Below are 55,509 nucleotides of genomic sequence, written 5' to 3' on the forward strand. Positions count from 1 at the left end.
CCGCTGATCCAGCAGGCCTATGTGGACCTGGGCCGGCCTGAGGGCTACTTCAACGACCGCCTGGTCGCGGTGATCGACCACCTGCTGGACACCCCGGAACTGGCCCAGCCCCCAGTGGTGCAGCGCGATGAACGCGGCCGCTACCGCTTTGTCGATCCCACCCTGCAGTCGCGCTCGATCGGGCAGAAGGCGCTGCTGCGGATGGATGCAGCCCAGGCGCGGGCGGTCAAGCAGCAGCTGCGCGCGATCCGCACCGCGATCACCCGCTGAACTCGTCCACCGCGCATGACTGATCCGGATCAACGCGCCGACCACACCCGCTCCGGCATGCTGGCCGCAGGCTGACTGGCCTCGGGGTGCAGTCGCAGCCACCCTTGAAACCGGGTGGGGCAACCGCATCTTTCCAGCATCGCCGGCGCGGGCCGGCCCTGATGACCGATGAGGATTCGCAATGCGGATGGACAAGCTCACCTCGCGTTTCCAGCAGGCGCTGGCAGACGCACAGTCGCTGGCCGTGGGCCGCGACAACAGCATCATCGAACCGGTTCACCTGTTCAGCGCGCTGCTGGACCAGCAGGGCGGCAGCACGCGCCCGTTGCTGGCCCAGGCCGGGGTGAACGTGCCGGTGCTGCGCGAGCGCCTGACCGAGGCGCTGGACGCGCTGCCGAAGGTGTCCGGCCAGGCCGGCAATGTCTCGATGGGCAATGACCTGGGGCGCCTGCTGAACCAGACCGACAAGCTGGCCCAGCAGCATGGGGATGCCTTCATCGCCAGCGAGTGGTTCGTGCTGGCCGCGCTGGACGATGGCGGCACGCTGGGCATGGCGCTGCGCGCCGCCGGTGCCGACAAGACCCGCCTGCAGGCGGCCATCGACAAGTTGCGTGGCGGCGAGAACGTGCAGTCGGAGAATGCCGAGGAACAGCGGCAGGCGCTGGAGAAGTACACCATCGACCTGACCGCGCGCGCCGAGAGCGGCAAGCTCGACCCGGTGATCGGCCGCGACGAAGAGATCCGTCGCACCATCCAGGTGCTGCAGCGCCGGACCAAGAACAACCCGGTGCTGATCGGCGAACCCGGCGTGGGCAAGACTGCCATCGTCGAGGGCTTGGCCCAGCGCATCATCAACGACGAAGTGCCTGAGGGCCTGCGCGGCAAGCGCGTGCTGTCGCTGGACATGGGCGCGCTGATCGCCGGTGCCAAATTCCGCGGTGAGTTCGAGGAACGCCTGAAGGGCGTGCTCAACGACCTGGCCAAGAACGAAGGCCAGATCATCCTGTTCATCGACGAACTGCACACCATGGTCGGCGCTGGCAAGGCCGATGGCGCGATGGATGCCGGCAACATGCTGAAGCCGGCGCTGGCACGCGGTGAGCTGCATTGCATCGGCGCGACCACGCTGGACGAGTACCGCAAGTACATCGAGAAGGATGCCGCGCTGGAGCGCCGCTTCCAGAAGGTGTTCGTGGGCGAGCCGTCGGTGGAGGACACCATCGCGATCCTGCGCGGCCTGAAGGAGAAGTACGCGCTGCACCATGGCGTGGAGATCACCGACCCGGCCATCGTCGCCGCCGCGACGCTGTCCAACCGCTACATCACCGACCGCCAGCTGCCGGACAAGGCCATCGACCTGATGGACGAAGCCGCTTCGCGCCTGCGCATGGAGATCGACTCCAAGCCGGAAGAGCTGGACCGCCTGGAGCGCCGGGTGATCCAGCTGAAGATCCAGCGCGAGATGCTGAAGAAGGAAAAGGACGAAGCCTCGCGGCAACGCCTGGCCGACCTGGAGAACGACATCGAGGCGCTGGAGCGCGAGTTCTCCGATCTCAATGAAATCTGGAAGTCGGAGAAGGCCGCGCTGCAGGGTGCGACGAAGATCAAGGAGCAGGTCGAGCAGGCCAGGCTGGAACTGGAGGCCGCGCAGCGCCGCCAGGATTTCGCCAGGATGAGCGAGATCCAGTACGGCCTGTTGCCGCAGCTGGAAAAGCAGCTGGCCGCCGCCCAGGAAGCCGAGCACAAGGACTTCAAGCTGGTGCAGGACCGCGTGACCGACGAGGAGATTGCCGAAGTCGTTTCGCGCTGGACCGGTATTCCGGTCAACAAGATGCTCGAAGGCGAGCGCGACAAGCTTCTGCGCATGGAAGAGGTGCTGCACAACCGCGTGGTCGGCCAGGAGGAAGCGATCAAGGTCGTCTCCGATGCGGTGCGCCGCTCGCGTGCCGGACTGTCCGATCCGAACCGTCCGGCCGGCTCGTTCCTGTTCCTCGGCCCGACCGGCGTGGGCAAGACCGAGCTGTGCAAGTCGCTGGCCGAGTTCCTGTTCGACAGTGCCGACGCGATGATCCGCATCGACATGAGCGAGTTCATGGAGAAGCACAGCGTCGCCCGCCTGATCGGTGCGCCCCCGGGCTACGTCGGCTACGAGGAAGGTGGCTACCTGACCGAGGCGGTACGCCGCCGCCCGTATTCGCTGATCCTGCTCGACGAAGTGGAGAAGGCGCATCCGGATGTGTTCAACATCCTGCTGCAGGTGCTGGACGATGGTCGCCTGACCGATGGCCAGGGCCGCACCGTGGACTTCCGCAACACCGTCATCGTGATGACCTCGAACCTGGGCTCGCACCAGATCCAGGACATGAGCGCCGACGACAGCCCGGAGGCCTACACGCAGATGAAGGCGGCGGTGATGGGCGTGGTGCAGGCGCACTTCCGTCCGGAATTCATCAACCGCCTGGACGATATCGTGGTGTTCCATCCGCTGGACAAGCAGCAGATCAAGCAGATCGCGCGCATCCAGATGCGTGGGCTGGAAAAGCGCCTGGCCGAGCGCGGATTGAAGCTGGTGGTGTCCGATGCAGCGTTCGACCTGCTCGGCAACGTCGGTTTCGATCCGGTGTATGGTGCGCGCCCGTTGAAGCGTGCGATCCAGGCGCAGCTGGAGAACCCGTTGGCGCAGAAGATCCTGTCCGGGGCCTTCGTCAACGGCGACACCATCGAAGTCGGCAACGACGGCGGTCACCTGGTGTTCGCCAAGGCGTGAATCACGCGGGGCGCTGCCTGATCGCAGCGCCTCGTTTTCTCCGGTAGCGCCGGGCCATGCCCGGCGCCTTCTCAGAAGCGGTGCGTGTACCCGCTCATCAACCCGAACTGGTTCGGCTTCTGCACGATCGGGCTGTCGGCGGCATCGCCAAGCAGGCGCGTGCCTTCGGCCGAGATGTACCAGTTGCCGTTGCGGCCCACGCGGTGGCTCCACTTCAGGCCGACACCGGCGCTGACCAGGCCGGCCTTCGGCTTGTGTTCGGCAAAGCCGGTACGCGCCGCCTGTTCCGGGCTGACGCCGTACCATGTCTGCATGTAGCCGCGGTTGCCGTAGTCGGTGGAGACGCTGCCGCTGACCACGCCGCCGGCCAGGTCGAACAGCGGCATGGTCAGGTTCAAGTGCACCTGCTGGGTGGCCAGGCCGTTCTCGGCCTTGTCCTCATCCTTGCGGGTGAACTGCCAGGAACCGCTCAGCACGGCTTCGCCCAACGTATAACCAGCCGAGACGCCGACCAGGGGACGGGTATCGATATCGCCCATGCCGCGCAGGTAGTCCGAGCCGCCAAGCAGCGAGTCCTTGTCCTTGCGGATGCCACTGGCGCCGACATAGGCACGCACGCGCGTGTGTTCGCCGATGGACGTGCCCCAGCCGATGCCGCTGGTGCCCAGAAACCAGCCCCCCGGCGAGGTGACATCGAAGGACAGCGATGGCGCTGCACGGTACTCCTCGCTGCCGCTGTAGCGCGGCGTCACGCCACCGCCAGCGGCGACTTCGAAGGTCCAGTGATCATCCTTGGCATGGGCGATCGGCGCCGCGAACAGCGGCAGCAGGGCCAGGCAGAGCAGGGTGGGGGAACGGCGAAGCTGGGACATGGAAACTCTCGGCAATGGGAGGAAGGCAGCACGCGCATCCGGCGTGCGCTGCAGGGTCGCCAGCGTGGCGAAATGCCGGCGACCGATCCCTCCGCAGTTGTGCGGGAGTTGTAATCAACTGTAATCGCGCCCTCGGGCGTTCAGCTGGCAGCCAGCGGCCAGTGCATTTCCAGGCGTGCACCACCCAGCGTGGCGCGGCTGACGTGCAGCTCACCACCGTGGCGGGTGGCGATGCGGCTGACGATGGCCAGGCCCAGGCCGAAGCCGCCGGTATCGCGGCTGCGGCTGTCGTCAAGGCGGGTGAACGGACGGATCACCTTCTCGCGGTCGGACTCAGCGATGCCGGGACCGTCGTCATCCACGCGCAGGCAGGCGCGGCCGTCGACGCCGACCAGCGAGACCTCGACCTGTGAACGTGCATGGCGCAGCGCGTTGCCGACCAGATTGCTCAACGCCAGCTGCAGCAGGCGCGGCTCGGCGTCCACGCGCGGCAGCGCGCTGGGCAGCACGCGCAGCACCAGGCTGGCGCGTTCGGCGTCACGACGCACATCGGCCAGGCAGGCCTGCAGCCAGTCGTTGGCTTCGATGCGCTGGAGCGGCTCGCCTTCGCTGGGGTGTTCCAGCCGCTCATAGGCCAGCAGTTCGCTGACCAGCCGGTTGAGTTCGGCCAGGTCGCCGTGGAGTCCCTGCGCAAGTCGCTCGCGACGTTCGCGATCATCGCTGTCCTGCATCAGGTCCAGGCCGAAGGCCACGCGCGCGATCGGGGTGCGCAGTTCGTGCGAGATCGCATGGGTCAGGTCGCGTTGGCGCTGCACCAGTTCGGCCACGCGCGCGGCCATGCGGTTGGAGTGTTCGACGATGACCCGGATCTGCGAGCGCGGCGAGACCTGCGCGCGTGCCTGCAGGTCGCCGGCGCCGATGCGGTCGGCATGCAGGCGCAGCGCGTCCAGGTCGCGCCAGAGCACGCGCGACCACGCATACAGGCACAGCCCGAACAGCGCCAGCATCACCGAGTACGCGACCAGCGTCAGGTACAGCGAAGTGGGCGGTTCACCAGGCAGATGCAGCTGCAGCCAGCGACCGTCGGGGCGTGCAGGATCCAACGGCGCCCAGACGATCTCGAACTTCTGCCGGGCGATCATCCCGTTGCGTTGCAGCTGTTGCCGTTCTTCCGCCGTGATCGGTGGCGGTGCGGGCATCAACGCCAACGCGATACCGTAATGCGGTTGCCACTGCGCCAACTGCTGCTGTTGTGCGGCGTCATCCTTGCCCTGCAGCCCCTGGCGCAGCGCGTACAGCTGGCCACGCACCTGTTCGGCGAAGATCCGTTGCTGGGTGGGCAGGTAGATGCGGTCGAAGATCAGGTTGATCAGCAGCAGGGTGATCAGGAAGCTGGCGCCGACCAGCAGCCACAGGCGCAGGAACAGCCGCTTCACGCCGACCAGGCCGATGGATTGAACTGGTAGCCACGGCCCCACACGGTCTTGATGCGCCGCGGTTCGCGCGCATCGTCGCCGAGTTTGCGGCGCAGCTTGCCGATGCTGACATCGACGCTGCGGTCCAGGCCATCGAAACCGATGCCGCGCACCGCCTGCAGGATCTGGTCGCGGGAGAGGATCTGCCCGGGCTGGCTGGCCAGCAACCACAGGATCTCGAATTCGGTGGTGCCCAACTCGACCGGCTGGCCGTGCAGGTGTACGTCGCGCTGCATGCGGTCGATCAGCAGTTCACCATGCATCAGCCGGCAGGGCGTGCCGGTGTTGCTGCTGCCGTGGCGGCGGCGCAGCAGCGCGCGCAGGCGGGCCAGCAGCAAGCGCGGCTCGATCGGTTTGTGCACATAGTCATCGGCGCCCGATTCCAGGCCCAGCACCTGTTCGATGTCGTCCTCGCAGGCGGTCAGCATCAGGATCGGTACGTCGGAGAAGCTGCGGATCTGCCGGCACACGTCGATGCCACCGAGGCCGGGCAGCATCAGGTCCAGTACCACCAGTTCCGGCGCATGCTGGCGGCAGGCCGCGCCGGCCTGGTCGCCACGGGCGACGTGCTGCACGGCAAAGCCATGTTCGTGCAGGTAGTCGCTGACCAGTTCGGCCAGGCGGCGATCGTCCTCCACCAGCAGGACCGGTGTCGGCGTACCGTTGGCGGTGGGTGTCCAAGGGGATGGCTGCATGCGCGTGGGGCCTCCGTGCCCGGGCAGGAGCGCCCGGCGGCGAAGCCTAGCAACGGCCCATGACGGCTGCCTGAATCCCGGCCAACCTGATAACCGCCGGTACGCACGTCATCGCCAGTGGCTCTCAGTGCTAGGCTGCGCCTGGCCTATGGTGGCGGTTTCCCCGGATGGAGCCTGGTGCAATGAGCGACCCGCAGTGGCAACTGGAAACCCTGGCCGTGCACGGCGGCTACCGTCCCGACCCGACCACCCGCGCGGTGGCAGTGCCGATCTACCAGACGGTGGCGTACGCCTTCGATGACACCCAGCATGGCGCCGACCTGTTCGACCTGAAGGTGCCGGGCAACATCTACACCCGCATCATGAACCCCACCACCGACGTGCTGGAGCAGCGCCTGGCCGCCCTGGAAGGTGGCATCGGCGCACTGGCGCTGGCCTCGGGGCAGGCCGCGATCACCTATGCCATCCAGACCATTGCCGAGGCCGGCGACAACATCGTCGCCTCCAGCGCGCTGTATGGCGGCAGCCTCAACCTGCTGGCGCATACGCTGCCGCAGTACGGCATCCAGGCGCGTTTCGCCGACCCGGCCGATCCGGCCGCGTTCGCCGCGTTGATCGACGAGCGCACCAAGGCGGTGTTCGTCGAATCGATCGGCAACCCGCGTGGCAATGTCACCGACATCGCCGCCATCGCCGAAGTCGCTCACGCGGCCGGCGTGCCGCTGATCGTCGACAACACCGTGGCCACGCCGTTCCTGCTGCGCCCGTTCGAGCACGGTGCCGACATCGTGGTGCATTCGCTGACCAAGTACCTGGGCGGCCACGGCAACAGCCTGGGCGGTGCGATCATCGACTCGGGCCGTTTCGACTGGGCTGCGCAGCCAAAGCGCTTCGCCCGCCTCAACCAGCCCGACCCCAGCTACCACGGCGTGGTCTACACCGAGGCCCTGGGCCCTGCCGCCTACATCGGCCGCGCGCGGGTGGTGCCACTGCGCAATACCGGTGCGGCGCTGTCGCCGTTCAATGCGTTCCTGATCCTGCAGGGCATCGAGACGCTGGCACTGCGCATGGAGCGCATCAACGCCAACGCACTGGCCATCGCGCAGTTCCTGAAGGCGCACGCCAAGGTGGCCTGGGTGCGTTACGCCGGGCTGGCGGATGATCCCGAGCATGCCGCCGCGCAGCGCTACCTCGGTGGCCACGGCTCGGGCGTGCTGACCTTCGGCCTGCCCGGTGGGCGCGAGGCCGGCGCGCGTTTCCTGGATGCGCTGAAGCTGTTCACCCGGTTGGTCAACCTGGGTGACGCCAAATCGCTGGCCACCCATCCGGCGTCCACCACCCATCGCCAGTTGGACGCAGCTGAACTGGCCAAGGCCGGCGTCAGCGAAGACACGGTGCGGCTGTCGATCGGCATCGAGCACATCGGCGACCTGCGCGCGGACCTGGAGCAGGCCCTGGCCAGCGCCTGATAGCCGCGCGCTTGGTGCATATCGCCACAGGCGATCACCACCGGCCGCGCGATGCGCTACGGTGGAACTGCCTCTCCAAGGCGTGGCAACGTGGCGATCCAGATCCCCGGTCGATGCGGGTCGACCGGGGATTTTTCATGTTTTCGGAGGCCGGCCCCATGTGCCGACGGTCGGCATCAGACCTGGTAGATCCACGCCATGCGTGGATGGATCACCCTCGGAATCGAACATTCCGGCAGTTCATCAAACAGCATCCACGCATGGCGTGGATCTACCGGGCCGATCAAGGTCGATACCTACCAACAGCAGTCACACCACCGGAATGCTGTGCTGCCCCAGATTCCGGTACGGCGGCGTCGACATGATCATCTCCGCCAGCGAATAGGCCAGCTCGCGCTCGGCCATCACCGTGCCGTCGGCGCCGTGCTCCAGCAGATGCTTCACCTCGGCATCGCTGTGCGCACGTGCCAGCAGGGTCAGGTCCGGGTTGATGGCGCGCAGCTTTGCCAGCGCCTCACCGGCTTCCAGCGGCTGCGGAATCGCCAGCACCGCGATCTTGGCGCGTTCCGGATGGGCCTCGGCCAGCACCCGGTCGGCGGCGGCGCTGCCGCGGATCGCCGCCAGGCCCTTGGCATGCGCCTGTTCGACGTGTTCCTTGTTGTCATCGATCACCAGCACCGGCACGCCGCGATCACGCAGCACCTGCGCCAGCTCACTGCCGACCCGGCCATAGCCGATCACGATGGCGTGGTCACGCAGGTCGCGCGAGGGACCGATGGCCTCTTCCGGCTCCGCCGGCTGCGGCTGCTGTTCCTGCTTGGCCTGCCAACGGTCGAGCAGGCCGAACACCAGCGGGTTGAGCATGATCGACACCAGCGCACCGGCCAGTACCAGCGACTGGCCTTCCTTCGGCAGGATCTGCAGCGCCACGCCCAGGCCGGCGATGATGAAAGCGAACTCACCGATCTGCGCCAGGCTGGCCGAGATCGTCAGCGCGGTGCTGGTGGGATGGCCGAATGCGCGCACGATGAAGAACGCGGCGGCCGACTTGCCGAACATGATGATCAGCACCGTGGCCAGCACCTGCCACGGATGCTGGACGAGGATGTTGGGGTCGAACAACATGCCCACCGAGACGAAGAACAGCACCGCGAATGCGTCGCGCAGCGGCAGCGAATCGTGCGCGGCCTTGTGGCTCAGCTCCGATTCGTTGAGCAGCATGCCGGCGAAGAACGCGCCCAGCGCGAACGAGACACCGAACAACATGGCCGAGCCGAACGCCACGCCCAGCGCGATCGCCAGCACCGACAGAGTGAACAGTTCGCGCGAACCGGTACCGGCGATGCGTTCCAGGATCCACGGAATGACCCGGCGCCCGACCACCAGCATCACCGCCACGAACAGGCCCAGCTGCACGAAGGTCCAGCCGATGTCGGCCAGCACGCTGCCCAGCGAATGCGATTCCTTGGCCGCATCGGGGCCGAACACGCCGGCCATCACCGGCATCATCACCAGTGCCAGCACACAGGCCAGGTCTTCGACGATCAGCCAGCCGACCGCGATCTTGCCGCGCATGGTCTCCAGCAGGCGCCGCTCCTCCATCGCCCGCAGCAGCACCACGGTACTGGCGGTGGCCAGCGAGAAACCGAAGATGACGCCATGGATGGCCGGCCAGCCCATCAGCGAGGCCACGCCCCAGCCGAGCAGGGTGGCGACCGCGATCTGGCCGATGGCACCGGGAATGGCGATGGCCTTGACCGCCATCAGGTCCTTCAGCGAGAAGTGCAGGCCGACGCCGAACATCAGCAGCATCACGCCCAGCTCGGCCAGCTGGTTGGCCAGCGCCTGGTCGGCGACGAAGCCGGGGGTGAACGGTCCTACGCAGATGCCAGCAACCAGGTAACCGACCAGCGGAGACAAACGCAGCTTGTTGGCCAGCGCGCCGAAGATGAAGGCGAGCCCCAGGCCAACGGCCACGATGTTGATCAGGTCGGTGTCATGGTGCATCGGCACTCGCAGAAATCGGGGGGATGCCCCGATTTTCACCGATGAGGCCAGATACGGCAAACCCGCCGGGCACGTGCCGTGGCCGGCGGGTTTGCCCGCGCATTTCTCCTCTACCCCCGCCTTCGGCGCGCCCCTTCAACAGGAAGGGGCTCTCCTCCAGACGCGGCGAGGGGATGCCGGCCAGCGACCGGCACTACCAGAGCTGCGCCGGGCATGGCCCGGCGCTACCGATACCGCTTACCAGGTGTATTTGATCCGCCCGTACACATACGCGCCGTTGAAGCCGAACGGCGAGTAGTTGCTGTACGGCAGCATGCCGAAGGTGGAGTTCTGCAGGTCTTCGGTGCGGTCCGGGTACTTGTCCAGCAGGTTGTCGGCGCCCACGGTCAGGGTCCAGTTGCTGCTCGGCTTGTAGCTGGCCGAAGCATCCACCACCCAGGCATCGCCGTAGGTCTGGTCACGCAGCGCGGTGGCCGAGTTGCGCACGGTGAACTTGCCGTAGCGGGTGGCGGCCAGGCCCAGTTCCCAGTGGTCCGAACGCCAGGTGCCGCTCAGGATCGCCTTGTCGCGCGGGTAGCTGTCCTCGATGCGGCCGATCTCGTCGCGGCCGATCAGCGACTGATTCAGACCCAGCGTGCCGAACACCGCCGGGGTGCCACCGACGCGGCGCACTTCGGTGTCATTGAGGCTGTAGGCCGCGGTAAGCTCCAGGCTGCTGGCGCTGAACGGCACCGTGTAGCTGGACACAAAGTCCACGCCACGGGTACGCGTATCCAGGCCGTTGGTGAAGTACGAGAACGCGGTCACCTGCGGCAGGCCGAGGCTGGAGAGCAGCGCGCTGCTGGCGGCGTTGGTGGTGATGCTGGACGACAGTGCGATGCGGTTGTCGATGTCGATCTGGTACGCATCGACCGTGATGTACAGGCGGTCGACCGGCTGCAGCACCAGGCCCAGGCTGTAGGAGGTGGATGTCTCGGCCTTCAGCGGCGAAGCGCCCAGCGCCTGTGCGGCCGCGCTGGTGGTCGGGAAGGTGCCGCGTTCGACGAACACGCCGTTGGTGAACTGGCTGGTGACGGCCTGGTAGCCCTGCTGCGCCAGCGACGGCGCGCGGAAGCCGCTGGACGCGGTTGCCCGCAGTGCGACCTTGTCGGTGAACGCATAGCGCGCCGACAGCTTGCCGGAGAAGCGGTCGCCGAAGTCCGAGTAGTCCTCGTAGCGGCCGGTGATGCCGGCCGAGAATTTCTCGGTCAGGTCCGCTTCCAGGCCGGCGTAGACGGCGTAGTTGTGGCGGTCGGCGTGCACTTCATTGGTCGGGGTGAAGCCACCGAAGCCCTGCGCGCCGCTGCCGGTGTACGAGTTCAGCTCGCCGGGCTTCTGGTCCCACTTCTCCTTGCGGTACTCACCACCAAAGGAGAGCGTGACCGGGTAGGCCAGGCCCCAGTCCAGCGACTTGGTCAGGTCGGCGTTGAAGATGTCCTGCTGGTACTTCAGCGTGCCGTCGTAGAACGAGCGCGGGCTGGTCGCACCCAGGCTGTAGTTGATGCTGTTGCGGGTGTGGAAGTCGAGGGTGTTCTCGCCGTGGTTCAGGCTCAGGTCCCAGGTCCAGCCGTTGTCGGTGTTGCCCTTGACCCCGGCCACCAGCGAGCGGTCCTTCGAGTACTGGTTGATCTCCGGCACGAAGCCGTCCGGGTAGGTCTGCGCCAGCAGCGCGGTCTGCCCGTTGTGGTTGCGCGAGCGGTAGAACGCGAACGAGGTGATGTCGCGGTTGCTGAGCAGGGCGCTGGCGTAGCCGGTCACGTGGTCGCTGAAGTCGAAGCTGGCGTTGGCCGAGGCCGCAGTGGCATCCACGCGCGGGTCGCCGACGATGAAGGTGGTCTGGCCGATGCTCGGGAAGTTGCCGGTGTTCGGCGTGGTGCCACGGTACGGGCCGGCGCGGTTGCTCTCGTCCTGCTGGCTGATCTGGCCGGCCACGTGCACGCGGCCACGGCCGTTGCCGAACTCGACGCCGGTATCGCCGGAGAGCTGGTACTTGTTGCCGTCGCCGGCCGAGTACTGGCCGTAGTCCACCGCCAGGCTGCCGCCACTGCCGCTGCCCTTGAGCACGATGTTGATGACGCCGGCAATGGCATCCGAGCCGTACTGCGCCGACGCGCCGTCGCGCAGCACTTCCACGCGCTCGATGGCGGCGATCGGGATGGCGTTGATGTCCACTGCCGACGAGCCACGGCCGATGCTGCCGTTGACGTTGATCATCGCGGAGGTATGACGGCGCTTGCCGTTGACCAGCACCAGTACCTGGTCCGGCGACAGGCCGCGCAGCTGAGCCGGGCGCACGCCGCTGGTGCCGTCGGTCAGGGCCGGGCGCGGGAAGTTCAGCGAGGGCAGGGCGCGCGACAGCGCCGTGGCCAGTTCGCTGGTGCCGGTGGACTGCAGGGCTTCGGGGGTGATGATGTCGATCGGCGACTGCGACTCGGCGACCGTGCGGTCGGCCACGCGGGTGCCGGTGACGATCACCGTGTCCAGGGTGTTGGCGGCGGTGCCGGCCTGCTGGGCAGCGGCAACGAACGGAGAGCCACCGAGTGCGACAGCGACGGCGGCGGCGATCAGGCTGGTCTTGTGGGTCATCGGGATGGGGCTCCGGTTGGCGGGGGCGGCACCGGAATCGACATCACGGACGTGAGGCGGACGGCGGTTGTTGCGGTGCGCAAGGCAGGAATTAACGGGATATTCAGTGCCTGTCAAATGGTTGCAACAGGAAAAAACGTTGCAGCAGCAACCATTTAGCGGCAGAGGGCAGCGGCGGGAGGTGGGGCCCGGGGGCTGCGCGGGGCCGACGAGGGAGAGAGTTGGCCTGCCGCCGCGCATCCCGGGGCGCGTCAAGTATTCGTTAACGCTAGAATTGCGTCGCAGGAACAGTGCTCACCAGCACATTCCATTCGGTTATATGGACCCCTCCCCCGATGATCTCCCTTCGTAATTTCGCCTTGCGCCGCGGCGAGCGGCTGCTGTTGTCCAATGTCGACCTGACCCTGCACGCCGGTTACCGGGTGGGTGTGGTCGGCCGCAACGGTGCTGGCAAGTCCAGCCTGTTCGCGGCGGTGAAGGGCGAGCTGGAGGCCGACAAGGGGGACGTCGACCTGCCCGGCAAGGTCCGTATCGCCAGCGTGGCGCAGGAAACCCCGTCGCTGCCGGACCCGGCGCTGAGCTTCGTGCTGGGCGGTGACATCGAAGTGGCCGCGGTGCTGGCCGCCGAGGCCGAGGCGACCGCCCGCGAAGACTGGGAAGCGGTGGCCGAGGCGCACACGAAGATGGCCGAGCTCAATGCCTACGATGCCGAAGCGCGCGCCGGCAAGCTGCTGCACGGCCTCGGTTTCCCGGCCGAGACCCATCATCGCGCGGTGTCCTCGTTCTCCGGCGGCTGGCGCGTGCGCCTGAACCTGGCGCGCGCGCTGATGATGCCCAGCGACCTGCTGCTGCTGGACGAACCGACCAACCACCTCGACCTGGACGCGGTGTACTGGCTGGAACAGTGGCTGCTGAAGTACCCGGGCACCCTGCTGCTGATCTCGCATGATCGCGAGTTCCTCGACAACGTGGCCACCCACACCCTGCACCTGCACGGTGGCGGCGCCAAGCTCTACCCGGGCGGCTACACCGATTTCGAGCGCCAGCGCGCCGAACAGCTGCGCCAGCAGCAGATCGCGCACGAGAAGGAACAGGCCGAGCGCGCCCACCTGCAGAGCTTCATCGACCGCTTCAAGGCGCAGGCCAGCAAGGCCGCGCAGGCGCAGAGCCGCATGAAGCGCCTGGCCAAGCTGGCCGGCACCGAAGCCGTGCGCGCCGAGCGTGAGTTCCGCATCGAGTTCGCGCCGCCGGCCAAGCTGCCGTTCTCGCTGATCCGCCTGAACCACGTCGAGGCCGGCTACGGCAAGGACGCGGTGATCCTGCACAACGTCGGCTTCGGCCTGGAAGCGGGCCAGCGTATAGGCCTGCTCGGCCCGAACGGCGCCGGCAAGACCACCCTGGTGAAGACCCTGGTGGGCGAACTGGCACCGATCGTCGGCGAGCGCATGGCGCACCCGGACCTGAAGATCGGCTACTTCGCCCAGCACACGGTGGAGTCGCTGCACGAAGGCCAGTCGCCGATGGAGCACTTCCGCGAGATCGCCCCGGATGCGCCGAACCAGTCGTTCCGCGACTTCCTCGGCAAGTGGAATTTCCCGGGCGACCGCGCGTTCGAGCCGGTCGATGGCTTCTCCGGTGGCGAGCGCGCACGCCTGGCGCTGGCACTGATCGCCTGGCAGCAGCCGAACGTGCTGCTGCTGGACGAACCGACCAACCACCTTGACCTGGAAATGCGCGAAGCGCTGGCCGAAGCACTGGCCACCTTCGAGGGCGCGATCGTGATGGTCTCGCATGACCGCCACCTGATCGGCCTGGTCTGCGATACCTATTGGCGCGTGGCCGATGGCGTGGTCGAGCCGTTCGACGGCGACCTCGATGCCTACGCCGCCTGGCTGCGTACCCGCCCGCAGGCACAGGGCACCAAGGCGCGCATGGAGCAGGTGGAAGAGCCGGTGGTGGTCAAGACCGCGCCGGTGGCGCAGGTGGTGCAGAAGAAGCCGGTGAACCCGCACAAGCTGGCTGCCGCCGAAGCCAAGGTGGCCGAGCTGGAAGGCGCACTGGCCGAACTGGACCGGCAGCTGGCCGACCCGGCCAACTATGCCGATGCCACGCGCATGGCCGTGATTGGCCGTGACCGCGAAACCGCTGCCGCCCAGCTTGAAAAGGCCGAAGCGGCCTGGATGGAACTGCTGGAGTCCTGATTCCACCGGTAGCGCCGGGCCATGCCCGGCGGCTTTTCCGATCCGTTGCGCTCGCCGGGCATGGCCCGGCGCTACCCACGTCGCCTATGTTTCATCCCTGCGCCTGCAGCCACTCGCGGAAGCGCTTGGCCGGCTCACGTTCGGCACGCGAGCGCAGCCGTGTCAGCCAGTAACGCCCCAGGTCCAGCGTGGTGCCGAACGGCTGCAGCAGGCGTCCCTCGGCCAGTTCCTGCTCGAACATGCACAACGGCAGCAGCGCCACACCGGCGCCACCGGCGGCCGCCATCGCGACCGTCAACGAGGAATCGAACACCGGCCCGCGCGCTTCCACGCCACTGACGCCCGCCGCCTGCAACCAGCGCGGCCACTCGTCGCTGCGGTAGGAGCGCAGCAGCGGCAGCGTGCCCAGATCACGCGGTTGCTTCAGGCGCCGTGCCAGCGCCGGCGCGCACAGCGGCGCAAACGGCGCATCGAGGATCGCCGTGCATGCCTGGCCCTGCCAGTCGCCATCACCAAAGCGGATCGCCAGGTCCAGCCCTTCGCCGGCCAGGTCGATGCGGTTGTTGTGGGTCTGCAGGCGCAGCTCGATGTCCGGATGCGCGCTCTCGAACAAAGCCAGTCGTGGCAGCAGCCAGCCAGTGGCGAAGGTGCCGACCACGCCCAGGGTCAGCACCTCACGCGCAGGTCCGCCCGTGTAACGCGCGATGCTGGCCGAGATGCGCTCGAACGATTCGTTGAGCACCGGATACAGCGCCGCACCCTCATCGGTGAGGGCGACACCGCGCGGCAGGCGATGGAACAGGCGGATGCCGAGACGATCTTCCAGGCCACGGATCTGATGGCTCAGCGCCGCCTGGCTGACGCACAGCTCCAGTGCGGCCCGTGTGAAGTTCTGGTGGCGGGCGGCGGCTTCGAAGGCACGCAGCGCGTTCAGCGGCAGGGTGGGGTGCAGCATTGCGCAGTCGTGAGCTGGAGTGATGGCTGATCGTAACCCGTTATCTGTAAGTGCCGTCAATTACGGTGTTGAATGCGACAAGCATGAATTAATCTAATGCCTTGCGATGATTTTTTGCGCTGGTCGTGCCCGGAGGGTGGCGCCAATAATCGAACGGTCCCCAGGAGAACCCCGCATGCTCGCCCGTCGCCGATTCCTGCAGTTCAGTGGTGCCGCTGTTGCTTCCTCGCTCGCCCTGCCGTTGCTGGCACGTGCGGCGGGCGCGACCTCCACCGCGGCCCCGACCGATACCGCCATCACCGCCACCAGCGATTTCGCCGCGCTGGAGAAGGCCTGCGCAGGACGCTTGGGCGTGACCCTGCTCGATACCACCAGTGGCCGCCGCGTCGGCCATCGCCAGGACGAGCGTTTCCCGATGTGCAGCACCTTCAAGAGCATGCTGGCCGCGACCGTGCTCAGCCAGGCCGAGCGCGCCCCTGCGCTGCTCGACCGGCGCGTGCCGGTGCGCGAGGCCGACCTGCTCTCGCACGCACCGGTGACCCGCCGCCATGCCGGCAAGGACATGACCGTGCGCGATCTGTGCCGGGCCACCATCATCACCAGCGACAACACCGCTGCCAACCTGTTGTTCGGTGTGGTCGGCGGCCCGCCGGCGGTCACCGCGTTCCTGCGCGCCAGCGGCGATGCGGTCAGCCGCAGCGACCGGCTGGAGCCGGAAATGAACAGCTTCGCCGAAGGCGACCCGCGCGACACCACCACGCCGGCGGCGATGGCTGCTTCGCTGCAGCGTGTGGTGCTGGGGAAAGTGCTGCAACCGGCATCGCGCCAGCAGCTGGCCGACTGGTTGATCGACAATGAAACCGGTGATGCCTGCCTGCGTGCGGGCCTGGGCAAGCGCTGGCGGGTGGGCGACAAGACCGGCAGCAATGGCGAGGACGCGCGCAACGACATCGCCGTGTTGTGGCCGCGCGCGGGCGGCGCGCCGTGGGTGCTGACCGCCTATCTGCAGGCCGGCGCGATCAGCAACGAGCAGCGTGCCCTGGTGCTGGCCCAGGTGGGCCGGATCGCCGATCGACTGATTGGATGAGGTAACCGGGGTCATTCAATCGTGGCTTGCCGGATCGGTTCGGCGCGCGCATCCTGCGCGCGTTCGAACCCCACGGAAGACCCCGATGAGCCATGAGTTGATCTACCTGCTGCTGATCTTCGCGCTGCTGGTGATCCCGCGCGCGCTGCAGCGCTTCAGCCTGCCCGCACCACTGACCTGCCTGCTGTTCGGCATCATCGGCATGCTCTGGCTGGGCGACCAGGCCCACGATGCGGTGATCGGCCTGCTGGCCACGCTGGGTATTTCCTCGCTGTTCCTGTTCGCGGGCCTGGAAGTGGACCTGCAGGCGCTGCGTCGTGGCATGTGGCCGCTGTTGGCGCACCTGGTGATCCGCAGTGCGACGTTGTTCGGCGTGGGCTGGCTGGCCTGGTGCTATGCGGGGCTGCCGTGGCAGGCTGCGGGCCTGTTGGCGCTGGCGCTGCTGACGCCCTCCACCGGTTTCATCATGGATTCGCTGTCGCGGCTGGGCCTGAGCGAGGACGAGCGGTTCTGGGTGACCAGCAAGGCCATTGCCGGCGAGCTGCTGGCGCTGGCGGCGTTGTTCATCGTGCTGCAGGCCGGTGACCCGGGCCACATGGCGCTGTCCAGCCTGGCCCTGCTGGCGATGATGGTCGGCCTGCCGCTGCTGTTCATCGCGCTGGGACGCTGGGTGGCGCCGCACGCGCCCGGCTCGGAATTCTCGCTGTTGGTGATGGTGGGCATGGTGGCGGCCTACATCACCTACCTGCTGGGAGTGTATTACCTGGTCGGTGCGTTCATCGCCGGGTTGGTCGCGCGCCTGCTGCACCAGCGCATGCCGCTGCTGGCCTCGCACGAGAACCTGCACGCGCTGCGCCTGTTCGCCTCGTTCTTCGTGCCGTTCTACTTCTTCAACGCTGGTACCAAGGTGCCCAGTGAAGCGCTCACCTTCGAGGCGCTGGGGCTGGGCATCGTGATCACCCTGGTAGTGCTGCCGCTGCGCATCGGCGTGGTCTGGCTGCAGCGCCGGGTGATGTTCGGCGAGAGCTTCCGCAGCAGCCTGCGGGTCTCGCTGGCGCTGGCACCGACGCTGATCTTCACCCTGGTGCTGGCGGCGATCATGCGCGAGCGCTTCCAGATTCCGGCGGTGCTGTTCGGCGCGCTGCTGTTGTATGCCGCGTTGACCACGCTGCTGCCGTCGCTGGTGTTCCGCACCCCGTTCGATGTCGATCCGGTGGAGCAGGAGCCAGCCGGCGAGGGCGAGGCCGCGCCGGTGGCGGCGACCGAAGCACTGCCGGCAGCACCGTCTGCCGAGCGCTGAGCGGACCTGGCGCGCGGTTTGCGCCCATCGGCCATGGCCGTTAGGGTTGGGGCATGAGACCGATTGCCGTTGCCACTACCGCCGCCCTCCTGCTCAGCCTCGCTGCGTGCACGCAGCGCTCCGATACGGTCGCCCATGATCTGGCGACCGCACCGGCCGATGCGTTCATGGCCGCCATCGCCGCACATTGCGGCCAGGCCTACGCCGGCAAGGTGGTGGAGGACACGCCGGCACCGACCGGCAAGGATCCGTTCGCCGGGCAGCGCCTGGTGATGCATGTGCGCGGCTGCGCCGATCCGGCGCATGAGCTGCGCATCCCGTTCCATGTCGGTGATGACCACTCGCGGACCTGGGTGCTGACCCGCACGCCGAACGGGCTGCGTCTGAAACACGACCATCGCCACGAAGACGGCAGCCCCGACGCAATCACCCTGTACGGTGGCGACAGCACGCCGCCGGGAACTGCCGAACGTCAGCAGTTCCCGGCCGATGCCGATTCGGTGGCGATGTTCCGCCGTGCCGACATGCTGGCTTCCACGCACAACACCTGGGCGATGGAGATCGATCCTGACCAGACGTTCGTCTATGAGCTGACGCGCCCGGAGGGCCGCCGGTTCCGCGTGCAGTTCGACCTGAGCAAGCCGGTCGATCTGCCGCCGCCGCCCTGGGGCGACGACAAAGCGCCCGCACCGTGATCACGGGGTCGGATCCCTCCTGCGGAGGGCTCCGACCCCGGAAAGATCGCCAGTAGATCCACGCCATGCGTGGATGCGGGATGCCTGGCCGGGGTCAGAGCCCTGGCCGCTGGCCAGGGATCCGACCCCGCAACTCAACGCGTACCGAAGCGCGCGCGGCAGCCGTTGCTCACCCACACCTGGCCGCGCGAGTAACCCCAGCTGCGGCCTTCCTGGCAGGCGCTGCCGGACAGCTGCTGCTGCAGCACCGGCCGGCCCTGGCGATCATCCCAGTCGCAGGTCTGCGAACGATTGTTGTTGCTGCTACAGGTGACGGAATAGTTGCTGTTGCCACCGCCCCAGCCGCCACCACCACCACCCCAGCCGCGGGCCTCGGCGAATTCGGCGCGGCAGCCATTGCTGACCCACACCGCGCCGTTGCGCACGCCCCAGGTACGGCCCTCGTCGCAAGGGCTGCCGGACAACTGGCGGACCAAGCGGGCATTGCGCCAGCCGACCGGGCAGCTGCGCTCGCGATTGTTCTGGCTTTCGCAGCGGATGGTCTCGCCGGGTCGACCGTTGTTGCCGCCCCAGCCACCGCCATTGCCGCCGCCCCAGCCACCACGGGCCTCGACGAACTCGGCGCGGCAGCCGTTGGTGACCCAGATGCTGCCATTGCGGCTGCCCCAGGTGCGGCCTTCCTCGCAGGGGCTGCCAGACAACTGGCGGACCAGCTGCGCGCCGCGCCAGCCGGTGTTGCAGACCCGTTCGCGGTTGCTCTGGCTTTCGCAGCGGATCACCCCGTTCTGCGCAGAGGCGGATGGGGTGGGCAGGGTAAGGGTGCCCAGGGCACCAAGACTGAGGGTCACGGCCAGGCTGGCCAGGGACAGCGGTTTCATGGCGGCATCCCATACGGTGGCAGGTGCCCGACTATAGGGAGGGGGACGATCAAGCCGGTGTGACTGGCCGGATTTGCCCCAGCCGGGGCCTCGGCCGCAGAATACGAGGCTTTCCGGCCCCCATCCGGTGCCGGCGTTCTCCAGCGGAGCTTCCCCCCATGCGTACCCACTTCTGCGGCCTGGTCGACGAGACCCTGATTGGCCAGACTGTCACCCTCGCCGGCTGGACCGACGTGGCCCGTAACCAGGGCGGCGTCTGCTTCATCGATCTCCGCGATCATGAAGGCATCGTGCAGGTGACGGTGGAGGTCGACAATGCCGAAGTGTTCGCTGTGGCCGCGTCGCTGGGCTACGAGGACGTGCTGCAGGTGGAAGGCGTCGTGCGCGCCCGCCACGCGGTGAACGACAAGATGCGCACCGGCAAGGTGGAAGTGATCGCCACCGCCATCACCGTGCTGAACAAGGCCGCGCCGCTGCCGTTCCACGCCCACGAGAACCCGGGCGAGGAAACCCGCCTGAAGTACCGCTACCTGGACCTGCGCCGCCCGGAAATGCAGCGCATGCAGCGCACCCGCATCAAGCTGGTGCAGGCCCTGCGCCGCCACCTGGACGAGAAGGGCTTCCAGGACATCGAAACCCCGATCCTGACCAAGGCCACCCCGGAAGGCGCGCGCGACTTCCTGGTGCCGGCGCGCATGCACCCGGGCGAGTTCTACGCCCTGCCGCAGAGCCCGCAGCTGTTCAAGCAGATCCTGATGGTGGCCGGCTTCGACCGCTACTACCAGATCGCGCGCTGCTTCCGCGACGAGGCCCTGCGTGCCGACCGCCAGCTGGAGTTCACCCAGCTGGACATGGAATTCGCCTTCGTGCGCGAGCGCGACGTGCAGGATTTCGTCGAGGACATGATCCGCGCCATCTTCAAGGAAGTGGTGGACGTGCAGCTGGATGCCAGCTTCCCGCGCATGACCTGGGCTGAAGCCATGCGCCGCTACGGCTCGGACAAGCCGGACCTGCGCATCGCGCTGGAACTGGTGGACGTGGCTGAACTGGTCAAGGACAGCGAGTTCCCGGTGTTCACCGGCCCGGCCAATGATGCCGAGGGCCGCGTGGCTGCGCTGCGCATCCCGGGCGGTGCGTCGCTGTCGCGCAAGCAGATCGACGAATACGCCGCGCATGCCGCCAAGTACGGCGCCAAGGGCCTGGCCTACATCAAGATCGCCGACAACGGCGAAGTCAGCTCGCCGATCCAGAAGTTCTTCAGCGAAGCGTCCTTCGCCGCGCTGGTCGCCCACGTCGGTGCCGGCAACGGTGACATCGTGTTCTTCGGCGCCGGTGGCTACAACAAGGTCTCCGACTTCATGGGCGCGCTGCGCCTGAAGGCCGGCAAGGACTTCGGCCTGGTCGCCGAGGGCTGGGCGCCGCTGTGGGTCACCGACTTCCCGATGTTCGAGTGGGACGAGGAAGAACAGCGTTACGTCGCCCTGCATCACCCCTTCACCGCACCGGCCGTGGACGACATCGCCGACCTGCGCGCCAACGCCCGTACCGCCGTTTCGCGCGGCTACGACATGGTGCTCAACGGCAATGAAATCGGCGGCGGTTCGATCCGTATCCACCGTCCGGACATGCAGAGCGCGGTGTTCGAGCTGCTCGGCATCGGTGCCGAAGAGGCCCGTGCCAAGTTCGGCTTCCTGCTCGACGCGCTGAACTACGGCGCGCCGCCGCACGGTGGCATCGCCTTCGGCATCGACCGCATCGCCGCGCTGATGGCCGGCACCGAGTCGATCCGCGACGTGATCCCGTTCCCGAAGACCACCGGTGCACAGGATCTGATGACCGACGCGCCGTCGCCGATCGTCGACGCGCAGCTGGCCGAAGTGCACATCCAGGTTCGCCCCAAGACCAACTGATCAGGAGATCCAGGCAATGACCGAGTTCGCGTTTTCGCTGGAGTGGGAAAAGCTGGGCAATGAAGGCGCCGAGGCCAATCTGGTCACCGAGCGTGCACGCGTGTTCGGTGGTTGGCTGGTCCGCGTCGGTACCAACCCGGCGGCGATGGCCCTGACCTTCGTCGCCGACGGCGAAGGCCGCTGGGACGGTGAAGACTTCGGCGTCGAGGATTACGAAGACGACGAAGAGGAAGAGTACGACGAGGACGAGGAAGGCGAGGAAGAAGAGGACGAAGAGGAATACGAGGAAGAGGACGAGGAAGACGAAGAAGCGGAATCGTCGGAAAAGGCTTGACCGCCCCTCCGCGCTGACGTCAACTTCCTGCATGTATTCGATCCGCCGCGCCACTGTGGACGACGCGCCGACCCTGTCGGCGCTGGCCGCCCGCACGTTCACCGAAACCTTCGGCCATCTGTATCCGCCGCAGGATCTCCAGGCCTTCCTTGAGGAGGCCTATACGGTCGAGCGCCAGCGCGTGATCCTGGCCCACCCGGATTACGCGGTGTGGCTGCTGGAGCTGGACGGGGAGGCGGTCGGCCATGCCGCCGCCGGCCCCTGTGGCCTGCCGCACCCGGACGTGAAGCCCGGTGACGGCGAACTCAAGCGCCTGTACCTGATCAAGACCCAGCAGAGCTGTGGCTGGGGCAGCCGCCTGCTGGAAACCGCACTGGCCTGGCTGGAACACGAAGGCCCGCGCACCCTGTGGCTGGGCGTGTGGTCGGAAAACTTCGGCGCACAGCGCTTCTACGCCCGCTACGGTTTCGAGAAGGCCGGCGACTACCTGTTCCCGGTGGGCGACACGAACGATCTCGAATTCATCCTGCGCCGCGCACCGCGCGCGGCCTGATGTTCACCGCCGCTTGCTGCGCGCGCGTGTTCAATCACCGTACGTTCCTGCCCCGCTGACTGCCAGGCTGTTTGCATGACTCCCCCCGTATTGCTGCTGCATGGCATCTGGAATGCCCGCGCCTGGGTCGGGCCGCTGGCCTGGCGCCTGCGCGCGCGTGGCTTCCAGGTGCACGCGTTTGGTTATTCCTCGGTGTTCGGTGGCCCGGACGTGGCCGTGCCGCAGCTGCTGGAACGGCTGGCCGATGCCGGCCCGTTGTCGCTGGTCGGCCACAGCCTGGGTGGGCTGCTGGCGCTGGAGGCCCTGCGGCGCCAGCCGCAGCTGGATGTGCAGCGCGTGGTCTGCCTGGGCTCGCCGCTGCGCGGCAGTGGCACCGCGCGCTCGTTGTCCGATCATGGCTGGGGCCTGGCGCTGGGCCGCAGCAGCGAGCTGCTGCTGGATGGCCTGCCGGACTGGCAGGGCAAGGCCGAGGTCGGCCTGATCGCCGGTTCGGTACCGCACGGTCTGGGCAGCCTGCTGGGTGCGATGGACGACGCCTCCGATGGCACCGTGGCCCTGGCCGAGACCCGGCTCCCGGGCCTGGCCGACCATTGCGTGGTGCGTACCAGCCACAGCGGCCTGGTGGTCTCGCCCGATGCCGCGCGGCAGACCGCGCATTTCCTGCGCCACGGCCAGTTCGACCACAGCCGCGACGCCGCCGCCGCATGAGGTGGTGGGTGCGAACCTTGGTTCGCACGCTTTTCGCCGGGCATGGCCCGGCGCTACCGGCCTGCCCTGGTGGGTGCGAACCGTCCTGCCCTGGTGGGTGCGAACCTTGGTTCGCACGCTCTTCGCCCGGCAATGCCCGGCGGCGGTAGATCCACGCCATGCGTGGATGGCGCCTTCCCGACATCACTTCGCCCTAGACACGGTTGCCGCCCCCGATCAGGTAGAATCCGCGCCTTGATCCTGAAGCAGCCAGACGGTAGCACCCATGGGTAGAGGCCCCTCCATCGAAGCCCGCAAGAACGCGTCCGACGCGAAGCGCGGCAAGATTTTCACCAAGATCATCCGTGAGATCGGCGTTGCCGCGCGCGGCGGTGGAGGCGACCCCAACAACAACCCGCGCCTGCGCGTGGCGATGGACAAGGGCCTGGCCGTGAACATGTCCAAGGACGTGATCGAACGCGCCATCAAGAAGGCCACTGGTGAACTGGAAGGCGTCGATTACGAGGAAATCCGCTACGAGGGCTACGCCCCGGGTGGCGTGGCCGTGATCGTCGACTGCCTGACCGACAACCGCGTGCGCACCGTGGCCGATGTCCGCCATGCGTTCAGCAAGTGCGGCGGCAACATGGGCACCGAAGGCTCGGTGGCCTTCATGTTCAAGCGCCTGGGCGTGCTCAGCTTCGCCCCGGGCGCCGACGAGGAAGCCATCACCGAGGCGGCCATCGAGGCCGGCGCCGATGACATCGTGGTCTATCCGGACGATGGCTCGATCGATGTGGTCACCAGCCCTGACGCGTTCAACGCGGTCAAGGATGCAATGACCGCTGCGGGCCATGTCGCCGACCACGCCGAGATCACCTTCCGCGCCGACAACGACATCAAGGTCGAAGGCGACGTCGCCCTGCAGGTCAAGAAGCTGCTGGACATGCTGGAAGACCTGGACGACGTGCAGGACGTGTACTCCAACGCCGAACTCGGCGCCGACGCCTACGCCTGAGCCGTCTTCGACGGCCTGGGCGCGGGCCGTTGAACGGTCACCGCGGACAGTCATGAGCCCATACGCCTGCCAGCGCATCCCGTTCCGCCCCGCCAGGAGCGCAGCATGACCCGTATCCTCGGCATCGACCCCGGTTCGCAGCGGACCGGGGTCGGCATCATCGATGTCGACGCCACCGGCCGCGTCAGCCACGTGCATCACCAGCCGCTGGTGCTGCTGGGCGCCGACGACTTCCCGCAGCGCATGAAGCTGCTGGTGCTGGGCCTGGCCGACCTGTGCCGCGAATACGAGCCACAGGAAGTGGCCATCGAACGCGTGTTCATGGCGCGCAACCCCGATTCGGCGCTGAAGCTGGGCCAGGCCCGTGGCGCGGCGATCTCGGCCGTGGTGCTGCGCGACCTGCCGGTGCACGAATATGCTGCCAGCGAGATCAAGCTGGCCGTGGTTGGTCGTGGTGGCGCCGAAAAGCAACAGGTTCAACACATGGTCGGGCTCATGCTCAACCTGAAAACCAAGCTGCAGGCCGACGCGGCCGACGCGTTGGCGGTGGCGATCACCCATGCCCACGTAAGGGCGACGGCCAACCGCCTGGGGCTCAGTGCCCGCCAGGCGTGGGGCCGCAAATGAGGAGCTGCACGCAATGATCGGTCGACTGCGCGGCATCGTCGCCTACAAGGCGCCGCCGTGGCTGGTGGTGGACGTGAACGGAGTGGGCTACGAGCTGGAGGCGCCGATGAGCACCTTCTATGACCTGCCCGAGCTCGGCCGCGAGGTCACCCTGTACACCCATTACTCGCAGAAGGAAGACAGCGTCTCGCTGTACGGCTTCCTGCGCGAGGGCGAGCGGCGCCTGTTCCGCGACGTGCAGAAGGTCAGTGGCATCGGCGCGAAGATCGCGCTGGCCGTGCTGTCCGGCGTCACCGTCGAGGAGTTCGCGCGCATGGTCCAGGCCGGTGACATCACCGCGCTGACCCGCATTCCGGGCATCGGCAAGAAGACCGCCGAGCGCATGGTGCTGGAGCTGCGTGACCGCGCCGCCCAGTTCGGTGCCGGCGGCGCGCTGCCCACCGGCAGTGGCCCGGCCCCGGCCGACCCGCTGTCCGATGCCACCGTGGCGCTGCAGCAGCTGGGCTACAAGCCGGCTGAAGCCGCCCGCATGGCCCGGGATGCCTTCAATGAAGGCGACGAAGTGGCCACCGTGATCCGCAAGGCGCTGCAGTCGGCGCTGCGCTGATCCGCCTTCCTTTCCTTCAACGAACCGCCTGAGCTTCGCCAGGAGTCCCATGTCCAGCAGTCAAACCCCGCACGCAGCTGCCCCCGGCGGCCACGGTCACGCTCCTCCAGCCGGAGGCATGGCGCTGATCATCGGTGCGATCGGCGTGGTCTTCGGCGATATCGGTACCAGCCCGCTGTACACCCTGAAGGAGGCGTTCTCGCCGCACTACGGGCTCAACAGCGACCACGACACCGTGCTGGGCGTGCTGTCGCTGGCGTTCTGGGCGCTGAACATCGTGGTTACGCTGAAGTACGTGACCATTATCATGCGCGCCGACAATGACGGCGAGGGCGGCATCATGGCGCTGATGGCGCTGACCCAGCGCACCCTGCGCAACGGGTCGCGCTCGGCCTATGTGGTGGGCATCCTGGGCATCTTCGGTGCCTCGCTGTTCTTCGGCGACGGCGTGATCACCCCGGCCATTTCAGTGCTGGGCGCAGTCGAAGGCCTGGAGGTGGCGGCCCCCGGCCTGCATGCGTTCATCGTGCCGATCACCGTGGTGGTGCTGTTGATGGTGTTCGCCGCGCAGCGCTTCGGCACCGAGAAGATCGGCAAGGCGTTCGGCCCGATCACCTCGGTCTGGTTCATTTCGCTGGCGGCGATCGGCATCTACAACATCGTCGACGCGCCGGAAGTGCTGAAAGCCTTCAACCCGTGGTGGGCGATCCGCTTCTTCATGGAGCACAGCTGGCACGGCATCTTCATCCTCGGTGCGGTGGTACTGGCGGTGACCGGCGGCGAAGCGCTGTATGCCGACATGGGCCATTTCGGCGCCAAGCCGATCCGCCACGCCTGGTACTTCTTCGTGCTGCCGTGCCTGGTGCTGAACTACCTGGGGCAGGGCGCGCTGGTGCTCAACCATCCCGAGGCGCTGAAGAACCCGTTCTTCGAGGCCGTGCCGTCGTGGGCGCTGTACCCGATGATCATCCTGGCCACGATGGCGGCGGTGATCGCCTCGCAGTCGGTCATCACCGGCGCGTTCTCGGTCTCGCGCCAGGCCATGCAGCTGGGCTACATCCCCCGCATGCGCATCAAGCACACCTCGCACGACACCATCGGCCAGATCTACATCCCGGGCATCAACTGGGGCATCGCGGTGATGGTGATCGGCCTGGTGCTGGCCTTCCGCAGCTCGTCCAACCTGGCCGTGGCCTACGGCATCTCGGTGTCGGCCACCATGCTGATCGATACCCTGCTGCTGGCCCTGGTCGCGCGCTCGCTGTGGCCGAAGGCGCGCGCCTGGCTGCTGCCGCTGTGCGTGGTGTTCTTCATCATCGACCTCGGCTTCGTCATCGCCAACGGCGCCAAGCTGCTGCAGGGTGCCTGGTTCCCGGTGGTGCTGGGCATCTTCCTGTTCACCATGATGCGCACCTGGCGCCGTGGCCGCGAACTGCTGCGCGATGAGATCCGCAAGGACGGCATCCGCCTGGATACCTTCCTGCCGGGCCTGATGCTGGCACCGCCGGTGCGCGTGCCGGGCACCGCCGTGTTCCTCACCGCCGACCCGACCGTGGCCCCGCATGCGCTGATGCACAACCTGAAGCACAACAAGGTGCTGCACGAGCGCAACGTGTTCCTGCACGTGGTCACGCTGCCGGTGCCATACGCGCCGGAGGGACAGCGGCTGAAGATCGAATCGGTGGGCGACGAGTTCTACCGGGTCTACGTGCGCTTCGGCTTCATGGAGACCCCGGACGTGCCGCTGGCGCTGATGCGCTCGTGCGACCACGGCGGCATCTATTTCGACCCGATGGACACCACCTTCTTCGCCAGCCGCGAGACCATCGTGGCCACCGCCAACCGCGGCATGCCGATCTGGCGCGACAAGCTGTTCGCGCTGATGCACAGGAATGCCGCGCCCGCGACCGGCTTCTTCCGCATTCCAGGCAACCGTTTGGTCGAGCTGGGCGCGCAGGTCGAGATCTGACGCGCGCGGGGTCGGATCCCTTTTCCACAGGAAAAGGGCTCTGACCCCAAGTCTTGAGCCATCTACACATCCATCCACGCATGGCGTGGATCTACCGTGTCGACCAAGGTCGACACCCACCAACAGATCGCGGCGATCTGTCGAAGGCGGGGGTGGGTCCGGTTGAGGGGGTGTGAGCGGCATGGATGCCGCGACCAAGCCCCCAGGGATGGGTTCACGGCGTCCCCCTCAACCGGATCCACCCCCGCCATTTCACGGAATCCCCGCTTTTGCTTCGGCCTTTGACGTTGCCGTTGCCTCTGCGGGTGCCGGGCGCAGCCCGGCCGAAACCCGTACTTTTGCCGCATAATCAGCACATGACCGACGACCGCATCATCGGCGCCGGCGCCACCCGCGAGGATGACGCCGCCGACGCCAGCATCCGCCCCAAGCGCCTTGCCGACTACCTCGGCCAGGTGCCGGTGCGCGAGCAGATGGAAATCTACATCCAGGCGGCCAAGGGGCGTGGCGACGCGCTCGACCACGTACTGATCTTCGGGCCGCCGGGCCTGGGCAAGACCACCCTCAGCCACGTCATCGCCAACGAACTGGGCGTGGCTCTGCGCGTGACCTCCGGCCCGGTGATCGAGAAGGCCGGCGACCTGGCCGCGCTGCTGACCAACCTGCAGCCGCACGACGTGCTGTTCATCGACGAGATCCATCGCCTGTCGCCGGTGGTCGAGGAAGTGCTGTACCCGGCGATGGAAGACTTCCAGATCGACATCATGATCGGCGAGGGCCCCGCGGCGCGCTCGATCAAGATCGACCTGCCGCCGTTCACCCTGATCGGCGCCACTACCCGTGCCGGCCTGCTGACCGCGCCGCTGCGCGACCGCTTCGGCATCGTCCAGCGCCTGGAGTTCTACAGCGTCGAGGAACTGACCCGTATCGTGCGCCGCTCCGCCAGCATCCTCGGCATCGACTGCACCGCCGATGGGGCAGGGGAGATCGCGCGCCGCGCGCGGGGTACCCCGCGTATCGCCAACCGCCTGCTGCGACGCGTGCGCGACTACGCGCAGGTCAAGGCAGGTGGCCACATCGACGAGCCGGTGGCCCAGGCCGCGATGAAGATGCTCAAGGTCGACCCGGAAGGCTTCGACGAGCTTGACCGGCGCCTGCTGAAAACGATGGTGGACTACTTCGACGGTGGCCCGGTCGGCATCGAATCGCTGGCCGCGGCGCTGTCCGAAGAGCGCGGCACGCTGGAAGACGTGGTCGAGCCCTACCTGATCCAGCAGGGCTTCCTGGTGCGCACTGCGCGTGGCCGCATGGCCACCCACAAGGCCTACCGGCACATGGGCCTGAAACCCAAGAACCCGCCGCAGGACCTGTTCGCGGAGGTTCCCGATGTCGGTTGAGCCGCGATTCAGTTGGCCGACACGCATTTACTGGGAAGATACCGATGCCGGTGGCGTGGTCTACCACGCCCGGTACGTGGCCTTCATGGAACGGGCCCGGACCGAATGGATGCGCGCGCTGGGCTACGGCCAGGAGCGCATGCGCATCGAGCACGGCATGATCTTCGCGGTGCGTTCGATGCAGATGGATTTCATCAGGCCGGCACGGCTGGATGACACCCTGCAGGTGAGCGCCCGCCTGGTCCAGCTGAAGAAGGCCAGCATGGTCTTCGAGCAGCAGATCCTGCGCGATGGCGAACTGCTGCTGTCGGCCCAGGTCCGCATCGCCGCACTGGAAGCGGCCAGTTTCCGCCCGCGTGGCATGGACGACGCCGTCCTTGCCATGCTGCAACCCCACCTCCACCCCGAATCCGAACTTTGAGGAACAACGGATGATCGCAACGCTCCTGGCCCTGCAGGCCACGGTCACCGAGGCACTGCCGGCCGATGTCAGCAACGCCGCGACCCAGACCCTTGCCCAGGCCACCACCGGCGGCGGCATCAACTACCTCGAGCTGATGGCCAAGGCCAGCCTGCCGGTGAAGATCATCGTGCTGCTGCTGCTGGTCGGCTCGTTCGTCAGCTGGGTGATCATTTTCCGCAAGGCCCGCGTGTTCAAGCAGGCCACCCGTGAAGCCGACGAGTTCGAGAACCGTTTCTGGTCCGGCGCCGACCTGGGCAAGCTGTACAGCTCGGCCACCGACCGCAGCCGCAATGTCGGCGGCCTGGAAGCCATCTTCGAAGCCGGTTTCCGCGAATACACCCGCCTGCGCGACAAGCGCCGGCTGGATGGCCGCGCGCAGCTGGAAGGCGCACAGCGTGCCATGCGCACCACCTACACCCGCGAAGTGGACCAGCTCGAGCGCAACCTGGAGCTGCTGGCCAACATCGGCTCGACCGCGCCGTACGTAGGCCTGGTCGGCACCGTGTTCGGCATCATGGTGACCATGCATGACATGATCAGCAGCGGTGCGCAGGCCGGCATCGCCGCCGTCGCCCCGGGCATCTCCGAAGCGCTGTTCGCCACCGCCATCGGCCTGTTCGTGGCCATCCCGGCAGTGTGGGCCTACAACCGCTTCACCACCCGCGTTGAGCGCATGTCGGTGCGGTTCGAGACCTTTGCCGAAGAGTTCAGCTCCATCCTGCAGCGCCAGAGCGCTGGCGACGAGTAAGCGCCTGACCCGGGAGTCCAAGCCATGTCCGCTGCCATCGGTCGCCGCAAGCGCCGCAAGCTGAAATCGGAAATCAACGTCGTTCCCTACATCGACGTCATGCTGGTGCTGCTGATCATCTTCATGGTCACCGCGCCGCTGCTCACGCTGAGCTTCGACGTCGATCTGCCGCAGTCCAACGCCAAGGCGCTGGAAAGCAAGCAGGACCCGGTGATCGTCTCGGTGCGCCAGGACGGCCAGCTCAGCCTGAAGCTGCCCGATGCCAAGGAACCGACCGCCGTGTCGGCCGAGGAACTGGAAGGCCGCCTGGCCGGCATCGCCGCCCAGGACAAGGGCGTGCGCGTGATCGTCGCCGCCGACCGTGCCGTGGCCTATGAAAAGGTCATCGCCGCGATGGATGTGATCAAGCGCGCCAAGGTAGACAAGGTAGGCCTGGCCACCGATGCACGCTGACGCCCTGCCACCCCCGCAGCAGCGCGAACCCGGCTGGGGCCTGCCCCTGGCGCTGGCGTTGCTGGTGCACCTGCTGGTCGCGCTGGTCTTCATCGTGGCCTGGTTCTGGTCGCCCGAGCGCAACACCGACGCCGCCGCCGGTGATCCGTCGGTCGAGGCCAGCCTGGCGCTGTCTGCATCCGAGGCCTCCGCTGCGCGCCAGGCCCTGCGCCAGTCGGAAAAGCTGGAAGACCTGCCGCCGCCGGTGGCCGAGCCGGTCCCGGTGCCGGAAGACACCATTCCGCCGCCGCAGCCGATCCCCGAGCCGCGCCCGCAGGACGCCCCCACGCCGCAGCAGCAACAGGCGCAGGAGCGTGTCGCGCAACCGGACACCAAGGACCAGGAAGCGGTGAGCGCGCTGGCCATCTCGCAGGAGAAGGCCAAGCAGGAGCAGGAAGCCAAGCGCCGCCAGGAGCAGATCGACCTGACCGAACGCAAGCGCCAGGAAGAAGCGGAGCAGAAGCTGCGCCTGGCCAAGCAGCAGGAAGCGGACGAGAAGAAGAAGCAGGCCGAGCAGGAGCGCGTGGCGGCTGACAAGGCCGAGGCCGAGAAGCAGAAGAAGATCGCCGAGATCCGTGCCCGCCGCGAGCAGGCCGAGAAGGAAGCCAAGCTGGCCGAACAGAAGCTGCGCCAGGTGGCCGCCGCGCGCAACGCTGCCGGCAGTGCCGCCGCCGGTGCCAGCGGCGCATCCCAGCCGGCCGCCGGTGGCGGTGGCAACAGCGACGATCTTTCGGCCAAGTACGCAGCCGCGATCCAGGCCAAGGTGCTGTCGCAGTGGGTGCGCCCGGATACGGTGCCGCTGGGCCAGCGCTGCCAGATCACCATCACCCAGATTCCGGGCGGCACGGTGATGCAGGCCAAGGTCAGCCCGAACTGCCCGTACGACGAGGCCGGCAAGCGTTCGATCGAAGCCGCTGTGCTCAATGCGCAGCCGCTGCCGTATCGCGGCTTTGAATCGGTGTTCGCGCGCACGCTCAACTTCACCTTCACCGCCCAGGATCGCTGAGGCGGCCGGGCAGGGCGGCCAGCGTGGCCGCTCGTGCCCACGGTTGTCGCGGCTGCCTCTGGTGGGCCCGGTTCCGGCGGGGCAGTCTGTAGACTGCTGTCGAACTCCGCCCCGCAGGGCGGCGTGACGGGGCAGGCGGGCGCGATGTTAGCCACGACGTTAACGGTGCGTGAGAGGACGGGCTGGAACTGACCCGGAATTCACGTACCCTTGGTTCATGATTGCGAAGCGGTTCACTTCCGCTTTGTTATCCCTCGTTCCGGTTTCCCCCTATTGAGCGCTCCATGAAAAAGATGCCTCGCTGGCTTGCCGTGTTTGCGGCCCTGTTGCTGCCCTTTGCTGCCGTCGCGCAGCAGAAGGGGCTGGATATCGACATCATCGGCGGCAATGCCTCCGCGCTGCCGATCACCATCGTGCCGATGCCCTACCAGGGTTCGGCGGATGCACCGCAGACCGACGTCGCTGGCGTGGTCCGTGCCGACCTGGAGCGTTCGGGCCAGTTCCGTACGCTGCCCGAAGCGCAGATCGTCGAGAAGCCGGTGCGCGGCGGCGACATCCAGTTCGCCACCTGGCGTGCGCTGAAGCAGAACTACATCGTGGTCGGCCGCGTGCTCGACGCCGGGGCTGGCGCCTACCGCGTCGAGTACGAACTGTTCGACGTGCCCAAGGGCGAGCGCCTGCTGGGCCTGGCGATGACCGCCCGTGGCAACGCCATGCGCGACGTCGCCCACCAGATGGCCGACGCCATCTACGAAAAGATCACCGGCGTGCGCGGCGCCTTCTGGACCCGCATCGCCTACGTGACCGCCAGCGGCAAGGGCGACGCCATGCGCTATGCGCTGATGGTGGCCGATTCCGATGGCTACAACCCGCAGACCATCGTGCGTTCGGCCGAGCCGCTGCTGTCGCCGTCCTGGAGCCCGGATGGCAGCAAGCTGGCCTACGTCAGCTTCGAGCGTGGCAATTCGGCCATCTACATCCAGAACATCGGCACCGGCGCGCGCGAGCTGGTCACCAGCTTCCGCGGCATCAATAGCGCCCCGGCATTCTCGCCGGACGGCCGCAAGCTGGCCCTGACCCTGTCGCGTTCGGGTAATCCGGAAATCTACGTGATGGACCTGGGCAGCAAGCAGCTGACCCAGCTGACCAACCACTTCGCCATCGATACCGAGCCGACCTGGGCCCCGGACGGCAGCGCGGTGTACTTCACCTCCGACCGCGGCGGCCGTCCGCAGGTCTACAAGGTCGGTGCCGGCGGCGGCAGCGCCGAGCGCGTGACCTTCCAGGGCAACTACAATGCCAAGCCCTCGGTGTCCTACGACGGCAAGAAGATCGCCGTCGCCCAGGGCTCGGGCAACAGCTACAAGATCGCGATGATGGACAGCTCGCTGGGTTCGCCGCGCTGGAGCACGCTGTCCCCGGGTTCGCTGGATGAATCGCCGAGCTTTGCGCCCAACGCAAGCATGGTGTTGTACGCCGCCCGCGAAGGTGGCCGTGGTGTGTTGTATGCCGTCTCGGCCGATGCGCGGGTCCGCCAGCGCCTGGTCCTGGCCGATGGTGATGTGCGCGAACCGGCATGGTCCCCATACCGTACCCAGCGCTAAAAGAGTGTTAATATTTTCGTTGTCTTGAACCCCTCATCGGCCTAGGAGCCACAAAGGTATCGCCATGAACAAGTCCACCCGCGTTCTGCTTGTTTCCCTGCTGTCTGTGGCCGTCCTGGCCGGTTGCTCGAAGAAGGTGAAGGAAGAGCCGGCAGCCCCGGTCGACACCGGCACCTCGACCACCACCCCGACCGGTCCGTCGACCTCCGGCCTGTACGGCCCGGGCGACCTGGACACCGACGCTTGCCTGCGCCAGCGCGTTGTCTACTTCGACCTGGACAAGGAAGACGTGAAGCCGGAATTCCAGGCCATCATGGCTTGCCACGCCAAGTACCTGCGTGACCGTCCGTCCTCGCGCATCACCCTGCAGGGTCACACCGACGAGCGCGGTTCGCGCGCGTACAACCAGGCCCTGGGCGAGCGTCGTGGCAACGGCGTCAACTCGGCCCTGCAGGCCAACGGTGGCTCGGCTTCGCAGCTGACCGTCGTGTCCTACGGTGAAGAGCGTCCGGTCTGCACCGAGTCGAACGAGTCCTGCTGGTCGCAGAACCGTCGCGTCGAAATCGTCTACACCGCGCAGTAATCCATGCGCATTGGCATCAAACTGATGCTGGTCGTTGCGGCAGCCCTCGTGGCTGCCGCACCGGCGCATGCACAGCGACAGAGCCTGGCTGACCGTGTCGGCGCGCTCGAGCAGCAGATGTACAACAACAGTGCCAACCAGGACCTGTTGAACCAGATCAACCAGCTGCGGCAGCAGGTCACCAGCCTGCAGGCCTCGATCGAGCAGTTGCAGCACGACAACGCCCAGCTCAAGCAGTCCGCCCAGGACCAGTACCTGGATCTGGACAGCCGCCTGAACCGGTTGGAAGGAGGCAATGCCGCCCCGGCCCTGCCGCCCGTTCCGGCGAGCGCGCCGAAGGCCGCACCGGCCCCGGCAAAACCCGCAGCGGCGGCCACTTCCGAGCGGCCGCCTTCCGTCCATGGTGATGCCGGCAGCCTTGCCGCCACCGGCGACGAGCGCACCTCCTACAACGTCGCCTTCGATTCGCTGAAGGCCGGCAAGTACGATGATTCGGCGCAGCTGTTCCTGAGCTTCCTGCAGCTGTACCCGAACGGTGTCTACGCGCCGAACGCGCTGTACTGGCTGGGCGAGAGCTACTACGCCACCCGCAATTTCCCGATGGCCGAGACCCAGTTCCGTGAACTGCTCGCGCGCTATCCGACCCACGACAAGGCCGCTGGCGGCCTGCTCAAGGTTGGCCTCTCGCAGTACGGCGAGGGCAAGGTCGACCAGGCCCAGCAGACGCTGGAGACCGTCGTGGCGCAGTATCCGGGCTCGGACGCCGCGCGCACCGCGCAGGACCGCCTGCAGTCCATCCGCCTCGGCAAGCAGATCCGCTGACCGGGCGTACAATAGATGCCCTGTAGAGCCGAGCCCACGCTCGGCTGCTTTCGTTTCCGGATCGGCAAACCCGCCCGGATCCGGTAGCGCCGGGCCATGCCCGGCGGTTCGCGTCACCGGCTGGGCCATGCCTGTCCGGTTGCAGTTGTAGCGCCGGGCCATGCCCGGCGGTTCGCGTTACCGGCTGGGCCATGCCTGCCCGGTTGCTGTTGTAGAGCCGAGCCCACGCTCGGCTGCTTTCGTCACCGGCTGGGCCATGTCCGTCCGGTTGCAGTTGTAGAGCCGAGCCATGCTCGGCTGCTTTCGTTACCGGCCACGGTAGCCCACCCGCCACGTGTCCCACCAAGAAGTGCCCGCCATGACCGCCGTTACCCCGTCCAACGCCGTCGCCACCCCCAGCGACATCGTGCAGTCGCCGCTGCCGCGCCTGAAGATCACCGAGATCTTCACCTCGCTGCAGGGCGAAGCCGATACCGCCGGCTGGCCGACCGTGTTCGTGCGCCTGACCGGCTGCCCGCTGCGCTGCCAGTACTGCGACACCGCCTACGCCTTCCACGGCGGCACCTGGTGGGACATCGACGACATCGTGGCCGAGGTGCTGGCCCAGGGCGTGCGCCACGTCTGCGTGACCGGCGGCGAGCCGTTGGCGCAGAAGCGCTGCCTGGTGCTGCTGCAGAAGCTGTGCGACGCCGGCATGGACGTCTCGCTGGAAACCTCCGGCGCGCTGGACGTCAGCGCGGTGGACCCACGCGTATCGCGCGTGGTCGACATCAAGACCCCGGGTTCGGCCGAAGTGGCGCGCAATCGCTGGGAAAACCTGCCGCTGCTGACCGCCCGCGACCAGATCAAGTTCGTCATCTGCAACCGCGAGGATTACGACTGGGCCAAGGCCCTGCTGGCCGAGCACGATCTGGTCAAGCGCTGCACCGTGTTCTTCTCGCCCAGCAAGGGCGAGATCACCGCGCGCCAGCTGGCCGACTGGATCGTTGAAGACCGGCTGCCGGTGCGCTTCCAGATGCAGTTGCATAAAATCCTGTGGAACGACGAGCCGGGCCGATGAGCCCAGGCAACATTCCCTGATGTAACTCCGGCGCGGGACAGCGTGCTGGCTTTCCCCTCCCAACCGGATGTTTTACCCATGAAGAAGGCAGTCGTGCTTCTCTCCGGCGGCATGGATTCAGCCGCCGTCATCGCCATGGCCCAGGAACAGGGCTTCGCCGTGCATGCCCTGAGCGTGCGCTATGGCCAGCGCCACACCTCCGAACTGGATGCCGCCGCCCGCGTGGCCAAGGCCCAGGGTGTGGTCGCGCACAAGACCGTGGACGTTGACCTGCGCAGCATCGGCGGCTCGGCACTGACCGACGACATCGACGTGCCCGAGGCCGGCGGTGCCGGCATCCCGGTCACCTACGTGCCGGCACGCAACACCATCATGCTGTCGCTGGCGCTGGGCTGGGCAGAAGTGCTCGGTGCCAATGACATCTTCTGTGGCGTCAACGCCGTGGACTACTCCGGCTACCCGGACTGCCGCCCCGAGTTCGTGGCTGCATTCCAGGCACTGGCCAACCTGGCCACCAAGTCGGGCGTGGAAGGCGCCGGCATCAAGGTGCATGCTCCGCTGCAGTTCCTCAGCAAGGGCCAGATCGTCAGCGAAGGCGTGCGCCTGGGCGTGGACTTCGGCCTGACCGTGTCCTGCTACAACGCCGACGCCAACGGCGCCGCCTGCGGCCACTGCGACGCCTGCCGCCTGCGCGCGCAGGGCTTCACCGAAGCCGGCGTGCCGGACCCCACGCTGTACGCCTGAGGTAGTGGGGGCTGATGCCCCCAATGGTGGGTGCCAACCCTGGTTGGCACTGAGCGCCGGGCACGGCCCGGCGCTACCGGGCAGGTCTGACTCTGGTGGGTGCCAACCTTGGTTGGCACTGTGCGCCGGGCAGGTCTGACTCTGGTGGGTGCCAACCTTGGTTGGCACTGTGCGCCGGGCACGGCCCGGCAGCTACCGCTGCTGCAACCACCCCGACGCCTCGATAAACGCCCGCACCGCGGCCGCATCGGTGTAATCCAGCTCGATCATTCGCGCGATCCCCGCCTTCTCATCGGCCTGCTGCCGCATGTACTCCTGCGCGATGCGATACCCAGCGTAATACCCCAGATCGCTCACCCCGAACGGATTGCGGGCGCTGTTATACAGCCAGTTATCCAGATCTTCGCCATCCATTTCAGCGACGAAGCGCGCGCGGATTTCAGCCTCGTGCGCGGGCCCGTAGGCATACAGCGGCAACGCCGGCCGACGCCCACTCAACCGCTCTGCCACATACTCGGCCACACCCTCGCGCACCGCGTACTGAGCCAGACTGCCGGTGGTCTCACGCTGCTGCGTGTGCACGTACTCGTGTAGGTTGTTCTGTGCGTTGTTGGTGCCCGGCCGGCTGTCGTAGAAGATCCGCAGGCGATCGCGCATCTTCGCCGGCAGCTCACTCACGTCCACGCGCTCATCGCCCAGCGCCATCTCTGCACCGATCAGCACCTTGTCGCCCAGCGTGGTGCCGCCGGTACGCAGCACGCCCACCGCATAGGTGATGGTGGCCGGGCGCAGGGCAGGGTAGAGCGCACGGAACGCGACCAGATCGCGCTCCAGCGAGGCACTGGCCTGCTGCGCGTTGGCGGTGAGCGGTCGTACCGAGGTCCAGAAGCGCGGCCACGCGTTCATGGCCTCGGCGTATTCGCGGGCGGTGTAGTTGCGCACCTGCATCAGCGCATGCAGTCCAGGGCTGCCCGGATCGATGTAGCGCTGCTGGACCAGCGCCACCTGGCGCTCGGCGTCGGGTTCGGCGCGCACCGCGTCGTAGGTGGCCCAGAAGCGGGCGATGTCGTCGGTGACGACCTGGGACGGGGCGGCCAGGGCTGCGCAGGGCAGCAGGGCGGCAATCAGGCTGACGATCAGGCGCATCCATGGCTCCAGGAAAGGATCACAGATGGGATGCGCCAGTGGCCCGAAAGGTTTAAGCCCACTGGTAGCGCCGGCCGCTGGCCGGCAACCTCGACACACCAGGGTTTCACGCGGCCTCCCAAAGTAGGGTAGAATGCCCACCCCGCCGAAAGGCTGGGGCAGTGCAATGGGCCGTTAGCTCAGTCGGTAGAGCAGAAGACTTTTAATCTTTTGGTCGAAGGTTCGAATCCTTCACGGCCCACCAATTGCATCAACGACTTAGGCGCCCTTGCGGCGCCTTTTTCGTGTCTCCGGAAAAATTGCCGGAAAAATTAAGTGGTTCCACGCTCAAGTGCGTTCCGCTTTTGGGGCGGTTGAACCACCGGCACCTCATGGTCGTAGCGCAGCTGCATGGATGCGGATTTGTGTCCGCCGACGACGTTGTTCTTGATATCGGTGATGCCGCGATGCTTGAGCCGATGCAACGCGAAGCGATCCTCCTTGGCGATGACCTCACGCGGATGGCCTCGGTGATGAATCGTTACCAGGCGCTGGACAGCGCGCTGCGCTTGATTTGCTCCACGTCGCGCTCGATCAGCAGATGGCGGTCGCTGGTGCGCAAAGGCATCTTCCCGCTCACTGCCCCCCGTCAAAGAGGGGGTGGCGCGCTTTAGGGGAGGGGAGCCGGGCACCAGAGATATGCGCAGTTAACTACCCTTCGACTGATACCGCCATCGTCGGAAGCTAGCGTCCGCAACTAAGCCGAGCCGCATAGCGGCGTCGGCTTGAGTGAATTCTTACCCTACCTTGTCTTTGCAACTACGTAGCCATCTCCACTTTTTGTAAAAGTGAATTGAGATGAACTGTCGCCCCCTGCGACGATCAAATACGGGGTCCCGTTATCACTTCCCTCCGCAAAAAAAACTGGATCGCCGTATGCCACGAGCATGAAAAGCTCCTTCAGCTGTGGGTGATTGGGCATGTTATCTGCAAAGGGGACTTCTTCTACTTTCAAAGCCATGATCTTTCCTTGTGTAGGCCAACTACCTGGTAGACGGGCCCGCGGGCCCGTTCATGCAGCTTACGCCCAACGCGTCGAATGGACTAGCTCGCTGTAGATCAGTAGGGGTGACCACGCCTTCAACTGAGTCCAGCACCAGGGAAATTCTCCTTGGCCCCTAGCAACGACAGGCGTTCCAGACTCAGGACCGGGAAAACAGGAAAGCCTAGGCTTCTGGTTGCAGAGCTAAGTTCAGCTATCTATTAATCTCTTGGTAGAAGGTTCGAATCCTTCACGGCCCACCAATTGCATCAACGACTTAGGCGTCCTTGCGGCGCCTTTTTCGTCTCCGGAAAAATTGCCAGAGAAATTAAGTGGTTCCTCTCTCAAGTGCGTTCCTCCTGCCCGGCGGTTGAACCACAGGCAGTTCATGCTCGTAGCGCTGCCGCATCGTTTCGGTAACGTGGCCACCTGCAGCCTTGTTGTCGCCGTCCGTGATGCCCCGGTGTTTGAGGCCATGCAGTGCGAAGCGATCGCTCTTGGTGATCACGCCGACGCGAACAACTTCGGTAATGAAGCGCTGCCAGGCACTGTCGAGGGCGGACTTGGTGATGGGGGCGCCTCCTCGCTCCACCAGCAAGAACCTGTCGCTGGCACGCAGCGGAACAGGGCGCACCCGGCCCTTACGGTTCCAGATGCGGTGGCGCCGCGCCAACAGCTGATCCCATGCTTCGATCATCGCTTCATCCCACTCCGTCACGTTGTCACGCGACCCTTTGCGGCGATTGCTATGCACGCCCTCGACCTGGCGGTGCGCGTCGGTCAGCGTGCAGACCTCGATACCGCGCAGGCGAACGCTGTAGGCCAGGATCATTACCGGGGCCAGGTAGTCGGGGAAGCTGCCCTTGGCGTTGGATGGGAGCGCGCCGCGTTCGCGCGCGAACGCCAGCACTGAGCGGAACGCTTCCTGCGAAGGCATGCGTGCATCGCCGCGCTCTTTTGCTTGGCGCACGCCTTTGGCCGGGTTGGTCTTGCAGTAGCCCATGCGGACACCCCAGGACATGGTAATCCGCTTCGACGCCTTCGAACTGGGGGAGGCAGCGGCATGAATCGAGCACGGCATTAGTTCCGCTGCGGCGCATGCACACCCCTACGGAGCTGGCAAGAGCCTGCGGCCACTCGTCTAGGCGAAGCCCGGTGCGAGTAGGTTGCAAACGTGCGATCCGGCGGTGCAGGTAGGACAGATAAGCAGCGCGTTGGCCGTCATCTACGACCAACGCCCAGCGATCCAAAGTCAGCCCTAGACTTTGCGGTAGGCCGTGTTGCTGGTAGTGCTGCCGGGAACCTTTTCCAGCATGCCAGCGTCCACCATGCGTCCAAAGATGGTGCGAATGCGCCAGTCTTCACGGATCAGACAGACCTCGCGGGCCTGTCTGTTACTGATGACTCCGTTAGTCTCCACGAATTGCATGATGCGCTCTTCTGGAGATGCCAGTTGCTCATGGCGGATGGTGACTAGTACCGCGTTTTCGCGTTGTTCAATTATCGGCTCCTTAAGGTGGAGCAAATTCATCGCGCGAAACGCGGTGTTCAGCCCCTCGCCTACGTCTTTGTTTGGCGGATTGGGGAACTTGTTAATGACTCGCACCATACTCCCGTTGCGTGCGAAGCGCTCGTTCAGGATATTCTCCGGCGTGATGTGGCCGGGTAGCGTGCCGGGACTTTGCACTTCGATGCGGTTGTCGTAGATGCGTATATGGATGTCGTCTGGAATGCTGTAGTCGCGATGTAGAACCGCGTTGGTAATGATTTCGTGGAGCGTCTCTTCCGGATACTCCACTTCGATGAGCCCGTCAGGGGTCATCCTACGGATGCCCTCAACGATTGCCTTTGTTCTGCTAACCGCTTCATACACTTGGTCGTAGGCGCAGCCTTCCACCGTCAGCGGCTGGCCATCCAATGCTTCGCGGACGCCCTCATCGTCAGAGGTCCGGTAACGATAAATCTTGATCCCGCACTGTTTCGGCAGGGCGGCTTGAGGTTCTTCTGCGAACAGAATTAAGCCGGCAACAGTCGGTAAGTCATTGACGATGAGCAACTGCTTTCTCAGCCAGCCCTCCGGGTCTTGGTGGGGAACGATCTCCAACATGAAGCGGATCGTCGGGGTGCTGTTCGTGATCAGATCGAGAGGGACGGCGACGGTTGTCGTCTCAAAGGAGGCTAGGCCCTTGTTGAGCTTCAGTCGCTCTAGCTGCTCCGGTGTCCGGACTGGGATGTTCTGCGCAGAACGCCGTTGGTAGACCTCACCGGCGGAAGTCGCCACGATCTGCCGCGTCTTCGAAACCTCAATGTGGACGACTACCCCTGGCAACTCGTCGGCCACCAGAAATTCGACCCGACACTCTGCGCCAATGGGCAGCACAGCTTCCACCGCCTGGATTAGGCCGTTCGCGTCCTCGACAGTCGGAAAGCCGCGCCATTGCATGCCCGATTGCGTCTCGTCCACACCAACGAATAGCTCACCGCCATCGGCGTTGGCAAACGCAGAGATCGTTCGAGTGAGCTTGCCGGGCGCGATCTCTATCGCCTTGAAGTCGGTGAAGTGCCCCTCAGGCTTATCGAGCAGCTTAGTCGCGTCGTCGGGTGAGATTTGGATGGTGACCAACTTCGAAGTCCTCTTTCGAAGGGAGTGAGGCTGCGAATGTTAACAGCCCGTTGTCAGTCTCGAACTTGTAGCCACGCCAGGCTGGTGCGCACTCGTCTCCCCGCCACGCCTGCGCACTTCATAGGGTGCTTTTTCTGCAATGCATGCAGCGCGGACCAGCCCCGGCCCTGTATGGCGTTCTCCGGGCTTCGCTGGCACCGGCCCGCCCTGCGGTTCCCTGCGTGGTAGGGGGTGTCTGCTTCGCGCCCTGTGGCCTCCTATGGCCACCTTCGGTCGGGGCCAATTTTTCAGGTGACCACGGGAACGAGGTAACCAGGTAACACGCGCATCCAAGCAGGCTATAAGTGACTGATAGAAAAGGAAAAAGTGTGGTTACCTTTCAAGGTGATTTGAGGTAATTTTTCAGTCCCTACAAAGTAATGTCATTGATTAATAAGGAAATTTTTCCCGCCAATGTTACCTCGGAAGAAGGTAATGGGATTACTCAGAGGTTACCCTATTGTTACTTTGATAAATTCAATATAAATCATTGTTTTAAAAGGAAATTTGATGCTCTTCGCAGGGTGGTTACCTTTTTTGCCTCTTTCCCGTGGTCACCTGAAAAATTGCACCTTATCGCGCGTAGGGGGCCATCAGCATCCCCACCGCCGCACATGCTCACGCCTGCAGCCCGCTGCCTTGTCGCAGCCTTTGCGACGGCCAGCCGTATCCTCCCCGCCATGCCGCTGCCCCCCGACTTCTACGGGATGACGCGCTCTGCCAGCCTCCCCAGCGAGGCACCGACGGTCATCGCTTGCAACGGCGTGTGGGTGGTTGCGATGGCGCAACGGGTGGGCGACGGGATCTGGATCGCCAGCCTTGACCGACACCTGCATGGCCCCGGCGGGCCGTTCCGCTGGTGTACCAGCTACGAGCAGGGCCGCGCCGGCGCCGAGATGTGGGTGACCAGGCATGAGGCGCGGCTGCGCGAGGACGTGGCAGCCATCATCGGTTGGCGGGAGGCTGTGCGTGCGAACAGGCTGGCGAAGTTGAACACTCCGGCGCCGTTCGGTTGGATAGGGTGAGCCCTTGGCCGATACACTGCCCCCGGACCCGGCGTAGACTCCAGGCATCTCCGGTTAGGGACGACCCCATGCCCAAGAAAGAAGATGGCGCAGTTGATGTTTCGCTCGATCTGCTCGGGATCAAGCCAGTAGCTGCAGCCGCAGAGCATGCTTCCAAGGCAGTTGTGGATGGGGTAGGCAAGTTCCTGTCCGCAATCTGCATGCCAGCAGCTGAAGAGATTGGACTCGCTTTGCGTGACCGTGTTGCACGCTTTCGCCAGAAGAATCTGGCCGATATCGTTCACAAGACGCAGGAGCGGCTCGAACAACAAAACGCCGTTCCGACCGGTGAATGTAGTCCTCCGCTCGTGAGGCAGATCATTGAGGAGGCGTCTTGGGTCGATGACGCCTGCATCCAAGATATGTGGGCCGGCTTGCTTGCGACCGCGTGCACAACTGAGGTTGATGATTCGATCCTATATACCGACGTGCTTAAGCGGCTCTCCCCGTTTCAAGCAAGGGTGCTGAACCTGCTCTACAGCGACCCTAGAACCTATGACATTGCAGGTTTCGCGCAACTTCGGGATGAGGAGTTCTCGCCACGCTATCCGGTTATATATCCGGTGGAAGAGATTCTTGGCCTGTTCCCCGGTGATCTGTCGCGCTTTGTGCCAATCGAGGGAGCTACGCATGCATCGATCCTCGCTGATGCCGGCCTCCATTACTTGGCGATCGGTCGATTCCGTCCGCAGCTCGATGGCCTCGTAGCGCTCGGCCTGGCCAGGTTTGTGCAGATCGCTCCTGCTGTGAGGAACGAGCGTACAGTCACAGTGACCTTCCAGCCCTCGGTGAAGGGTCTTGATCTCTACATGAGGGGCCAGGGGATCACTCTGTATCCTTTGGAAGCGTTCCTGGTCGCTCGCAATCACCAGTATCACAGCATTGGGATGTCCCCGTTCGCGAGGGACGGCGACGGCAGGAAGCGCTAGCTTTTGCCGGAAAAATTGGTGCCGCAGTCTTTGCGTAGCGCATGTTTCACGGTCTGGGTTCGGAAAAATTTGCTGCCCTAAGTTATTGAAATAGAACCGTTAATTTGGTGTCTTTTAATCTTTTGGTCGAAGGTTCGAATCCTTCACGGCCACCATTGCAATCAATGACCCAGGTCATCCAGAAAGGCACCGCCAAGCGGTGCCTTTTTTGTTGCTTGCCGCCAAACCCCTATTTGGCCTTGGCACCCTGCGCTCGGGCCGCCTCGCGTTCGGCCGCTGCCTGTGCGGCAGAGGCTGCTGCATTGGCGGCCCGCTCCGCCGCGGCACGATCCGCATCGAACCGCGCCTGCCGCTGGGCGCTGTAGGTGCGTTCCAGTTCTGCCGATGCGACGTAGCTTTCCGGATGCTTCGAGGCGCAGGCCTGCTGCACAAGCTGCACAGCGCGATCGGACAGGCCAGGCTGAATGTTGCTGAGCAGGCAATCGGCGTACGGTACGGATGCAGCGGGGCCAGCAGCCAGCGCGGCAACGATCACGACATTCAACATGCAAACCTCCTTGTAGGTTTCGATGGGACTCGGGGTCGGTCCGGCCCCAGTATGGGCCGGTTCGTGGCACGGGTGTATCTACCCCGGCCGCACATCCCGGCACACCAGCTCCGCCAGGCTGCGGCAGGCGAAGAACAGCCCCTCGACCACGCCCTCATCCAGATGGCGCTCCTGCGTTGCGATTGCCCGGCAGCGGTCAGCCGCGTGCAGCATCTCGACCACGGTCAGCATGCCGATGGCCGTTCGTTCCACGCGCGACAGTGCGACCTTGCGCCCGGCGGAAAGCTTGGTTTCTGGCCAGGGCATGCCATCCGCACCCTCGCCAGCGCGGATACGCTCAAGGCAGCCCAGGAAGGTGCTCAGTTCGGGCGAAGGGTTGTCGTCGTCATCGTTGACGCTGGCGGTATCTGAAGCATACGGCGGACGCTGGTTCATGTCGGCTTCCTCGGCGCTGGGGTGGGAATGCCACCGCGCAGGACGGGTGGCGGGCGATGCGTGGCTGCAAGCCGGGATGACAGTAAGCAGTTAACCGGCGGGTCCGAAAACCCCCACGCACCGCCCGCCATGAAGGCCGACGGATCACCCGCCGGCACGGTCCAGAGACAGTGTCGGCGGGTGAGCGCAAACAACATGCTTACAGTCATCACGGGCTTGCAGGCCCGGTGCCACCCGTTGTCGGTGGCGCAGCATGGTGTTTACGCATGCGCTTGGATTTCAATGAGAATTCTCCGAAGAGAAATGCAGTACCCAGGCGCGCGGCGATGGTGGCGCAGACACATCTGATGCAGCAAGCGACAGCACGCGACGTGTTCATGCTTGCGCCAGCCTATCGCGGTGGAAAATGTCGAGAACAGCTGGTGGCGGCGACGATGCCGTGATGTATCACCTGGAAAGCTGACGTGATTTTCGCCTGCAGTGGTGGCACGACCTGCGAGTCATGTCCTCAAATATCGGTGCATTTGCGACGACCGATGTGTTGGCGTCCGCGCCTGGGTGAGGTGTTGTAGAGCCGAGCCATGCTCGGCTGCGGTTTGCACCAAGGCCTAGCCGAGCGTGGGCTCGGCTCTACAGTGGTCCATCCACGCATGGCGTGGATCTACGCATCTGGCAGGGGTGTTGAGCATGCCGAAGCCGCCAATGCCTGTGGCAGAGCGCTATGCTCGGCATCTTTCCCAGGATGGGTTTTCCCCATGCGCCTCATCGTGCTGTCGCTGTTGTTGTCCGCCATCTCCGCCGCACCCTTGATGGCGGCCGAACCTGCACCGACTGCACAGGCCGCTGCCGCGACCCCGTTGGTGATCGGCGAAACCTTCACCATCGAATCGAAGGCGCTGGGCGAGACCCGCCGCATCAACGTCTACCGCCCGCAGCCGTGGGGCCTGGACCCGAAAACGCCGCTGCCGGTGCTCTACATGCCCGACGGCGGCATCGGCGAGGACTTCCTGCATGTGGCCGGGCTGGTGCAGGTGCTGAGCGGCAACGGCAGCATGCGTCCGTTCCTGCTGGTCGGCATCGAGAACACCGAGCGCCGCCGCGACATGACCGGTCCCAGCAGCGATCCTCAGGACCAGAAGATCGCGCCACGCATTGGTGGCTCGGCGGCCTACCGCACCTTCCTGCGCGATGAACTGATGCCGCAGGTGCGCCAGCGCTACCCGACCACCGACGAGCGCGCGCTGATTGGCGAGTCGCTGGCCGGCCTGTTCGTGGTCGAGACGTTGCTGCAGGAACCGTCGCTGTTCAACAGCTACATCGCGCTGGACCCCAGCCTGTGGTGGAACCGGGGCACGATGCTGGGTGCTGCGGCCAAGCAGCTGCCGGCATTGGCGCGTGCGCAGCCGCGCGTGTTCCTGGCCAGCAGTGGGCAGCCGGAGCTGGCTGCGTCCGCCGCGCAGTTGGCCACGCTGCTGCAACAGGCGTCGCCATCCCCGCTGGTGAAGTACCTTCCTCTGCCGGAAGAAACCCACGCCACGATCTATCATCCGGCCGCGTTGCAGGCGCTGCGCACGCTGTTCCCGGCGCCGCCGCCGGCCTCGCCCTGACCGCACTGGCAGCGGGTTGCGCACCATGCAAGGATTCGGCAGCGGCGCCATCGGGTGCGCCGCCCGCAACGGGAGAGTGTGGATGCAGCGTGTGCGTGGATGGAGTGTGGCGGCCTGCCTGGCCGTGAGCGGCTGTGCGATGTCGGTGGCGCCGCCGGCAGTGCAGAGTGAAGCGAAGGCGAGCCCGCCCGCCGCCGTGTCGGGCGTGGTACTGCCGGATACCGAAGCGCTGCGCGTGCACGATCCGGTCGGCCGCGATTACCCGGTCTGGGTGGCGTTGCCGTCCGACTACGCCGCACATCCGGAGAAGCACTACCCGGTGCTGTACGTGACGGATGCGCTGTACAGCTTCCCGCTGGTGCGCAGCGTGCGCAACATGGTGGGGCAGAAGGGCGTCAACCTGGAGGATTTCATCCTGGTCGGGCTGCCGCCGCAGGAGGGCCTGACGTCCAAGCAGAGTCGCTCGCGCGATTACACGCCCAGCGACCCGGCGCGTACCGATCCGCGTGACTACAGCGATGACGTCAGCTACGGCGGCGCGGCGCACTACCGCGATTTCCTCGCTGAGCAGGTGCTGCCGATGATCGATGCGCGCTACCGCACTGATCCGGCGCGGCGCGCCTATGCGGGTCATTCCTATGGTGGCCTGTTCGGCGCCTATGTGCTGACCACGCGCCCGGACATGTTCCGCACCTACATCCTGTCCAGTCCGTCGCTGTGGTTCGATGACCATCGGGTGCCGCGCATGCAGGCCGAAGCCAAGGCGCCGGCGCAGCCGACCACGGTGGTGCTGTCGGTGGGCAGCTTTGAAACGGTCAAGCCCGAACCGCGCTATTTCACCCGCAACGACATGCTGCGCCACAACGCCGACTTCGCCGAGCAGCTGCGCAGCAGCGGGCGATCATTGAAGGTGGAGAACATGGTGATCGATGACGAGGACCACTTCACCGTCTACCCGGACATGATCACCCGCGCGCTGCTGAAGGTGTTCCCGGGTACCGGACCGTACAGCAGCGGTTGATGGTGGGCGCCATCCACGCATGGCGTGGATCTACTGCAGAAACCCGGTAGATCCACGCCATGCGTGGATGAATGCCTCACGCCGCCTGTGCATCCGGTCCGGTCAACACGCCTGCATCGGCGTGCCGGAAGCACAGCCGGATGGCGTCCAGCAGCTCGCTCATGTTGTAGGGCTTGGGCAGGAAATGGATGCCGTCGCGCAACTGCGGCAGCACCTGGTGCTGGTCCATGCCCGACGTCACCAGGATCGGCAGCTGGGGATACAGGCTGCGGACCCGGTTGGCGGCTTCAATGCCGCTGATCAGGCCCAGATTGACGTCGGTGAACAGCAGGTCGAATCGCTCGCCGGCGGCCAGCAGGCCCAGTGCCGCTTCGGCAGAGCTCACGCCCACCACGTGGCAGGCCTGGCTTTCCAGCGCAAGACGGCTCAGCTCGCGGGTTTCCTCTGCGTCCTCGATCAGCAGGACGCGGGGTTCAACGTGGCGCTTGGACAGCAACATGACGCGACAACTCCGGACAGCAACGGTGAAAAGGCGCGCAAGTATGCGCAAGCTGGTAGTGATCCCGACGTGCACGGCAAGCTAAGCGGGCGTTACAGGCCTCTCTGGCGCCGGAACCGCACGTGCCAGGTCAGCACCGCGACCGCCAGCAGGGCAGTGCCGATTCGCAGGCTGGTGGCCTGCCAGCCGAGCGCGACGGTGTCATCGAGGCTGAACACGTTCCACGCCAGGTTCATCGACACGTGCAGCACCAGGCCGCACCACAGGTTGTCGCCATCCAGATGATCGAGCCAGGCGAAGATGAAACCGCCCAGTGCGATCACCGCGCCGACGAACAGAGCGGTGCCGCCGCCGTCGAAGCCGCCGAAACCCAGCCAGTGCACCCAGCCGAACAGCAGCGCCTGCGGCAGCGCGAGCAGGGCCCACGGGCCGCGAATGAGCTTCACCAGCAGCACGAAGCCGAGGCCGCGGAACAGCACTTCTTCGGCCAGTGGGAACAGCACTGCCAGCATCGTGGCGTCCAACGCGGTCAGCGCGGTGTTCGGCGTGCCCAGCAGCGCCAGGCCCAGCCAGCAGGGCAGGCTGGCCAGCAGCACCCACATCGGGCCGCGCCAGCCGTTGCCGCGCAGCCCGAGGCTGGCCATCAGGCCTACCCCACGCGGGCGCAGCAGCGCGGCCAGCAGCAGCGCCAGCAGCACGGCCAGTGCGTTGTCGAGCAGGCTGCCGCCGTAGGCAATGGGCAAGGCGGGTATCGGCGTGCCTACGGCGGCCGCGATATCGCGCAGATTCAGGCCAAGGCCGACGCCGAGCAGCACCAGCAACAGGCGTAGTGGACTGGGCAAGCGGGACAGGACGGTCATGTACGCACTCCTTGCGGGTCTGGGCGCAGTGTGCGGGCGCAGCGGCGGCCGAGGCGCACGCCGGAAGTCCCTGTGCCATCGGTCATGCGTTGCCGCACAGTCATCGCGGTGCAGGTACAGTCGAAGCCAGACCGAGAGGAGCCATACCGATGCTGTGCCCCGTGTGCAAGACCCAGACCCTGCAGATGGCCGAGCGCCATGGCATCGAGATCGACTATTGCCCAAGCTGCCGCGGCGTGTGGCTGGATCGTGGCGAGCTGGACAAGATCATCGAGCGTGCAGGCGCCGGTGCTGCAGTACCGCCGCCCGCCCCGGTGCAGTCGCAGCCGGCCGCTGCGCCGCCGCCGGTGATGCACCGCGATACCCGCCACCTTGGCCAGCGCTACGAGGACAACCGTGGCCAGCAGTACAGCCACGGTTACAAGAAAAAGAAGAAGGACAGCTTCCTGTCGGAACTGTTCGATTTCTAGGCGCTTCGCTTTTGTAGAGTCGAGCCATGCTCGACTGGCTGTTGCTCGACTCTACAGGGGCCGCATGCTCACGGCCGGCGCAGGATGAACTCGCGGTCGTGGGTGTCGCCGACGATGAACTCGTACTCGCCCACCTTGCTGCAGCCGTAGCGCGCGTAGAAGCGCTGTGCGCCGAAGTTCTCTTCCCATACGCCCACCCACAGGGTGCGGCGCTGCGGCTGGTCCAGCCACTCCATGAACGCATCCATCATGCGCGCGCCGTGGCCGCCGCTCTGGTAGTCGGCCAGGATGTAGAAGCGCTTCAGTTCGATGTCGCCTTCGCGGGCCTCGGCATGCGGCAGGGTGTTTGCACCGGCGGCCAGGTAGCCGACCACGTTGTCGCCGTCCATCAGCAGCCAGATCGCACTGCGCGGATCGGACAGCTCGGTGCGCTGCGGTTCGCTGCTGTAGTGCGCCTGCAGGAAATCCTGCAGCTCCTGCGCCGGGTACGAGTCGCCCCAGGTTTCGTTGTAGGTGGTGATGGCAATGGCCGACAGTGCGTCGACGTCGGCGAGGGTGGCGCGGCGGATCTGCAGCGACATGGCGGGGCCTGCATTGGAACGTGGCGCAGTGTAGCCGGCCCCGGCAGCTGCCGGGGCTGGCGGTTGCTCACAATCCGCTGATCAGAACCACATGCGGACGCCGGCCACCCAACGCGTGTCGCGTGCGTGGTCACCGGCATAGTCGGCGGTGTCGCCGAAACTGCGTTCGTGGCTGATGCCGATGTACGGCGCGAAGCGGCGGCTGAACTCATAGCGCAGGCGCAGCCCGGCTTCGACCTTGTTCAGGCCGCGACCGATGCCGTACTCCGGTTCATCCTTGGCCGCGACGGTGGCTTCCAGCAGCGGCTGCAGGATCAGGCGGTTGGTCAGCAGCACGTCGTACTCGACTTCGGCCGTGGCCAGAACCTGGCCACCGGAGCCCATGTACAGCGTGGCCGAACTTTCGAACTTGTACGGCGCCAGGCCCTGGATGCCAATGGCCGCCCACGTGCGCGAGTCGGCTGGCCGGAAGTCCTGGCGTACACCGACCAGCACGTCCCACCACGGCGACACGCTACGGCCGTACAGGGCCTCCAACGATGACGACTCGGTGCGGCCACGGCTGCGTTCACCGTCTGTGCGCAGCCAGAGGCGGTTGATGTTGCCGCCGATCCAGCCGGTGGCTTCCCAGGCCTGGCCGTTGCTGCTCTTGCCGTCCCAGTGTTCGAGGCGGTCGATCAGCAGCAGGCTGTTGATCTCCGGCGCGTGTTCCATCGCGCCATGCGCGATCGGTGGGAAGGCGGCAGCGCGGTCGGCGTCGGTCGGCACCGGGATCGGTTCGCGCGGTTCGGTCGGTGCGGGCGTGCCGTGACCCATCGCCGCGTGATCCATGCTGGAGTGATCCATCTTGGAATGGTCCATCGTCGCCGGCTGCATCGCGCCATGGTCCATCTTCGAGTGGTCCATCGTTGAGTGGTCCATGCCGGCGTGATCTGCCGCGTCCATGTCCATCTTCGAATGATCCATCGTTGAATGATCGACCGGTTCGGCCGGGGTCTTCGCGGTCTTCGTGGCCTTCGCAGGTACGTTCACCGCGCCCATGTCATGGCCCGCGTGCGACTGCGCGAACACCGGCAATGCGGCGGCCAGGCCCAGGGCCAGCAAGCTGGGGGAAAGGAGTGAGCGGCTCATTCTTCGATCCTCACTTCGCGCATCATGCCCGCTTCCATGTGGTACAGCAGATGGCAGTGGTAGGCCCAGCGGCCGAGTGCATCGGCGCGCACGCGATAGCTGCGGCGGGTGCCAGGCGGCATGTCGATGGTGTGCTTGCGGACCTGGAACTCACCTTGCGCGTTTTCCAGATCGCTCCACACGCCGTGCAGGTGGATCGGGTGCTGCATCATGGTGTCGTTGACCAGCACGATGCGCATGCGCTCGCCGTAGTTCAGCCGCAGCGGCTCGGCGCTGGCGAACGGGATGCCGTCGAACGACCAGGAGAATTTCTCCATGTGGCCGGTCAGGTGCAGCTCGACCTCACGACTGGGCTCGCGGCCATCCGGATCTTCGAACAGGCTGCGCATCGCGCCGTAGGTCAGCACCTGGCGGCCGTTGTCGCGCAGGCCGATGCCGGGGTCGTCCAGCTTCGGTTCGGAGGCCGAACTCTGCATGTCCACCAGCGGGTTGTTGCGTTCGCTGGCCGGATGCTTCGGTGCCTTGCTGGCGGTACTGCCGCCGTGCGCGCCATGGCCCATGCTGGCGCCGCAGCCGCCTTCCATGCCCTTCATCGCGGCCATGTCGTGGCCGCCATGACCGCCTGCACCCATGTCATGCCCCATGTCGCTCATGGTCAGCAACGGGCGCGGATCGCGCGCAGGGATCGGTGCCTGCAGGCCATGGCGCACCGCCAGCGTGCCGGCGGCATAGCCGGTGCGGCCCATGTCCTGGCAGAAGATGGTGAAGGCATCCTGCCCACTCGGTTCCACCAGTACATCGTAGGTTTCGGCTGGGGCGATGCGGAACTCGTCGATGCTGACCGGATGGATGTACTGGCCGTCGGCGGCGACGACGGTCATCTTCAGGCCGGGGATGCGCACATCGAAGTAGGTCATCGAGGCGCCGTTGATGAAGCGCAGCAGCACCTTCTCGCCACTGCGGAACAACCCGGTCCAGTTGCCGGCCGGGGCGGTGCCGTTCATCAGGTAGGTGTAGGTGTGCGCGTTGATGTCGGAGATGTCGGTCGGCGTCATCCGCATCCGGCCCCACATGCCACGGTCCGACAGCGCGGCCGACCAGCCCTCGCGCTTCACGTCACGCAGGAAGTCGGGCAGGGTGCGCTTGTAGTAGTTGTCATGCTCGGCGAGCTTCTTCATGCGACGGAACAACGCGCCCGGGTCCATGTCGGTCCAGTCCGACAGCATGATCACGTGCTCGCGGTCGTGGTGGTACGGCGCCGGTTCGGCCGGGTCGATGATCAGTGCACCGTAGAGGCCGGCCTGCTCCTGGAACATCGAGTGGCTGTGGTACCAGTAGGTGCCCGACTGCTTGAGGTCGAAGTGGTAGTGGTAGGTCTCGCCGGGGCCGATGCCGTTGAAGCTCAGCCCGGGCACGCCGTCCATGTTGGCTGGCAGCAGGATGCCGTGCCAGTGGATCGAGGTCGGGTGGCGTTCCAGCGTATTGCGTACGAACAGATCCACCGTCTGGCCTTCGCGCCAGCGCAGGATCGGCGCGGGCAGCGAGCCGTTGACGGTGATCGCCGGGCGGGTACGGCCGGTGAAATTGGCCAGCGATTCGCCGATGGCCAGTTCGATGCGGGTATCGCTGAGCACGGCTGGGGCACCGGCCAGGCGTGGGGTGGCAGTGGCTGCGGCAAGCGCGCGCTGCGGCACGCCGACGGCAGCGATGCCGGCGACCACGCCACCGGCGGCAAGACCCTGTACGAACAGGCGTCGCGACGGCATGGGCACAGCGCCCGGACCGGGGGGATTGCGGGTATTCATGGTGGAGACTCCAGACACGGAAAGACGCCGGCAGGCCGCCGGCTCCGGTGCGCAGGGCGCACGGTGCGTGGGGAATCAGCCGATGGGAGGGCGTGAGATGGGCGGCAGCGGCGGCGCCGGCAGGCCGGTGGCCGGCATCGGCTGTGGTGCCAGCGACAACGCCGGGCCTGCCAGGTACGGCAACGGCTGCACCACCAGCAGCGGATGCTGGGCGCAACTGCGCACGCAGTCCTTGATCTGGCAGTGGGCGTCGCGGGCGGGGGCCTTGGCCTGCGGGGCCTCGTCGGCCTGCATGGCGGCGTGGTGGTGGCAGTCGGCATCGCCGCCTCCAACCGTGGCGGCCATGGCATGGGCCATCCGCCCCATTTCCTCGTGACCGCTGGCCATGGCCGCGTTCAGCCCGTTGAGCAACAGGCTGAGCATGAGCACGACACGGAGAAGGGTCGAGGCGAGGGACATGGCGCTAATCTAGCCGCAAGCGGCCGTGGATGCACTTCCGGCTGAATGGCCGGTTCAAGGTTGGAGCAAGACAAGGGTAGCGCCGGGCCATGCCCGGCGAGCGCGAAGCGCGGCCAATCAGCAGGTCGCCGGCCACGGCCCGGCGCTACCCCTCTTCGCGCACGATTTCGACCAGGCGCGGGCCGTAGCGGCTCAGCTTGGTGCCGCCGATGCCGCCGACCCGTGCCAGTTCGTCCAGGCTGGTCGGGCGTTGCTCGGCGATGTTGCGCAGGGTGCTGTCGTGGAAGATCACGAAGGCCGGCACATTCTGTTCGCGCGCCAGTTCGGCACGCAGGCCGCGCAGGGCGTTGAACAGGGCCAGATCCTGCGGCAGCACCGACAGGCCGGTGCGCTGCGCACTGCGCTCGCGGCCACTTGTGCTGCTGGCCGGATCGCGTCGCATGCTGATCTGGCGACGGCCGGTCAACACGTCACGGCTGGCATCGGTCAGGCGCAGGCCACCGTGGCCCTCGCTGTCCACTTCCAGCAGGCTGGCGGCGACCAGTTGGCGGAACACGCTGCGCCAAGTGCGTGCATCCAGGTCGCGGCCGATCGCATAGGTACTGAGCTTGTCGTGGCCCTGCTGCTTCACCTTCTCGTTCTCGCTGCCACGCAGGACGTCGATCAGGTGGCCGACGCCGAAGCGCTGGCCGCTGCGGTAGACACAGCTCAGCGCCTTCTGCGCTGGAATGGTCGCGTCCCACGAGGCTGGCGGCGTCAGGCAGTTGTCGCAGTTGCCGCAGGGCTGGGGATAGGTCTCGCCGAAACCGGCCAGCAGCACCTGGCGGCGGCACTGCATGGATTCGCAGTAGCCCAGCAGGTGGTCGAGCTTGCCCCGCTCCAGCTGCTTGCGTTCTTCGCCGGCCTCGGACTGCTCGATCATCTGCTTGAGCAGGACCACGTCGCCAAGGCCGTAGCACAGCCATGCTTCAGCGGCTTCGCCATCACGGCCAGCGCGGCCGGTTTCCTGGTAGTAGCCTTCCATCGACTTGGGCAGGTCGGTATGTGCGACAAAGCGCACGTCCGGCTTGTCGATGCCCATGCCGAAGGCGATGGTGGCGCACATCACGATGCCGTCCTCGCGCAGGAAGCGGCGCTGGTTGTTCGCGCGCACTTCCGGCGGCAGGCCGGCGTGGTAGGGCAGGGCATTGAAACCCTGGCCGCACAGGAACTCGGCCGTTTCCTCGACCTTGCGCCGCGACATGCAGTAGACGATGCCGGCCTCGCCACGATGGCCACGCAGGAAGTCGGTCAGCTGCTTGCGGGCGTTGTCTTTCTGCACCACGGTGTAGCGGATGTTGGGGCGGTCGAACGAGCTGACGAAATGGCGCGCTTGCTGCAGGTCGAGACGCTCGGCGATCTCGCGCTGGGTCGGCGGGTCGGCGGTGGCGGTCAGCGCGATGCGTGGAATCTGCGGCCAGCGCTCGTGCAGCACGGTCAGTTGCCGATATTCCGGGCGGAAGTCGTGGCCCCACTGCGATACGCAATGCGCTTCGTCGATGGCGAACAGGGCGATGCGGCTGCGCGACAGCAGTGACAGGAAGCGGCCGGTCAGCAGTCGCTCGGGGGCGACATAGAGCATGTCCAGCTCGCCGGCCAGCAGCTCGCGCTCGACGCGGCCGGCGGTCTCGGCATCCAGGGTGGAGTTCAGGTACTCGGCACGCACGCCGAGCTGGCGCAGGGCTTCGACCTGGTCCTGCATCAGGGCGATCAATGGCGAGATGACGATGCCACAACCGTCACGCAGCAGGGCTGGCACCTGGTAGCACAGCGACTTGCCGCCGCCGGTGGGCATCAGCACCAGGGCATCGTGACCGGCAGCCACATGCTCCACGATGTCCTGCTGCGGACCACGGAAATCGTCGTAACCAAAGACGCGTTGGAGCAGGTCGTGCGCGGGACGGGAAGCCATCGGGCTAGTTTACCTCCCGGAGGCGGCGGCAGGGCTGCGCCCTGCACCTGCAGAAGCCTTCAAGCCAGAGCAACGTCAAAGGCAACAGCCGGCTCTGGGGTGTCTGCTGGTTGGGCGAGGCGGTGTGGCCTTGCAGGACACGCCGTAAACCCATCCATGGGGGCTCGATGGCGCCATCCATGGCGCCAACGGTCCTGCAAGCCCACACCGCCCCGCCTTCGACAGTTTCCCGGTGACGGTGGGGCCATCCACGCCATGCGTGGATGAAATCTGTCAGATATCGACAAACGAAATGGGGTCAGATCCGTTTTCCTGCGGAAAACGGATCTGACCCCCAGTAATGCCCTGGCAGATCGCGGAAAACTGTCGAAGGCGGGGTGGGTCCGGTGGCAGGGGTGTCCGCGGCATGGATGCCGCGGCCAAGCCCCCAAGGACGGGTTTACGGCGTCCCCTGCCACCGGACCCACCCCGCCAACCCACAGGAAACCAGCTTTTGCTCCGGCTGTTGCCGTTGCAGTGGCTTCTGCGGGTGCAGGGCGCAGCCCTGCCGAGCCCCCCAAACTCTTACTGGAGCAGGGAACGCAGCATCCAGGCGTACTTTTCGTGCGTCTGCAGGCGCTGGGTCATCAGATCCTCGGTCGGAGCGTCGTCACCCTTGGCCGCCACATCCAGCACTTCACGTGCCGTACGGCAGACCGCTTCGTTGGCGACCACCAACTGGCGTACCATTTCACGCCAGTCCGCACTGTCGGTCAGGCCCGGTTCCTCGGCGATCGAGGTCAGCGCAGCGAATTCCCGGTAGGAGCCCGGGGCATTGAAGCCCAGCGCGCGGATGCGCTCGGCCACGTCGTCCAGTGCCGCCCACTGCTCGGTGTACTGCGTCTCGAACATGGTGTGCAGCGAGTTGAACATCGACCCGGTCACGTTCCAGTGGAAGTTGTGCGTCTTCAGGTAGAGCGTGAACGCATCAGCCTGGAAGCGCGACAGACCGTCGGCGATCTTCTTGCGGTCGCCCTGGGTGATCCCGATATCGATGTTCGGTGCCGACGGTGCCGCCGCTGCAAGCTTCTGCTTGCCGGTCTTGGCCTTGGTCGTGCTCTTGGTCTTCGCCATGGGGTTCCTCCTTGTGGAATCGTTGGCCTTCACAATAAACCGGTCGTGATGACTGGTCGCTTTCAAAGTTTTGAACGAACCGATTGATGAACTCTATCGATAAAAATCCATCGCCCCGCCTGCGCCAACAGCGCGCCGCCATCGACGGCGCCATGAGCCGCGACCGGGGCCGTTTGCTGGGGATGCTCTCGCGGTGCCAGGCCAAGCCACAGGATGCGGCGCTGGCCGCCACCTTCGAGCAGGCCTTGCAGGCGTCGGTGCAGCGCCGGCAGGTGCGGGCGCAACAGC

At 66.1% G+C, this 55,509-nt stretch carries 54 protein-coding genes and 1 tRNA gene (2 of these 55 running past the window's edge); 34 read left to right on the forward strand and 21 right to left on the reverse strand.

Annotated elements, in window-relative coordinates:
- Together AC5P88_RS14775 and clpB are read left to right on the forward strand one after the other, a co-directional pair.
- On the forward strand, positions 1-270 hold the 3' end of the coding sequence (locus AC5P88_RS14775; RefSeq protein WP_459048207.1) for a DUF3014 domain-containing protein. Its footprint begins 552 nt before the window's first position; 270 of the gene's 822 nt are visible here — the last part of the coding sequence; its start codon lies beyond the left edge, outside the window; its stop codon occupies positions 268-270.
- Positions 271-451: 181 nt separating this feature from the next.
- Positions 452-3,037, forward strand: coding sequence for an ATP-dependent chaperone ClpB (gene clpB, locus AC5P88_RS14780; RefSeq protein ID WP_106549587.1), 2,586 nt, complete (start codon positions 452-454; stop codon positions 3,035-3,037).
- Positions 3,038-3,108: 71 nt separating this feature from the next.
- Here clpB and AC5P88_RS14785 read toward each other — a convergent pair whose 3' ends face one another.
- The 3 genes from AC5P88_RS14785 to AC5P88_RS14795 form a co-directional block, all read right to left on the reverse strand.
- The gene (locus tag AC5P88_RS14785; protein WP_106549588.1) at positions 3,109-3,909 is read right to left on the reverse strand and encodes a MipA/OmpV family protein; all 801 of its coding nucleotides are present in this window, start codon (positions 3,907-3,909) and stop codon (positions 3,109-3,111) included.
- Positions 3,910-4,049: 140 nt separating this feature from the next.
- Positions 4,050-5,345 (reverse strand): ATP-binding protein, encoded by a 1,296-nt coding sequence (locus AC5P88_RS14790; RefSeq protein WP_495225389.1) that lies wholly within the window; start codon positions 5,343-5,345, stop codon positions 4,050-4,052.
- Entirely contained in the window at positions 5,342-6,079 is a 738-nt protein-coding gene (locus AC5P88_RS14795) for a winged helix-turn-helix domain-containing protein (RefSeq protein ID WP_106549590.1), read from the reverse strand. The genes AC5P88_RS14790 and AC5P88_RS14795 overlap by 4 nt, the downstream gene beginning before the upstream one ends.
- Before the next feature lie 182 nt (positions 6,080-6,261).
- Here AC5P88_RS14795 and AC5P88_RS14800 point away from each other — a divergent pair, with 182 nt between their 5' ends.
- Positions 6,262-7,548, forward strand: coding sequence for an O-acetylhomoserine aminocarboxypropyltransferase/cysteine synthase family protein (locus tag AC5P88_RS14800; RefSeq protein WP_495225390.1), 1,287 nt, complete (start codon positions 6,262-6,264; stop codon positions 7,546-7,548).
- A 309-nt stretch (positions 7,549-7,857) separates the two neighbouring features.
- Here AC5P88_RS14800 and ybaL read toward each other — a convergent pair whose 3' ends face one another.
- On the reverse strand, positions 7,858-9,555 hold the full coding sequence (ybaL, locus tag AC5P88_RS14805) for a YbaL family putative K(+) efflux transporter (RefSeq protein ID WP_049428477.1): 1,698 nt from the start codon (positions 9,553-9,555) through the stop codon (positions 7,858-7,860).
- A gap of 237 nt (positions 9,556-9,792) precedes the next feature.
- Positions 9,793-12,180 (reverse strand): TonB-dependent receptor plug domain-containing protein, encoded by a 2,388-nt coding sequence (locus AC5P88_RS14810; protein WP_495225391.1) that lies wholly within the window; start codon positions 12,178-12,180, stop codon positions 9,793-9,795.
- A gap of 335 nt (positions 12,181-12,515) precedes the next feature.
- On the opposite strand from AC5P88_RS14810, the gene AC5P88_RS14815 reads away from it, so the two are divergent.
- On the forward strand, positions 12,516-14,381 hold the full coding sequence (locus AC5P88_RS14815; RefSeq protein WP_043400521.1) for an ABC-F family ATP-binding cassette domain-containing protein: 1,866 nt from the start codon (positions 12,516-12,518) through the stop codon (positions 14,379-14,381).
- Between the two features lie 91 nt (positions 14,382-14,472).
- On the opposite strand, the gene ampR is transcribed toward AC5P88_RS14815, so the two are convergent.
- Positions 14,473-15,336: a LysR family transcriptional regulator AmpR gene (gene ampR, locus AC5P88_RS14820; RefSeq protein ID WP_495225392.1), complete on the reverse strand. Its 864-nt coding sequence runs from the start codon at positions 15,334-15,336 to the stop codon at positions 14,473-14,475.
- Between the two features lie 175 nt (positions 15,337-15,511).
- On the opposite strand from ampR, the gene blaL2 reads away from it, so the two are divergent.
- From blaL2 to AC5P88_RS14835, 3 genes are all read left to right on the forward strand, one after another.
- On the forward strand, positions 15,512-16,423 hold the full coding sequence (blaL2, locus tag AC5P88_RS14825) for a L2 family extended-spectrum class A beta-lactamase (protein WP_478446284.1): 912 nt from the start codon (positions 15,512-15,514) through the stop codon (positions 16,421-16,423).
- 85 nt (positions 16,424-16,508) lie between these two features.
- On the forward strand, positions 16,509-17,723 hold the full coding sequence (locus AC5P88_RS14830; RefSeq protein ID WP_495225393.1) for a cation:proton antiporter: 1,215 nt from the start codon (positions 16,509-16,511) through the stop codon (positions 17,721-17,723).
- A gap of 53 nt (positions 17,724-17,776) precedes the next feature.
- Positions 17,777-18,418, forward strand: coding sequence for a hypothetical protein (locus AC5P88_RS14835; protein ID WP_049429567.1), 642 nt, complete (start codon positions 17,777-17,779; stop codon positions 18,416-18,418).
- A gap of 134 nt (positions 18,419-18,552) precedes the next feature.
- Here AC5P88_RS14835 and AC5P88_RS14840 read toward each other — a convergent pair whose 3' ends face one another.
- Positions 18,553-19,296, reverse strand: coding sequence for a DUF3011 domain-containing protein (locus tag AC5P88_RS14840; RefSeq protein WP_495225394.1), 744 nt, complete (start codon positions 19,294-19,296; stop codon positions 18,553-18,555).
- 158 nt (positions 19,297-19,454) lie between these two features.
- Between AC5P88_RS14840 and aspS the strand changes: the two genes are divergently transcribed.
- From aspS to queC, 18 genes are all read left to right on the forward strand, one after another.
- Positions 19,455-21,206 carry an aspartate--tRNA ligase gene (aspS, locus tag AC5P88_RS14845; protein WP_197619932.1) on the forward strand — a complete coding sequence of 584 codons (1,752 nt, stop codon included), beginning with the start codon at positions 19,455-19,457 and terminating at the stop codon, positions 21,204-21,206.
- Positions 21,207-21,222: 16 nt separating this feature from the next.
- On the forward strand, positions 21,223-21,540 hold the full coding sequence (locus AC5P88_RS14850) for a DNA primase (protein WP_099552810.1): 318 nt from the start codon (positions 21,223-21,225) through the stop codon (positions 21,538-21,540).
- Between the two features lie 31 nt (positions 21,541-21,571).
- A complete protein-coding gene (locus AC5P88_RS14855) occupies positions 21,572-22,093 on the forward strand; it encodes a GNAT family N-acetyltransferase (RefSeq protein ID WP_111112197.1) in 522 nt (173 codons plus the stop codon).
- Positions 22,094-22,168: 75 nt separating this feature from the next.
- Positions 22,169-22,801, forward strand: a complete 633-nt coding sequence (locus AC5P88_RS14860) for an esterase/lipase family protein (protein ID WP_495225395.1) — start codon at positions 22,169-22,171, stop codon at positions 22,799-22,801.
- A gap of 265 nt (positions 22,802-23,066) precedes the next feature.
- Positions 23,067-23,798 carry a YebC/PmpR family DNA-binding transcriptional regulator gene (locus AC5P88_RS14865; RefSeq protein ID WP_099552808.1) on the forward strand — a complete coding sequence of 244 codons (732 nt, stop codon included), beginning with the start codon at positions 23,067-23,069 and terminating at the stop codon, positions 23,796-23,798.
- 105 nt (positions 23,799-23,903) lie between these two features.
- Complete coding sequence (gene ruvC / locus AC5P88_RS14870) at positions 23,904-24,425, forward strand: crossover junction endodeoxyribonuclease RuvC (RefSeq protein WP_006386268.1); 522 nt, start codon at positions 23,904-23,906, stop codon at positions 24,423-24,425.
- A gap of 13 nt (positions 24,426-24,438) precedes the next feature.
- A complete protein-coding gene (gene ruvA, locus AC5P88_RS14875; RefSeq protein ID WP_005410756.1) occupies positions 24,439-25,032 on the forward strand; it encodes a Holliday junction branch migration protein RuvA in 594 nt (197 codons plus the stop codon).
- Positions 25,033-25,150: 118 nt separating this feature from the next.
- Complete coding sequence (locus AC5P88_RS14880; RefSeq protein ID WP_180848865.1) at positions 25,151-27,001, forward strand: potassium transporter Kup; 1,851 nt, start codon at positions 25,151-25,153, stop codon at positions 26,999-27,001.
- Positions 27,002-27,357: 356 nt separating this feature from the next.
- Positions 27,358-28,398, forward strand: a complete 1,041-nt coding sequence (gene ruvB / locus AC5P88_RS14885; RefSeq protein WP_005410754.1) for a Holliday junction branch migration DNA helicase RuvB — start codon at positions 27,358-27,360, stop codon at positions 28,396-28,398.
- On the forward strand, positions 28,388-28,819 hold the full coding sequence (gene ybgC, locus AC5P88_RS14890; protein ID WP_106551053.1) for a tol-pal system-associated acyl-CoA thioesterase: 432 nt from the start codon (positions 28,388-28,390) through the stop codon (positions 28,817-28,819). The genes ruvB and ybgC overlap by 11 nt, the downstream gene beginning before the upstream one ends.
- 10 nt (positions 28,820-28,829) lie before the next feature.
- Entirely contained in the window at positions 28,830-29,609 is a 780-nt protein-coding gene (tolQ, locus tag AC5P88_RS14895) for a protein TolQ (RefSeq protein WP_006438802.1), read from the forward strand.
- A 24-nt stretch (positions 29,610-29,633) separates the two neighbouring features.
- Positions 29,634-30,062, forward strand: a complete 429-nt coding sequence (gene tolR, locus AC5P88_RS14900; RefSeq protein WP_005410751.1) for a protein TolR — start codon at positions 29,634-29,636, stop codon at positions 30,060-30,062.
- Positions 30,052-31,107, forward strand: coding sequence for a cell envelope integrity protein TolA (gene tolA / locus AC5P88_RS14905; protein ID WP_049428717.1), 1,056 nt, complete (start codon positions 30,052-30,054; stop codon positions 31,105-31,107). Before tolR ends, tolA begins: the two co-directional genes overlap by 11 nt.
- A gap of 284 nt (positions 31,108-31,391) precedes the next feature.
- Positions 31,392-32,711: a Tol-Pal system beta propeller repeat protein TolB gene (gene tolB / locus AC5P88_RS14910; RefSeq protein ID WP_495225396.1), complete on the forward strand. Its 1,320-nt coding sequence runs from the start codon at positions 31,392-31,394 to the stop codon at positions 32,709-32,711.
- 64 nt (positions 32,712-32,775) lie between these two features.
- Entirely contained in the window at positions 32,776-33,294 is a 519-nt protein-coding gene (pal, locus tag AC5P88_RS14915; protein ID WP_005410748.1) for a peptidoglycan-associated lipoprotein Pal, read from the forward strand.
- Between the two features lie 3 nt (positions 33,295-33,297).
- The gene (gene ybgF, locus AC5P88_RS14920) at positions 33,298-34,116 is read left to right on the forward strand and encodes a tol-pal system protein YbgF (protein ID WP_033832980.1); all 819 of its coding nucleotides are present in this window, start codon (positions 33,298-33,300) and stop codon (positions 34,114-34,116) included.
- A gap of 358 nt (positions 34,117-34,474) precedes the next feature.
- The gene (gene queE, locus AC5P88_RS14925) at positions 34,475-35,176 is read left to right on the forward strand and encodes a 7-carboxy-7-deazaguanine synthase QueE (protein ID WP_495225397.1); all 702 of its coding nucleotides are present in this window, start codon (positions 34,475-34,477) and stop codon (positions 35,174-35,176) included.
- A 78-nt stretch (positions 35,177-35,254) separates the two neighbouring features.
- Complete coding sequence (queC, locus tag AC5P88_RS14930) at positions 35,255-35,920, forward strand: 7-cyano-7-deazaguanine synthase QueC (protein ID WP_043400548.1); 666 nt, start codon at positions 35,255-35,257, stop codon at positions 35,918-35,920.
- A gap of 192 nt (positions 35,921-36,112) precedes the next feature.
- Here queC and AC5P88_RS14935 read toward each other — a convergent pair whose 3' ends face one another.
- Positions 36,113-37,066, reverse strand: coding sequence for a DUF2268 domain-containing putative Zn-dependent protease (locus AC5P88_RS14935; protein WP_495225398.1), 954 nt, complete (start codon positions 37,064-37,066; stop codon positions 36,113-36,115).
- Positions 37,067-37,234: 168 nt separating this feature from the next.
- Between AC5P88_RS14935 and AC5P88_RS14940 the strand changes: the two genes are divergently transcribed.
- Both AC5P88_RS14940 and AC5P88_RS14945 read left to right on the forward strand, forming a co-directional pair.
- Positions 37,235-37,310: transfer RNA gene (locus AC5P88_RS14940), tRNA-Lys, on the forward strand.
- Between the two features lie 160 nt (positions 37,311-37,470).
- Entirely contained in the window at positions 37,471-37,719 is a 249-nt protein-coding gene (locus AC5P88_RS14945; RefSeq protein WP_495225399.1) for a hypothetical protein, read from the forward strand.
- Positions 37,720-37,847: 128 nt separating this feature from the next.
- On the opposite strand, the gene AC5P88_RS14950 is transcribed toward AC5P88_RS14945, so the two are convergent.
- The 3 genes from AC5P88_RS14950 to AC5P88_RS14960 all read right to left on the reverse strand — a co-directional run bounded on the left by AC5P88_RS14950 (position 37,848) and on the right by AC5P88_RS14960 (position 40,710).
- A complete protein-coding gene (locus AC5P88_RS14950) occupies positions 37,848-38,066 on the reverse strand; it encodes a hypothetical protein (protein ID WP_495225400.1) in 219 nt (72 codons plus the stop codon).
- Between the two features lie 349 nt (positions 38,067-38,415).
- Positions 38,416-39,108, reverse strand: coding sequence for a hypothetical protein (locus tag AC5P88_RS14955; protein ID WP_495225401.1), 693 nt, complete (start codon positions 39,106-39,108; stop codon positions 38,416-38,418).
- A gap of 237 nt (positions 39,109-39,345) precedes the next feature.
- Positions 39,346-40,710 carry an RNA/DNA-binding domain-containing protein gene (locus tag AC5P88_RS14960; protein WP_495225402.1) on the reverse strand — a complete coding sequence of 455 codons (1,365 nt, stop codon included), beginning with the start codon at positions 40,708-40,710 and terminating at the stop codon, positions 39,346-39,348.
- 419 nt (positions 40,711-41,129) lie between these two features.
- Between AC5P88_RS14960 and AC5P88_RS14965 the strand changes: the two genes are divergently transcribed.
- Both AC5P88_RS14965 and AC5P88_RS14970 read left to right on the forward strand, forming a co-directional pair.
- On the forward strand, positions 41,130-41,774 hold the full coding sequence (locus AC5P88_RS14965; protein WP_495225403.1) for a hypothetical protein: 645 nt from the start codon (positions 41,130-41,132) through the stop codon (positions 41,772-41,774).
- Positions 41,775-41,842: 68 nt separating this feature from the next.
- The gene (locus AC5P88_RS14970; protein ID WP_495225404.1) at positions 41,843-42,742 is read left to right on the forward strand and encodes an Abi-alpha family protein; all 900 of its coding nucleotides are present in this window, start codon (positions 41,843-41,845) and stop codon (positions 42,740-42,742) included.
- Positions 42,743-42,971: 229 nt separating this feature from the next.
- On the opposite strand, the gene AC5P88_RS14975 is transcribed toward AC5P88_RS14970, so the two are convergent.
- Positions 42,972-43,289, reverse strand: a complete 318-nt coding sequence (locus tag AC5P88_RS14975; RefSeq protein ID WP_111112264.1) for a hypothetical protein — start codon at positions 43,287-43,289, stop codon at positions 42,972-42,974.
- Between the two features lie 78 nt (positions 43,290-43,367).
- Entirely contained in the window at positions 43,368-43,724 is a 357-nt protein-coding gene (locus AC5P88_RS14980) for a hypothetical protein (protein ID WP_495225405.1), read from the reverse strand.
- A gap of 266 nt (positions 43,725-43,990) precedes the next feature.
- Here AC5P88_RS14980 and AC5P88_RS14985 point away from each other — a divergent pair, with 266 nt between their 5' ends.
- From AC5P88_RS14985 to AC5P88_RS14995, 3 genes are all read left to right on the forward strand, one after another.
- Positions 43,991-44,167: a hypothetical protein gene (locus AC5P88_RS14985; protein ID WP_495225406.1), complete on the forward strand. Its 177-nt coding sequence runs from the start codon at positions 43,991-43,993 to the stop codon at positions 44,165-44,167.
- Between the two features lie 312 nt (positions 44,168-44,479).
- Positions 44,480-45,331 (forward strand): alpha/beta hydrolase, encoded by an 852-nt coding sequence (locus AC5P88_RS14990; RefSeq protein ID WP_495225407.1) that lies wholly within the window; start codon positions 44,480-44,482, stop codon positions 45,329-45,331.
- A gap of 82 nt (positions 45,332-45,413) precedes the next feature.
- Complete coding sequence (locus AC5P88_RS14995) at positions 45,414-46,352, forward strand: alpha/beta hydrolase (RefSeq protein WP_495225408.1); 939 nt, start codon at positions 45,414-45,416, stop codon at positions 46,350-46,352.
- A gap of 76 nt (positions 46,353-46,428) precedes the next feature.
- On the opposite strand, the gene AC5P88_RS15000 is transcribed toward AC5P88_RS14995, so the two are convergent.
- Both AC5P88_RS15000 and AC5P88_RS15005 read right to left on the reverse strand, forming a co-directional pair.
- The gene (locus tag AC5P88_RS15000; protein ID WP_495225409.1) at positions 46,429-46,851 is read right to left on the reverse strand and encodes a response regulator; all 423 of its coding nucleotides are present in this window, start codon (positions 46,849-46,851) and stop codon (positions 46,429-46,431) included.
- Positions 46,852-46,943: 92 nt separating this feature from the next.
- Positions 46,944-47,711, reverse strand: a complete 768-nt coding sequence (locus AC5P88_RS15005) for a CPBP family glutamic-type intramembrane protease (protein WP_495225410.1) — start codon at positions 47,709-47,711, stop codon at positions 46,944-46,946.
- 149 nt (positions 47,712-47,860) lie between these two features.
- Between AC5P88_RS15005 and AC5P88_RS15010 the strand changes: the two genes are divergently transcribed.
- Complete coding sequence (locus AC5P88_RS15010; protein ID WP_106551061.1) at positions 47,861-48,181, forward strand: TFIIB-type zinc ribbon-containing protein; 321 nt, start codon at positions 47,861-47,863, stop codon at positions 48,179-48,181.
- A 68-nt stretch (positions 48,182-48,249) separates the two neighbouring features.
- Here AC5P88_RS15010 and AC5P88_RS15015 read toward each other — a convergent pair whose 3' ends face one another.
- The 6 genes from AC5P88_RS15015 to AC5P88_RS15040 form a co-directional block, all read right to left on the reverse strand.
- A complete protein-coding gene (locus AC5P88_RS15015; RefSeq protein WP_495225411.1) occupies positions 48,250-48,762 on the reverse strand; it encodes a GNAT family N-acetyltransferase in 513 nt (170 codons plus the stop codon).
- An 81-nt stretch (positions 48,763-48,843) separates the two neighbouring features.
- Positions 48,844-49,893, reverse strand: a complete 1,050-nt coding sequence (locus tag AC5P88_RS15020) for a copper resistance protein B (RefSeq protein WP_164146938.1) — start codon at positions 49,891-49,893, stop codon at positions 48,844-48,846.
- Complete coding sequence (locus tag AC5P88_RS15025; RefSeq protein ID WP_106551064.1) at positions 49,890-51,698, reverse strand: copper resistance system multicopper oxidase; 1,809 nt, start codon at positions 51,696-51,698, stop codon at positions 49,890-49,892. The genes AC5P88_RS15020 and AC5P88_RS15025 overlap by 4 nt, the downstream gene beginning before the upstream one ends.
- Positions 51,699-51,773: 75 nt before the next feature.
- Positions 51,774-52,157 carry a CopL family metal-binding regulatory protein gene (locus tag AC5P88_RS15030; protein WP_495225412.1) on the reverse strand — a complete coding sequence of 128 codons (384 nt, stop codon included), beginning with the start codon at positions 52,155-52,157 and terminating at the stop codon, positions 51,774-51,776.
- A 145-nt stretch (positions 52,158-52,302) separates the two neighbouring features.
- The gene (gene recQ, locus AC5P88_RS15035; RefSeq protein WP_495225413.1) at positions 52,303-54,108 is read right to left on the reverse strand and encodes a DNA helicase RecQ; all 1,806 of its coding nucleotides are present in this window, start codon (positions 54,106-54,108) and stop codon (positions 52,303-52,305) included.
- Positions 54,109-54,672: 564 nt separating this feature from the next.
- On the reverse strand, positions 54,673-55,221 hold the full coding sequence (locus tag AC5P88_RS15040) for a Dps family protein (RefSeq protein ID WP_006439098.1): 549 nt from the start codon (positions 55,219-55,221) through the stop codon (positions 54,673-54,675).
- 86 nt (positions 55,222-55,307) lie between these two features.
- Here AC5P88_RS15040 and hrpA point away from each other — a divergent pair, with 86 nt between their 5' ends.
- On the forward strand, positions 55,308-55,509 hold the beginning of the coding sequence (gene hrpA / locus AC5P88_RS15045) for an ATP-dependent RNA helicase HrpA (RefSeq protein WP_495225414.1). It continues 3,881 nt past the right edge of the window; only the first 202 of its 4,083 coding nucleotides appear in the window; it begins with the start codon at positions 55,308-55,310; its stop codon lies beyond the right edge, outside the window.

The sequence above is a fragment of the Stenotrophomonas sp. YJH_SMC_8 genome (genome assembly GCF_059371315.1).

What these genes read in the sequence shown, in the direction of transcription:
- AC5P88_RS14785 (WP_106549588.1), bottom strand. Translation starts at nt 3,909, where the DNA reads ATGTCCCAGCTTCGCCGTTCCCCCACCCTGCTCTGCCTGGCCCTGCTG.
- recQ (WP_495225413.1), bottom strand. Translation starts at nt 54,108, where the DNA reads ATGGCTTCCCGTCCCGCGCACGACCTGCTCCAACGCGTCTTTGGTTAC.
- AC5P88_RS15015 (WP_495225411.1), bottom strand. Translation starts at nt 48,762, where the DNA reads ATGTCGCTGCAGATCCGCCGCGCCACCCTCGCCGACGTCGACGCACTG.
- pal (WP_005410748.1), top strand. Translation starts at nt 32,776, where the DNA reads ATGAACAAGTCCACCCGCGTTCTGCTTGTTTCCCTGCTGTCTGTGGCC.
- queC (WP_043400548.1), top strand. Translation starts at nt 35,255, where the DNA reads ATGAAGAAGGCAGTCGTGCTTCTCTCCGGCGGCATGGATTCAGCCGCC.
- ybaL (WP_049428477.1), bottom strand. Translation starts at nt 9,555, where the DNA reads ATGCACCATGACACCGACCTGATCAACATCGTGGCCGTTGGCCTGGGG.
- AC5P88_RS14935 (WP_495225398.1), bottom strand. Translation starts at nt 37,066, where the DNA reads ATGCGCCTGATCGTCAGCCTGATTGCCGCCCTGCTGCCCTGCGCAGCC.
- ruvB (WP_005410754.1), top strand. Translation starts at nt 27,358, where the DNA reads ATGACCGACGACCGCATCATCGGCGCCGGCGCCACCCGCGAGGATGAC.
- ampR (WP_495225392.1), bottom strand. Translation starts at nt 15,336, where the DNA reads ATGCTGCACCCCACCCTGCCGCTGAACGCGCTGCGTGCCTTCGAAGCC.
- ybgF (WP_033832980.1), top strand. Translation starts at nt 33,298, where the DNA reads ATGCGCATTGGCATCAAACTGATGCTGGTCGTTGCGGCAGCCCTCGTG.
- AC5P88_RS15005 (WP_495225410.1), bottom strand. Translation starts at nt 47,711, where the DNA reads ATGACCGTCCTGTCCCGCTTGCCCAGTCCACTACGCCTGTTGCTGGTG.
- AC5P88_RS15030 (WP_495225412.1), bottom strand. Translation starts at nt 52,157, where the DNA reads ATGTCCCTCGCCTCGACCCTTCTCCGTGTCGTGCTCATGCTCAGCCTG.
- AC5P88_RS14865 (WP_099552808.1), top strand. Translation starts at nt 23,067, where the DNA reads ATGGGTAGAGGCCCCTCCATCGAAGCCCGCAAGAACGCGTCCGACGCG.
- tolB (WP_495225396.1), top strand. Translation starts at nt 31,392, where the DNA reads ATGAAAAAGATGCCTCGCTGGCTTGCCGTGTTTGCGGCCCTGTTGCTG.
- AC5P88_RS14985 (WP_495225406.1), top strand. Translation starts at nt 43,991, where the DNA reads ATGCGCTTGGATTTCAATGAGAATTCTCCGAAGAGAAATGCAGTACCC.
- ybgC (WP_106551053.1), top strand. Translation starts at nt 28,388, where the DNA reads ATGTCGGTTGAGCCGCGATTCAGTTGGCCGACACGCATTTACTGGGAA.
- AC5P88_RS14850 (WP_099552810.1), top strand. Translation starts at nt 21,223, where the DNA reads ATGACCGAGTTCGCGTTTTCGCTGGAGTGGGAAAAGCTGGGCAATGAA.
- AC5P88_RS14860 (WP_495225395.1), top strand. Translation starts at nt 22,169, where the DNA reads ATGACTCCCCCCGTATTGCTGCTGCATGGCATCTGGAATGCCCGCGCC.
- tolQ (WP_006438802.1), top strand. Translation starts at nt 28,830, where the DNA reads ATGATCGCAACGCTCCTGGCCCTGCAGGCCACGGTCACCGAGGCACTG.
- AC5P88_RS14795 (WP_106549590.1), bottom strand. Translation starts at nt 6,079, where the DNA reads ATGCAGCCATCCCCTTGGACACCCACCGCCAACGGTACGCCGACACCG.
- AC5P88_RS14955 (WP_495225401.1), bottom strand. Translation starts at nt 39,108, where the DNA reads ATGTCCTGGGGTGTCCGCATGGGCTACTGCAAGACCAACCCGGCCAAA.
- AC5P88_RS14815 (WP_043400521.1), top strand. Translation starts at nt 12,516, where the DNA reads ATGATCTCCCTTCGTAATTTCGCCTTGCGCCGCGGCGAGCGGCTGCTG.
- aspS (WP_197619932.1), top strand. Translation starts at nt 19,455, where the DNA reads ATGCGTACCCACTTCTGCGGCCTGGTCGACGAGACCCTGATTGGCCAG.
- AC5P88_RS14980 (WP_495225405.1), bottom strand. Translation starts at nt 43,724, where the DNA reads ATGAACCAGCGTCCGCCGTATGCTTCAGATACCGCCAGCGTCAACGAT.
- tolR (WP_005410751.1), top strand. Translation starts at nt 29,634, where the DNA reads ATGTCCGCTGCCATCGGTCGCCGCAAGCGCCGCAAGCTGAAATCGGAA.
- AC5P88_RS14810 (WP_495225391.1), bottom strand. Translation starts at nt 12,180, where the DNA reads ATGACCCACAAGACCAGCCTGATCGCCGCCGCCGTCGCTGTCGCACTC.
- AC5P88_RS14800 (WP_495225390.1), top strand. Translation starts at nt 6,262, where the DNA reads ATGAGCGACCCGCAGTGGCAACTGGAAACCCTGGCCGTGCACGGCGGC.
- AC5P88_RS14950 (WP_495225400.1), bottom strand. Translation starts at nt 38,066, where the DNA reads ATGGCTTTGAAAGTAGAAGAAGTCCCCTTTGCAGATAACATGCCCAAT.
- tolA (WP_049428717.1), top strand. Translation starts at nt 30,052, where the DNA reads ATGCACGCTGACGCCCTGCCACCCCCGCAGCAGCGCGAACCCGGCTGG.
- AC5P88_RS15000 (WP_495225409.1), bottom strand. Translation starts at nt 46,851, where the DNA reads ATGTTGCTGTCCAAGCGCCACGTTGAACCCCGCGTCCTGCTGATCGAG.
- AC5P88_RS15010 (WP_106551061.1), top strand. Translation starts at nt 47,861, where the DNA reads ATGCTGTGCCCCGTGTGCAAGACCCAGACCCTGCAGATGGCCGAGCGC.
- AC5P88_RS14975 (WP_111112264.1), bottom strand. Translation starts at nt 43,289, where the DNA reads ATGTTGAATGTCGTGATCGTTGCCGCGCTGGCTGCTGGCCCCGCTGCA.
- queE (WP_495225397.1), top strand. Translation starts at nt 34,475, where the DNA reads ATGACCGCCGTTACCCCGTCCAACGCCGTCGCCACCCCCAGCGACATC.
- AC5P88_RS14840 (WP_495225394.1), bottom strand. Translation starts at nt 19,296, where the DNA reads ATGAAACCGCTGTCCCTGGCCAGCCTGGCCGTGACCCTCAGTCTTGGT.
- AC5P88_RS14880 (WP_180848865.1), top strand. Translation starts at nt 25,151, where the DNA reads ATGGCGCTGATCATCGGTGCGATCGGCGTGGTCTTCGGCGATATCGGT.
- AC5P88_RS14990 (WP_495225407.1), top strand. Translation starts at nt 44,480, where the DNA reads ATGCGCCTCATCGTGCTGTCGCTGTTGTTGTCCGCCATCTCCGCCGCA.
- ruvC (WP_006386268.1), top strand. Translation starts at nt 23,904, where the DNA reads ATGACCCGTATCCTCGGCATCGACCCCGGTTCGCAGCGGACCGGGGTC.
- AC5P88_RS14965 (WP_495225403.1), top strand. Translation starts at nt 41,130, where the DNA reads ATGTCATTGATTAATAAGGAAATTTTTCCCGCCAATGTTACCTCGGAA.
- AC5P88_RS14995 (WP_495225408.1), top strand. Translation starts at nt 45,414, where the DNA reads ATGCAGCGTGTGCGTGGATGGAGTGTGGCGGCCTGCCTGGCCGTGAGC.
- ruvA (WP_005410756.1), top strand. Translation starts at nt 24,439, where the DNA reads ATGATCGGTCGACTGCGCGGCATCGTCGCCTACAAGGCGCCGCCGTGG.
- AC5P88_RS15040 (WP_006439098.1), bottom strand. Translation starts at nt 55,221, where the DNA reads ATGGCGAAGACCAAGAGCACGACCAAGGCCAAGACCGGCAAGCAGAAG.
- AC5P88_RS14830 (WP_495225393.1), top strand. Translation starts at nt 16,509, where the DNA reads ATGAGCCATGAGTTGATCTACCTGCTGCTGATCTTCGCGCTGCTGGTG.
- AC5P88_RS14855 (WP_111112197.1), top strand. Translation starts at nt 21,572, where the DNA reads ATGTATTCGATCCGCCGCGCCACTGTGGACGACGCGCCGACCCTGTCG.
- AC5P88_RS15020 (WP_164146938.1), bottom strand. Translation starts at nt 49,893, where the DNA reads ATGAGCCGCTCACTCCTTTCCCCCAGCTTGCTGGCCCTGGGCCTGGCC.
- clpB (WP_106549587.1), top strand. Translation starts at nt 452, where the DNA reads ATGCGGATGGACAAGCTCACCTCGCGTTTCCAGCAGGCGCTGGCAGAC.
- blaL2 (WP_478446284.1), top strand. Translation starts at nt 15,512, where the DNA reads ATGCTCGCCCGTCGCCGATTCCTGCAGTTCAGTGGTGCCGCTGTTGCT.
- AC5P88_RS14970 (WP_495225404.1), top strand. Translation starts at nt 41,843, where the DNA reads ATGCCCAAGAAAGAAGATGGCGCAGTTGATGTTTCGCTCGATCTGCTC.
- AC5P88_RS14835 (WP_049429567.1), top strand. Translation starts at nt 17,777, where the DNA reads ATGAGACCGATTGCCGTTGCCACTACCGCCGCCCTCCTGCTCAGCCTC.
- AC5P88_RS15025 (WP_106551064.1), bottom strand. Translation starts at nt 51,698, where the DNA reads ATGAATACCCGCAATCCCCCCGGTCCGGGCGCTGTGCCCATGCCGTCG.